49 protein-coding genes and 1 pseudogene are annotated in these 48136 nt (G+C 75.5%); 41 read left to right on the top strand and 9 right to left on the bottom strand.

Annotation, left to right across the window (positions count from 1 at the left end; translation table 11 throughout):
* Positions 1-386: 386 nt before the first annotated feature.
* The 5 genes from HL054_RS21850 (at position 387) to dprA (ending at position 4762) form a co-directional block, all read left to right on the top strand.
* A complete protein-coding gene (locus HL054_RS21850) occupies positions 387-1205 on the top strand; it encodes a ribonuclease HII (protein ID WP_369141239.1) in 819 nt (272 codons plus the stop codon).
* Positions 1202-1522, top strand: coding sequence for a DUF2469 domain-containing protein (locus tag HL054_RS21845; RefSeq protein WP_369141238.1), 321 nt, complete (start codon positions 1202-1204; stop codon positions 1520-1522). The genes HL054_RS21850 and HL054_RS21845 overlap by 4 nt, the downstream gene beginning before the upstream one ends.
* Positions 1523-1653: 131 nt before the next feature.
* Entirely contained in the window at positions 1654-2034 is a 381-nt protein-coding gene (locus HL054_RS21840) for a YraN family protein (protein WP_369141237.1), read from the top strand.
* The gene (locus HL054_RS21835) at positions 2034-3554 is read left to right on the top strand and encodes a YifB family Mg chelatase-like AAA ATPase (RefSeq protein ID WP_369141236.1); all 1521 of its coding nucleotides are present in this window, start codon (positions 2034-2036) and stop codon (positions 3552-3554) included. The genes HL054_RS21840 and HL054_RS21835 overlap by 1 nt, the downstream gene beginning before the upstream one ends.
* Before the next feature lie 5 nt (positions 3555-3559).
* On the top strand, positions 3560-4762 hold the full coding sequence (gene dprA, locus HL054_RS21830) for a DNA-processing protein DprA (RefSeq protein WP_369141243.1): 1203 nt from the start codon (positions 3560-3562) through the stop codon (positions 4760-4762).
* A 15-nt stretch (positions 4763-4777) separates the two neighbouring features.
* Here dprA and HL054_RS21825 read toward each other — a convergent pair whose 3' ends face one another.
* Positions 4778-5185 (bottom strand): RidA family protein, encoded by a 408-nt coding sequence (locus tag HL054_RS21825; protein ID WP_369141235.1) that lies wholly within the window; start codon positions 5183-5185, stop codon positions 4778-4780.
* 138 nt (positions 5186-5323) lie between these two features.
* On the opposite strand from HL054_RS21825, the gene HL054_RS21820 reads away from it, so the two are divergent.
* Both HL054_RS21820 and whiG read left to right on the top strand, forming a co-directional pair.
* A complete protein-coding gene (locus HL054_RS21820) occupies positions 5324-6283 on the top strand; it encodes a tyrosine recombinase XerC (protein WP_369141234.1) in 960 nt (319 codons plus the stop codon).
* A gap of 51 nt (positions 6284-6334) precedes the next feature.
* Positions 6335-7129 (top strand): RNA polymerase sigma factor WhiG, encoded by a 795-nt coding sequence (whiG, locus tag HL054_RS21815; RefSeq protein WP_369141233.1) that lies wholly within the window; start codon positions 6335-6337, stop codon positions 7127-7129.
* A 28-nt stretch (positions 7130-7157) separates the two neighbouring features.
* Here whiG and HL054_RS21810 read toward each other — a convergent pair whose 3' ends face one another.
* Both HL054_RS21810 and HL054_RS21805 read right to left on the bottom strand, forming a co-directional pair.
* On the bottom strand, positions 7158-7667 hold the full coding sequence (locus HL054_RS21810; RefSeq protein WP_369141232.1) for a DUF4262 domain-containing protein: 510 nt from the start codon (positions 7665-7667) through the stop codon (positions 7158-7160).
* Positions 7668-7699: 32 nt separating this feature from the next.
* Positions 7700-8206 (bottom strand): M23 family metallopeptidase, encoded by a 507-nt coding sequence (locus HL054_RS21805; protein WP_369141231.1) that lies wholly within the window; start codon positions 8204-8206, stop codon positions 7700-7702.
* A 321-nt stretch (positions 8207-8527) separates the two neighbouring features.
* Between HL054_RS21805 and rpsB the strand changes: the two genes are divergently transcribed.
* From rpsB to HL054_RS21780, 5 genes are all read left to right on the top strand, one after another.
* On the top strand, positions 8528-9514 hold the full coding sequence (gene rpsB, locus HL054_RS21800) for a 30S ribosomal protein S2 (protein ID WP_369141230.1): 987 nt from the start codon (positions 8528-8530) through the stop codon (positions 9512-9514).
* 94 nt (positions 9515-9608) lie between these two features.
* Positions 9609-10424, top strand: coding sequence for a translation elongation factor Ts (tsf, locus tag HL054_RS21795; RefSeq protein ID WP_369141229.1), 816 nt, complete (start codon positions 9609-9611; stop codon positions 10422-10424).
* Between the two features lie 164 nt (positions 10425-10588).
* Entirely contained in the window at positions 10589-11377 is a 789-nt protein-coding gene (gene pyrH / locus HL054_RS21790) for a UMP kinase (RefSeq protein WP_440347963.1), read from the top strand.
* Between the two features lie 108 nt (positions 11378-11485).
* Positions 11486-12043, top strand: coding sequence for a ribosome recycling factor (frr, locus tag HL054_RS21785; protein ID WP_369141228.1), 558 nt, complete (start codon positions 11486-11488; stop codon positions 12041-12043).
* 21 nt (positions 12044-12064) lie between these two features.
* Complete coding sequence (locus HL054_RS21780; protein ID WP_369141227.1) at positions 12065-13309, top strand: phosphatidate cytidylyltransferase; 1245 nt, start codon at positions 12065-12067, stop codon at positions 13307-13309.
* Here HL054_RS21780 and HL054_RS21775 read toward each other — a convergent pair.
* Complete coding sequence (locus HL054_RS21775; RefSeq protein WP_369141226.1) at positions 13276-14460, bottom strand: DUF952 domain-containing protein; 1185 nt, start codon at positions 14458-14460, stop codon at positions 13276-13278. The two genes, HL054_RS21780 and HL054_RS21775, sit on opposite strands and share 34 nt — an antisense overlap.
* Before the next feature lie 45 nt (positions 14461-14505).
* Here HL054_RS21775 and HL054_RS21770 point away from each other — a divergent pair, with 45 nt between their 5' ends.
* The 4 genes from HL054_RS21770 (at position 14506) to HL054_RS21755 (ending at position 18596) form a co-directional block, all read left to right on the top strand.
* A complete protein-coding gene (locus HL054_RS21770) occupies positions 14506-15183 on the top strand; it encodes a TrmH family RNA methyltransferase (protein WP_369141225.1) in 678 nt (225 codons plus the stop codon).
* Positions 15184-15284: 101 nt separating this feature from the next.
* Entirely contained in the window at positions 15285-16604 is a 1320-nt protein-coding gene (locus tag HL054_RS21765; protein WP_369141224.1) for a hypothetical protein, read from the top strand.
* 76 nt (positions 16605-16680) lie between these two features.
* The gene (rlmN, locus tag HL054_RS21760) at positions 16681-17886 is read left to right on the top strand and encodes a 23S rRNA (adenine(2503)-C(2))-methyltransferase RlmN (RefSeq protein WP_369141223.1); all 1206 of its coding nucleotides are present in this window, start codon (positions 16681-16683) and stop codon (positions 17884-17886) included.
* Positions 17883-18596: a VIT1/CCC1 transporter family protein gene (locus tag HL054_RS21755; protein ID WP_369141222.1), complete on the top strand. Its 714-nt coding sequence runs from the start codon at positions 17883-17885 to the stop codon at positions 18594-18596. The genes rlmN and HL054_RS21755 overlap by 4 nt, the downstream gene beginning before the upstream one ends.
* A gap of 88 nt (positions 18597-18684) precedes the next feature.
* Here the strand turns inward: HL054_RS21755 and HL054_RS21750 are convergent, their stop codons facing one another.
* Positions 18685-19005 (bottom strand): DUF2631 domain-containing protein, encoded by a 321-nt coding sequence (locus HL054_RS21750; protein WP_369141221.1) that lies wholly within the window; start codon positions 19003-19005, stop codon positions 18685-18687.
* 204 nt (positions 19006-19209) lie between these two features.
* Between HL054_RS21750 and dxr the strand changes: the two genes are divergently transcribed.
* The 5 genes from dxr (at position 19210) to HL054_RS21725 (ending at position 25967) form a co-directional block, all read left to right on the top strand.
* Positions 19210-20406 carry a 1-deoxy-D-xylulose-5-phosphate reductoisomerase gene (gene dxr / locus HL054_RS21745; RefSeq protein ID WP_369141220.1) on the top strand — a complete coding sequence of 399 codons (1197 nt, stop codon included), beginning with the start codon at positions 19210-19212 and terminating at the stop codon, positions 20404-20406.
* Positions 20357-21721 carry a M50 family metallopeptidase gene (locus HL054_RS21740; RefSeq protein WP_440347964.1) on the top strand — a complete coding sequence of 455 codons (1365 nt, stop codon included), beginning with the start codon at positions 20357-20359 and terminating at the stop codon, positions 21719-21721. The genes dxr and HL054_RS21740 overlap by 50 nt, the downstream gene beginning before the upstream one ends.
* Positions 21722-21849: 128 nt before the next feature.
* On the top strand, positions 21850-23010 hold the full coding sequence (ispG, locus tag HL054_RS21735) for a flavodoxin-dependent (E)-4-hydroxy-3-methylbut-2-enyl-diphosphate synthase (RefSeq protein WP_369141219.1): 1161 nt from the start codon (positions 21850-21852) through the stop codon (positions 23008-23010).
* A 27-nt stretch (positions 23011-23037) separates the two neighbouring features.
* Positions 23038-23889 (top strand): GNAT family N-acetyltransferase, encoded by an 852-nt coding sequence (locus HL054_RS21730; RefSeq protein ID WP_369141218.1) that lies wholly within the window; start codon positions 23038-23040, stop codon positions 23887-23889.
* Between the two features lie 143 nt (positions 23890-24032).
* Complete coding sequence (locus HL054_RS21725; protein ID WP_369141217.1) at positions 24033-25967, top strand: penicillin-binding transpeptidase domain-containing protein; 1935 nt, start codon at positions 24033-24035, stop codon at positions 25965-25967.
* Here the strand turns inward: HL054_RS21725 and HL054_RS21720 are convergent.
* Both HL054_RS21720 and HL054_RS21715 read right to left on the bottom strand, forming a co-directional pair.
* Positions 25964-26440: a ferritin-like domain-containing protein gene (locus tag HL054_RS21720; RefSeq protein WP_369141216.1), complete on the bottom strand. Its 477-nt coding sequence runs from the start codon at positions 26438-26440 to the stop codon at positions 25964-25966. The genes HL054_RS21725 and HL054_RS21720 overlap by 4 nt on opposite strands.
* A 27-nt stretch (positions 26441-26467) precedes the next feature.
* On the bottom strand, positions 26468-26983 hold the full coding sequence (locus tag HL054_RS21715) for a hypothetical protein (protein ID WP_369141215.1): 516 nt from the start codon (positions 26981-26983) through the stop codon (positions 26468-26470).
* 215 nt (positions 26984-27198) lie between these two features.
* Here HL054_RS21715 and rimP point away from each other — a divergent pair, with 215 nt between their 5' ends.
* From rimP to HL054_RS21655, 12 genes and pseudogenes are all read left to right on the top strand, one after another.
* Entirely contained in the window at positions 27199-27993 is a 795-nt protein-coding gene (rimP, locus tag HL054_RS21710) for a ribosome maturation factor RimP (protein ID WP_369141214.1), read from the top strand.
* Positions 27990-29111, top strand: coding sequence for a transcription termination factor NusA (gene nusA, locus HL054_RS21705; protein ID WP_369141213.1), 1122 nt, complete (start codon positions 27990-27992; stop codon positions 29109-29111). Before rimP ends, nusA begins: the two co-directional genes overlap by 4 nt.
* Positions 29112-29119: 8 nt before the next feature.
* A complete protein-coding gene (locus tag HL054_RS21700) occupies positions 29120-29512 on the top strand; it encodes a YlxR family protein (RefSeq protein ID WP_369141212.1) in 393 nt (130 codons plus the stop codon).
* Positions 29513-29573: 61 nt separating this feature from the next.
* Positions 29574-29717, top strand: a pseudogene (locus HL054_RS21695) (translation initiation factor IF-2 N-terminal domain-containing protein); the annotation flags it as partial.
* Between the two features lie 1026 nt (positions 29718-30743).
* A complete protein-coding gene (gene infB / locus HL054_RS21690; RefSeq protein ID WP_369141240.1) occupies positions 30744-32582 on the top strand; it encodes a translation initiation factor IF-2 in 1839 nt (612 codons plus the stop codon).
* 29 nt (positions 32583-32611) lie between these two features.
* Positions 32612-32914, top strand: a complete 303-nt coding sequence (locus HL054_RS21685) for a DUF503 domain-containing protein (RefSeq protein ID WP_369141211.1) — start codon at positions 32612-32614, stop codon at positions 32912-32914.
* Between the two features lie 75 nt (positions 32915-32989).
* The gene (gene rbfA, locus HL054_RS21680) at positions 32990-33577 is read left to right on the top strand and encodes a 30S ribosome-binding factor RbfA (protein ID WP_369141210.1); all 588 of its coding nucleotides are present in this window, start codon (positions 32990-32992) and stop codon (positions 33575-33577) included.
* Complete coding sequence (locus tag HL054_RS21675; protein ID WP_369141209.1) at positions 33574-33825, top strand: hypothetical protein; 252 nt, start codon at positions 33574-33576, stop codon at positions 33823-33825. The genes rbfA and HL054_RS21675 overlap by 4 nt, the downstream gene beginning before the upstream one ends.
* Before the next feature lie 4 nt (positions 33826-33829).
* Positions 33830-34819, top strand: a complete 990-nt coding sequence (locus HL054_RS21670) for a DHH family phosphoesterase (protein WP_369141208.1) — start codon at positions 33830-33832, stop codon at positions 34817-34819.
* A 1-nt stretch (position 34820) separates the two neighbouring features.
* Entirely contained in the window at positions 34821-36122 is a 1302-nt protein-coding gene (locus tag HL054_RS21665) for an MATE family efflux transporter (RefSeq protein ID WP_369141207.1), read from the top strand.
* Entirely contained in the window at positions 36119-37036 is a 918-nt protein-coding gene (gene truB, locus HL054_RS21660) for a tRNA pseudouridine(55) synthase TruB (protein ID WP_369141206.1), read from the top strand. The genes HL054_RS21665 and truB overlap by 4 nt, the downstream gene beginning before the upstream one ends.
* Before the next feature lie 22 nt (positions 37037-37058).
* Complete coding sequence (locus tag HL054_RS21655) at positions 37059-37892, top strand: ExsB family transcriptional regulator (RefSeq protein ID WP_369141205.1); 834 nt, start codon at positions 37059-37061, stop codon at positions 37890-37892.
* Here the strand turns inward: HL054_RS21655 and larB are convergent.
* A complete protein-coding gene (gene larB, locus HL054_RS21650) occupies positions 37883-38560 on the bottom strand; it encodes a nickel pincer cofactor biosynthesis protein LarB (protein ID WP_369141204.1) in 678 nt (225 codons plus the stop codon). The genes HL054_RS21655 and larB overlap by 10 nt on opposite strands.
* 59 nt (positions 38561-38619) lie before the next feature.
* On the opposite strand from larB, the gene HL054_RS21645 reads away from it, so the two are divergent.
* Positions 38620-38946, top strand: a complete 327-nt coding sequence (locus tag HL054_RS21645) for an antibiotic biosynthesis monooxygenase family protein (protein WP_369141203.1) — start codon at positions 38620-38622, stop codon at positions 38944-38946.
* Here HL054_RS21645 and HL054_RS21640 read toward each other — a convergent pair.
* Positions 38907-39908 (bottom strand): alpha/beta fold hydrolase, encoded by a 1002-nt coding sequence (locus HL054_RS21640; protein ID WP_369141202.1) that lies wholly within the window; start codon positions 39906-39908, stop codon positions 38907-38909. The two genes, HL054_RS21645 and HL054_RS21640, sit on opposite strands and share 40 nt — an antisense overlap.
* A gap of 142 nt (positions 39909-40050) precedes the next feature.
* Between HL054_RS21640 and HL054_RS21635 the strand changes: the two genes are divergently transcribed.
* The 7 genes from HL054_RS21635 (at position 40051) to dapB (ending at position 47738) form a co-directional block, all read left to right on the top strand.
* Positions 40051-41199, top strand: coding sequence for a branched-chain amino acid aminotransferase (locus HL054_RS21635; protein ID WP_369141201.1), 1149 nt, complete (start codon positions 40051-40053; stop codon positions 41197-41199).
* A gap of 31 nt (positions 41200-41230) precedes the next feature.
* Positions 41231-42202, top strand: a complete 972-nt coding sequence (locus HL054_RS21630) for a bifunctional riboflavin kinase/FAD synthetase (protein ID WP_369141200.1) — start codon at positions 41231-41233, stop codon at positions 42200-42202.
* A 127-nt stretch (positions 42203-42329) separates the two neighbouring features.
* Positions 42330-42599, top strand: coding sequence for a 30S ribosomal protein S15 (gene rpsO, locus HL054_RS21625; protein WP_110552750.1), 270 nt, complete (start codon positions 42330-42332; stop codon positions 42597-42599).
* 262 nt (positions 42600-42861) lie between these two features.
* Positions 42862-45120: a polyribonucleotide nucleotidyltransferase gene (locus tag HL054_RS21620; protein WP_369141199.1), complete on the top strand. Its 2259-nt coding sequence runs from the start codon at positions 42862-42864 to the stop codon at positions 45118-45120.
* The gene (locus tag HL054_RS21615) at positions 45117-46493 is read left to right on the top strand and encodes a M16 family metallopeptidase (protein WP_369141198.1); all 1377 of its coding nucleotides are present in this window, start codon (positions 45117-45119) and stop codon (positions 46491-46493) included. The genes HL054_RS21620 and HL054_RS21615 overlap by 4 nt, the downstream gene beginning before the upstream one ends.
* Before the next feature lie 3 nt (positions 46494-46496).
* Complete coding sequence (locus tag HL054_RS21610; protein ID WP_369141197.1) at positions 46497-46865, top strand: VanZ family protein; 369 nt, start codon at positions 46497-46499, stop codon at positions 46863-46865.
* A 60-nt stretch (positions 46866-46925) separates the two neighbouring features.
* The gene (gene dapB, locus HL054_RS21605) at positions 46926-47738 is read left to right on the top strand and encodes a 4-hydroxy-tetrahydrodipicolinate reductase (RefSeq protein WP_369141196.1); all 813 of its coding nucleotides are present in this window, start codon (positions 46926-46928) and stop codon (positions 47736-47738) included.
* The last annotated feature ends 398 nt before the right edge of the window (positions 47739-48136 follow it).

Below are 48136 nucleotides of genomic sequence, written 5' to 3'. Positions count from 1 at the left end.
TGAAGTCCCACGTGAAGGCGATCCTGCGCAAGCTGGGTGCCCGGGACCGGGCGCACGCGGTCTCCCTGGTCCTCTCGGCCCGCAACCCCGGGTGCACCTGCGGCGCCCACTCCCTGACCTCCACCGGCGCCTGAGCCGGGCGGAGCAGCACGTCGGTCCGGGCGCCTGACCCCACGGCGCCCGGACCGGCAGGACCACCGGGGCGGCTCCCGCCCCGGTCGGCCTGCCCGGCCGGCGGACGCCCGCCGGGCAGGCCGCCACGAGCCGGTCCCCGTTCCCCCGGGGACCGGCTCGTGTGCCGTCCGGACCAGGGTGCGACGCCGGCGACGCGGCCCCGCGGTGGCCCTGCGCCGGTCGTCGTCCCCCCGACGTAGGGTCGGCAGGCGATGGCTGTCCGACCTGTCCACACCGCGTCCCGGACGGGGCGCCCGCCCGCTTCCGACGAGCCCACCGACGCCCTCTGGGTGATGGAGCGGTCGCTGCGCCGACGGGGGTTCGCCGCGATCGCCGGGGCCGACGAGGCCGGCCGCGGCGCCTGCGCCGGGCCGCTGGTCGCCGCGGCCTGCGTGCTGCCGGCCGGCAAGCGGGGACGCGTGCCGGGGCTGGCGGACTCGAAGCTGCTCACCCCGGCGACCCGCGAGGAGGTCTACGCCGAGGTCGTGGACCGGGCGGTCGCCTGGTCGGTGGTGGCCATCCCGGTGGGCGACCTCGACGCGCGCGGCATGCACGTGACCAACATCGAGGCGCTGCGCCGTGCGGTGCGCGGCTTGGACCCGGTGCCGGACTACGTGCTCACCGACGGGTTCCCGGTGAGCGGGCTGTCGCAGCCGTCGCTGGCCGTCTGGAAGGGCGACCGGGTCGCCGCCTGCGTCGCGGCCGCCTCGGTGCTGGCGAAGGTGACCCGGGACCGGACGATGCTCGAGCTGCACGAGCGGTTCCCGCAGTACGGGTTCGCCGAGCACAAGGGCTACATCACCGACGTGCACAGCGCCGCCCTCGACGAGCACGGGCCCTGCCCGGAGCACCGGATGCGGTTCGTCAACGTCGCCCGGGCCCGGGACGCGCAGGCCGCGCGGGCACTGCCGGTGCCCACGACGGCCGGCATGCACGATGATGGGCCGGCACCGGTCGTCCCAGCAGTCGACGAACGGGCACGAGATGTCCCAGCAGTGATGTCCCCGGCACCGATGGAGCACGCGCGATGAGCACCGAGGACCTCGAGAAGTACGAGACCGAGATGGAGCTGCAGCTCTATCGCGAGTACAAGGACATCGTCCGCCAGTTCTCCTACGTCGTGGAGACCGAGCGGCGCTTCTACCTGGCCAACAGCGTCGACCTGCAGGTGCGCGACGCCGGCGGTGAGGTGTTCTTCGAGCTCAACCTCACCGACGCCTGGGTGTGGGACATGTACCGCCCGGCCCGGTTCGTGAAGAACGTGCGGGTGGTGACGTTCAAGGACGTCAACGTCGAGGAGCTCGACAAGCCCGACCTCGAGCTGCCCGACCAGCCCCGCATGCCCTGACCCCTCCGCCATGCCGGCAGCCTGACCGCAGCTGACGGCGGGCGGCTCGCCGCTGTCCACAGCCGGCAGCTCCGTCCACAGCTCCGCCGCCGGCCTTCCGGTGCTGGGTGCCCGGCCGTCACGGTCGACGGGTGCCCACACCTGAGAACTCCCGGCCGGACCACCGCGCCGCCCTCGGCGCCTTCGGCGAGCGGGTCGCCGTCCGGGCGCTCGCCGACGCCGGACTGCTGGTGCTCGACCGCAACTGGCGCTGCCGCGACGGCGAGCTCGACCTCGTCGCCCGGGACGGCGACGCGCTGGTGTTCTGCGAGGTCAAGACCCGCACCGGGACGGGCTTCGGGCACGCCGTGGAGGCGGTCACCCCCGCCAAGCGGCGCCGGCTGCGGCTGCTGGCCCGCTCGTGGCTCGCCGCGCACGACCACCACGCCCCCGACCTGCGCTTCGACGTCGTCGGGGTGCACGTGCCGCGGTCCGGTCCGGTCCGGGTCACGCACCTGCGGAACGCGTTCTGATGGCGCTCGCGCGGACCTGGTCGGTGGGGCTGGCCGGCGTGCAGGGGGCGATGGTGGAGGTGGAGGTCGACCTGGCCCCGGGGGTGCCGACCGTCGCGCTCGTCGGGCTGCCCGATGCGGTGGTGCGGCAGTCGGTGGACCGGGTGCGGGCGGCGGTGGTGAACGCCGGCCACGACTTCCCGTTGCGCCGGGTGACCATCGGGCTCTCCCCGGCGGCGATGCCGAAACAGGGCAGCGGTTTCGACCTGGCGCTGGCCGTGGCGGTGCTGGCGGCCGCCGAGGTGCTCCCGGTCGGCAGCGTCCGGGACCTGGTGCTGCTCGGCGAGCTCGGGCTGGACGGCTCGCTGCGCGCCGTGCGCGGGGTGCTGCCCGCTGCGCTGGCCGCAGCCCGGGCAGGCCACCGGCAGGTAGTCGTCCCGCGGGAGAACGCCGACGAGGCCGACCTGGTCGAGGGCATCGAGGTGCTGGCCGCCGCCACCCTCGGCCAGGTGATCGCCCACCTGCGGGGTGCGGCCGCGCTGCCGCCGCACGAGCGGGCACCGGTGGCTCCGCCGCCGCCGGGACCGGACCTGGCCGACGTGGTGGGCCAGGCCGCCGGCCGCCGGGCCGTCGAGGTCGCCGCGGCCGGTGGGCACCACGTCTTCCTCACCGGACCGCCGGGCGCGGGGAAGACGATGCTCGCCGAGCGGCTGCCGGGCCTGCTGCCCCCGTTGGACGAGCAGGCGGCGCTGGAGGTCACCGCGATCGCCTCCATCGCCGGCACGCTGCCGCCCGGTGCCCCGCTGGTGACCAGGCCCACCTTCGAGGCGCCGCACCACTCGGCGACGATGGCCGCGCTGGTGGGCGGCGGCTCGGGGCAGATCCGCCCCGGCGCGCTGTGCCGGGCCCACCGCGGGGTGCTGTTCCTCGACGAGGCGCCGGAGTTCCCCCGCGCCGTGCTGGACACGCTGCGCCAGCCGCTGGAACGCGGTTCGGTGACCATCCACCGGGCCAACGGGTCGGCGACCTTCCCCTGCCGGGCGCAGCTGGTGCTGGCGGCCAACCCCTGCCCGTGCGCCAGCGCCGCCGGCGACACCGCCTGCACCTGCAGCCCGCTGGAGCGACGGCGGTACCAGTCCCGGCTGTCCGGCCCGCTGCTGGACCGGATCGACCTGCGGGTCACGCTGCCGCCGGTCACCCGGGCCGCCTGGCTCGACGGCGTCGGCCGGCCCGAGTCGACCGCGGTGGTCGCCGCGCGGGTGCGGGCCGCGCGGGCGGCGGCGGCCGAGCGGCTGGCCGGCACCGGCCTGGCCCTGAACAGCCAGGTGCCCGGCCGGCTGCTGCGGGACCGCTGGCCGGTGGCCCGCAGTTCGCTGGCGCTGGCCGAGCGCGCCCTGGAACGCGGCGCGCTGTCGGTCCGCGGCTTCGACCGGGTGCTGCGGGTCGCCTGGACGCTGGCCGACCTGGCGGGCCGGGTCACCCCGGGCCCGGACCAGGTCGCCGAGGCCCTGGGCCTGCGGCTGCAGCGGGTGGCGGCGTGAGCGGTATGGCGGAGCACCCGGTGCGGCGGGCGCGGGCGTGGCTGTCCCGGGCGGTCGAGCCGGGCTCGGTCGACGCGTGGCGCTTCGTCGAGCGGGTGGGCCCGGTCGAGGCCGAGCGCGCGCTGCGGGCCGGTGGGGGTCCGCCGACGGTGCAGGCGCTGGTCGGCCGGCGGGCGGCGGAGGACCTGGCCGAGGACGACCTGGTCCGGGCCGGGCGCTGCGGTGCGCGGCTGGTCGTGCCCGAGGACGACGAGTGGCCGGCGCCGGCGCTGCACTGCCTCACGCTGCGCGCCTCCCAGCTGCCGCTCGAGCACCGCGACCAGCCGGACCGGACCAAGGCCCTGGTGCCGCCGCTGGCGCTGTGGGTGCGCGGCGACCGGCCGCTCGGTGACCTGGTCGAGCAGTCGGTGGCGCTGGTCGGCTCGCGGGCGTCGACGGCCTACGGCGAGCACGTCGCCGCGGAGCTGGGGCACGGGCTGGGGGAGCGAGGCTGGACGACGGTGTCCGGTGGCGCGTACGGCATCGACGCCGCCGCCCACCGGGGTGCCCTCGCCGCCGGGGCGCCGACGGTCGCCGTGCTGGCGTGCGGGGTCGACCGCGCCTACCCCAGTGCCCACTCCGCCCTGTTCGCCCGGCTGCTGGACGACGACGGACTGCTGGTCAGCGAGTGGGCGCCGGGGTGCGCCCCGCTGAAGCACCGGTTCCTCGTGCGGAACAGGCTCATCGCCGCGCTCACCCAGGGCACCGTGGTCGTCGAGGCCGCGGCCCGGTCGGGTGCGCAGGCCACCGCTCACCGGGCCCGCGACCTCGGCAAGCAGGTGATGGCCGTCCCCGGACCGGTCACGTCCGCGATGAGCGTCGGCTGCCACGAGCTGCTGCGCGACGAGGAGCACCGGGTGGTCCTGGTGACGTCGGCGGCCGAGGTGGTGCAGCAGGTGGGCCGGCTGGGCGCCGACCTCGCCGACCCCGCCGCCCGGCCCTCCTCGGCGTTGGACTCGCTGTCCGACGTGGCCCGCCGGGTGCTCGACGCCTGCCCGGTGCGCGTCGGGGTCCCACCCGAGCGGCTGGCTACGGTCGCCGGCTGCGAGGTGGTCGACGTGCTCCGGGTGCTGCCGGTCCTGGAGCTGCACGACCTGGTCGAGTGGACCGGCACCGGCTGGCGGGTCACGCCCCCTCCCCGGACGCCCCGAGCCGGGGGGCGGGCGTGACCGCTGCTCCCGACCTCAGTCGAGGACGGCCACGGCCTCCACCTCGACGAGCAGGTCCGGCTCGCCCAACGCGGCGACCCCGATGAGGGTGATCGGCCGGATCGGGTCGATGCCCAGCCGCTCCACCACCCGGCCGACCCCGGTCATCAGGTCGCCCATCTTCTCCGGGGCGTAGTCGACGACGTAGACGGTCAGCTTGGCCACGTCGGCGAAGCTGCCGCCGACCGCGGCGAGCGCGGTGGCGACGTTGGTGTAGGCCTGCTCCACCTGGGCGGCGAGGTCGCCGGTGCCGACGGGCTCCCCACCCGCGTCCCGCGCCACCTGCCCGGACAGGTAGACGGTCCGGCTGCCGGTGGCGACCGACAGCTGCACGTACGCGGTGGGCACCGGCAGTCCGGTGGGGTTGACCAGCTCGACGCTCATGACGGCCTCCTGTCGTGGTCCGCCGGTCGGCGGGTGCCCAGCCAAGCGCAGGGGTACGACAGTCGGGTGCGTCTCCCCGCGGCCGGACTGCGGCGCGTCCGGTTGACCCACCCGCGCCCGTCGACGGACCCTGCCGCCATGGCCACCGGGACAGCAGAGCTGCGCGCCGCCCTGCCGCCGGCGCTCGCTGAGTCCCTGGACAGCTGGGAGGAGCACCTCCGGCTGCAGCGCGACCTGTCCCCGCACACCGTCCGCGGGTACGTCGGCGACGTGGTCTCGCTGCTCGACCACCTGGTCCGCCGCAGCGGGACGACCGTCGCGGCCCTCGACCTCGCGGCCCTGCGCAGCTGGCTGGCCCAGGGCCGGGCCAAGGGCGACGGCCGCTCGACGACGGCGCGCCGCGCCGCCTCGGCCCGGTCGTTCACCGCCCACCTGCGGCGCACCGGCCAGCTGGCCGAGGACGTCGGGCTGCGGCTGTCCAGCCCGCGCGCGCACCGGACCCTGCCCGGGGTCCTCGGCGCCGACCAGGCCCGGGCCGTGCTCGAGCAGGCCGCCCAGCCCGCTGCCGGGGAGGAAGCACCCGCCGACACGGCGCTGCGGCTGCGCAACGCCCTGGTCGTCGAGCTGCTGTACGCCAGCGGCATCCGCGTCGGCGAGCTGGTCGGGCTGGACGTCGACGACGTGGACCGCGGCCGCCGGCTGCTGCGGGTGCTGGGCAAGGGCCGCAAGGAGCGCAGCGTCCCGTTCGGTGCCCCGGCCGCCGCGGCGCTGGAGGACTGGCTGGTCCGCGGGCGCCCGGTGCTCGCCACCGGCTCCAGCGGCCCGGCCCTCCTGCTCGGCACCCGGGGCGGCCGGCTCGACCCCCGCGAGGCCCGCCGGGTGGTCCACGCCGCCGTGGCAGCGGCCCCCGGAGTCCCCGACATCGGCCCGCACGGGTTCCGGCACTCGGCGGCGACGCACGTCCTGGAGGGCGGCGCCGACCTCCGCAGCGTCCAGGAGCTGCTGGGTCACGCTAGCCTCGCCACGACGCAGGTCTACACGCACGTGACGGTCGAGCGGCTGCGGGCGGTCCACGCCCAGGCCCACCCACGAGCATGAGGAGAGCGTCGTTGCAGCAGTTGCAGAAGTCGGTCCAGCGGGGGAGTGCACGTGTCTGAGGCGACGGTCCACCAGCTCAGCAGCGAGGACCCGGACGCGTTCATCGCCGACCTCTGGGCCCGCTACGTCGTCGACCGGGACAGCGGCCTGCGGGACCGGCTGATCCTGCACTACGCGCCGCTGGTCAAGTACGTGGCCGGCCGGGTCGGCAGCGGTCTGCCCGCGCACGTCGAGCAGGCCGACCTGGTCTCCTACGGCACCTTCGGGCTCATCGACGCGATCACCCGGTTCGAGCCGGAGCGCGAGATCAAGTTCGAGAGCTACGCGATGGCCCGGATCCGCGGCGCGATCATCGACGAGCTCCGCTCCACCGACTGGATCCCGCGGTCGGTGCGGATGAAGGCGCGCCAGTTCGAGCGGACGGTCGCCGCCCTGGAGGCCAAGCTGCAGCGCAGCCCGACCGACGAGGAGATCGCCGACGAGATGGACATGGACGTCGAGGAGATCCGCAAGTTCCTCGGCCAGCTGTCCCTGGTCAACGTGGTGGCCCTCGACGAGCTGCTGGTGGACGACGACGGGTCCGCCCCGCGGCTGGTCGACACCCTCAAGGACACCAGCGCGCTGGACCCGCAGGCGATGGCCGAGCACGGCGAGGCCCGCCAGCTGCTGGCCCGCGCCGTCGAGCAGCTGCCCGAGCGGGAGAAGGTCGTCGTCAGCCTCTACTACTTCGAGGGCCTCACCCTGGCCGACATCGGCCGGGTGCTCGGGGTGACCGAGAGCCGGATCTGCCAGCTGCACACCAAGGCGGTCCTGCACCTGCGCGGCAAGCTCGCCGACATCGCCTGACGGCCCGGCGCCGGACCGCGGCGCCGGCCTACTCCCCGGGGCGCGGACCCAGCAGCGGCTGGGCCGCCGCCGGGTTGCGGTGGCCCTCCTGCCAGGGCAGCCGGCCGGCGGAGTCCGGCCACACCAGCTGCAGCGCGTCCACGCTGCCGTACAGCTGCTCGAGCACCGCCAGCCGCGCGGTGTCCTCCACGCGGATGAAGACCACGGGGGAGCTGGCGTCGGTCAGCGCCGTGGTGGTGACACCGGCGGGGAACGCCGCACCGGCGCGCACCGCCTCGCCGACCAGGTTGAGGTAGGTCTCGCCGGCCTCGAACGGCAGCCCGACGACGACCACCTCCGGGTGGCCGAAGCCGTGCAGGCCCACCGTGTGCGACCAGCGCGGGTCGTCCGGGCCGCCACCGCCGCCGTGCAGCACCGCCCAGCCGAAGCGGTCGACCACCCGCTGCAGGTCGCCGAGCACCTGGGCGGGGTCCTGCTCGCCCGGTACCTCCGCCCCGGTCTGGTCGGGTCGGGACGAGGACCTGCGCCGGAATCGCACGCGCCGACCGTAACGCCGGGCCCCGGCCGCCCTCAGCCGTGCCACGGCAGCAGCCGGACCCGGGGCGGCCGCAGCAGCGACAGCGGGTCGAGGTAGGTGCCCGACCGGCGCAGGCCCCAGTGCAGGCACGCCGCCACCGGGCAGCCGACGTGCCCGGCCACCAGCACGCCGAGCGGCGATCCCCGGGCCACCGGCTGCCCGGCGGCCACCGTCGGCTGCACCGGCTCGTACGTCGTCCGCAGCCCGCCGGGGTGCTCGACGCTCACCACCGGGCGCCCGGCCACCAGGCCGGCGAACGCCACCACCCCCGCCCCGGCCGACAGCACCGGCTGCCCGGCGGTGCCGGCGAGGTCCGCGCCGCGGTGCCCGGCCGCGTAGGGGCCCGGCGGCGGGTCGAACGGCCGGGCGACCAGCAGCTGCCCGGGCAGCGGCAGCTGCCACGGACCGGGCGCTCCCCACGCCGGTGGCGCCGTGCCGAGGCAGGAGAGGACGGCGAGGACCAGAACGAGGACGAGGACCAGCGACCGGGTGCGGGACACCCGGTCGACCCTCCGCGTCCCGGCCGCCGTCCGGGTCCGCAGGAGGGCGGCTGTGGACGGTCGGCCGAGCTGGGGACGACCTGGTCAGGGCGCCCCGGGCGGGCGCGTATGCTCGTCGGTGCGGTCCGTCCCTGACGGATCGACTTCGCGTGTCCTCTTCCCGCTGCTGCAGCGGGGCAGTCGCCACCTCGGTCCCGCCCTCCGGGCGGGTTCGGTGGCGCGGCCGGACACCAGGGCGGCGCTCCACCGGAGCGCGTGCGACAACCGAGCAGCGCGGTACCGGCCCCGGCCGGCCGCGCACGAGAAGGAAGGCGGCGCCACGTGGCAGTCGTCAGCATGAAGAACCTGCTCGACAGCGGGGTCCACTTCGGGCACCAGACCCGTCGCTGGAACCCGAAGATGAAGCGCTTCATCTTCACCGAGCGCAACGGCATCTACATCATCGACATCCAGCAGACGCTGGGCTACATCGACCAGGCCTACGAGTTCGTGAAGCAGACCGTCGCCCACGGCGGTTCGATCATGTTCATCGGGACCAAGCGCCAGGCGCAGGAGGTCATCGCCGAGCAGGCGACCCGGGTCGGCATGCCCTACGTCAACCAGCGCTGGCTGGGCGGCATGCTCACCAACTTCCAGACCGTCTACAAGCGGCTGGAGCGCCTCAAGGAGCTCGAGGACCTCGAGCAGACCGGCGCGCTGGTCAGCCTGTCGAAGAAGGAGCAGCTGGTCCTCTCCCGCGAGAAGGCCAAGCTCGAGCGCTCCCTCGGCGGCATCCGCGACATGAAGAAGGTGCCCAGCGCCGTCTGGATCGTGGACACCAAGAAGGAGCACATCGCCGTCGGCGAGGCTCGCAAGCTGAACATCCCGGTCGTCGCGATCCTGGACACCAACTGCGACCCCGACGAGGTCGACTACAAGATCCCGGGCAACGACGACGCCATCCGCAGCACCGCGCTGCTGACCCGCGTCATCGCCGACGCGGTCGCCGAGGGCCTGATGGCCCGCTCGGCCGCGCAGGCCAACGCCGGTCGCACCGAGGACGGCGCCGAGACCCCGGCCGCCGAGCCGCTGGCCGACTGGGAGCGCGAGCTCCTCACCGGTGGCGCCGACGCCGCTGCGCCGGCCACTGACGCCGTCGCCCCGGTCGCCGACGCCGCTGCGCCCGACGCCGCCCCGGCCACCGCCACGGAGCTGCCGGAGACCCCGGCCGAGCCGCCGGCGGTCACCGCCACCGAGGTCGCCCCTGTCGAGGGCGTGCCGGCCACCGGTGACACCTCCACGGGCACCCAGGGCGCCCAGAACGGCTAGTCCGCACCGGCGCCGCTGCCCGTCACCCCACCGGTGACGGGCAGCGGCGCCGCCGCACGTCCGCACCCCCGCCCCACCAGACAGAGGAAGTGACATGCCCGCCTTCACCGCAGCCGACGTGAAGCGTCTCCGTGACGCCACCGGCGCCGGCATGATGGACTCGAAGAAGGCCCTGACCGAGGCCGATGGCGACTACGACAAGGCCATCGAGTTCCTCCGCGTCAAGGGCGCCAAGGACGTGGGCAAGCGCCTCGAGCGCTCCACGACCAACGGCGTCGTCGTCACCCGTGACGGCGCGCTGCTCGAGCTCGACTGCGAGACCGACTTCGTCGCCAAGAACGCCGACTTCGTCGCGCTCGCCGAGCGCCTGCTCGACGTCGTCCTGGCGCAGAAGCCGGCCGACGTCGCCGCGCTGCTGGCCACCGAGGTCGACGGCCAGACGGTCGAGAAGCTGGTCGAGGGCGAGTCGGCCCGGATCGGCGAGAAGCTGGTGCTGTCCCGCTTCGCCGTGTTCGAGGGCGAGACCGCCGTCTACCTGCACAAGCGGGCGACGGACCTGCCCCCGGCCATCGGTGTCGCCGTGCAGTACACCGGCGGCGACGCCGACGCGGCCCGCTCGCTGGCGATGCACATCGCCGCCGCCCGCCCGCGCTACCTGAACCGCGACGAGGTCCCGGCCGACGCCGTCGAGACCGAGCGCCGGGTCGCCGAGCAGACGGCCAAGGAGGAGGGCAAGCCCGAGCAGGCGATCACCCGCATCGTCGAGGGTCGGGTCAACGCCTACTACAAGGACTTCGTCCTGCTGGAGCAGCCCTCCATCACCGAGCCGAAGCGCACGGTGCAGCAGGTCATCGCCGACGCCGGCCTCACCGTGGAGCGGTTCGCCCGCTTCGAGGTCGGCCAGGCCTAGCAACACGCAGCACCAGATCGGCCCCGCTGCAGGGGCCCACGCCGAGCTCGCGAGGCGTGGGGGCAGCGGGGCCGATCTGCTGTCCGGACGGCGACGCGGCGGACCCGCGCTCGGCGATGGGGCAGGATCCACCCACGACGCCACCGACCCGAGGGACCCGCCACGTGACCGACACCACCGCTGCCCCGAACTCCGAGGGGCTGCTCTTCGCCCCGGCCGCCTCCGTCCCGACCGACGGCAGCGGCTACCGCCGGGTGCTGCTCAAGCTCTCCGGCGAGGCCTTCGGTGGCGGCAGCGTCGGGGTCGACGGCGGCATCGTGCACCGTATCGCCGAGCAGCTCGCCGAGGTCGTGCACGGCGGCACGCAGGTCGCCGTCGTCGTCGGCGGGGGCAACTTCTTCCGCGGCGCCGAGCTGGCCGAGGCCGGCATGGACCGCCGGCACGCCGACTACATGGGCATGCTCGGCACGGTCATGAACGCGCTGGCCCTGCAGGCCTTCTGCGAGCAGGTGGGCCTGGAGACCCGGGTGCAGACCGCGATCACCATGGGCCAGGTGGCCGAGCCCTACATCCCGCGCAAGGCCGTCCGGCACCTGGAGAAGGGCCGGCTGGTCATCTTCGGCGCCGGCGCCGGGATGCCCTACTTCTCCACCGACACCGTCGCCGCCCAGCGCGCGCTGGAGATCGGCTGCCAGGTGCTGCTGATGGCCAAGAACGGGGTGGACGGGGTCTACGACGACGACCCGCGCACCAACCCGGCGGCCACCATGTACACCGACCTGGACTACGGCACGGTGCTGGCCAAGCAGCTGAAGGTCGCCGACGCCACCGCGATCAGCCTCTGCATGGACAACCGGATGCCCATCGTCGTGTTCAACCTGCTGAAGGACGGCAACATCGCCCACGCGGTCGCAGGTGAGAGGATCGGCACGCTGATCAGCCAGCCGGTCTGACCCGACCGGCTCGGGGTACGGACGACGGTCGCCGGACGTCTCCGCGCACGTACCCGGCGCACACCCACCGGCCAGCACGGCGGCACTGCCGCAGGAGGAGAGAACCCCGTGATCGACGACACCCTGCTCGACGCCGAGGAGCGGATGGACAAGGCCTTGTCGGTCGCCCGCGAGGACCTCGGTTCCGTGCGCACCGGCCGCGCCGCCCCCTCCATGTTCAACAAGATCGTGGTCGACTACTACGGCGCGTTCACGCCGATCCCGCAGATGGCCTCCATCACCGTCCCCGAGGCGCGGATGGCGGTCATCAAGCCCTACGACGCCGGCCAGCTGACCGCGATCGAGCGGGCGATCCGCGACTCCGACCTGGGCGTCAACCCCACCAACGACGGCTCGCTGATCCGGGTGGTCTTCCCCCAGCTCACCGAGGACCGGCGGCGCGAACTGGTGAAGGTGGCCCGCTCCAAGGGCGAGGACGCCAAGGTCGCGATCCGCAACATCCGGCGCCGGTCCAAGGAGGAGCTCGACCGCATCTCCAAGGACGGCGAGGCGGGCGAGGACGAGGTGCGCCGCGCGGAGAAGGAGCTCGACGACCTGACCGCCACCCACGTCACCGCCATCGACGAGGCGATGAAGAACAAGGAGACCGAGCTCCTCGACGTCTGAGCCGACCAGCGGACGCGTCCCGTGACCCCCGACCTGCCCCGCAACGAGCCCCTCGGCCCGGGGCGTGAGCCTGCCCGCGGCCGGTCCGGCCTCTTCGACGCCCCGACCGACGACGCCGGTCGGGTCCGGCGGATCGGGGACCTGCCGGTGCCGCCGCGGCCGACGCTGCCGCGGGTCCGCCCGGCGCAGCAGCCGCCGCCGGTGGACGGGCCCGGGACGGTCGGCCTGCGCTGGGAGGACGACGTGCCGGACGGCGGCCCCGCCGACGCCGGCGGTGCCGCGGACGGGCCGGACGACGAGGGCGACCTGCCGGGCGCGTACGACGGACCGGCCGGGTACGACGGGCCGGGCGCGGACGACGGGGCCGAGCCGCCGCTGACCGCGGTGCCGGACGCGCTGGGCGCCGAGGCCACCGGCGAGCCGCCGGTCGACACCCCGTCGGGCGCGCCGCGGGCGACCGGTCGCGCCGGCCGGGACATGGCCGCGGCGATCGGCGTCGGGCTGGGCCTGGGGGCGGTCGTGGTGGCCACCCTGCTGCTCTGGCGGCCGGCGTTCCTGGTGGTGGTCTCCATCGCCGTGCTGATCAGCATCGTCGAGCTCACCGGCGCGCTGGAGCGGGGCGGGCACCGCCCGCCGCGCGCCCCGGTGCTGGTCGGTGCGGTGGCGATGATGGCGCTGGCCTGGACCCGCGGCTCGTCGGGGCTGGTGGTCGCCTTCCTGCTGACCGTCTTCGCCGTCCTGCTGTGGCGGCTCGGCGACGGCCCGGTGGGCTACCTGCGGGACGCCTCGGCGGCGGTCTTCGTGGCCCTCTACGTGCCGCTGCTCGCCGGGTTCGCCGTCCTGCTGCTGGTGCCCGACGACGGCGTCGCCCGGGTGCTGGCGTTCATCGCCACGGTGGTCTGCAGCGACGTCGGCGGCTTCGCGGCGGGCGTGCTGTTCGGCAAGCACCCGCTGGCGAGGTCGATCAGCCCGAAGAAGTCCTGGGAGGGGTTCGCCGGCTCGGTGCTGGCCTGCGTGCTGATCGGCACCCTGCTGGTGACGCTGACGTTCCACGGGCCGTGGTGGGGCGGGGTGCTCTACGGCGTGGCGATCGCCTGCACCGCGACCCTGGGCGACCTGGGCGAGTCGCTGATCAAGCGCGACCTCGGCATCAAGGACATGGGCAACCTGCTGCCCGGGCACGGCGGCCTGATGGACCGGATGGACTCGCTGCTGCCCTCGGCGGTCGTGGCCTACCTCGTCCTCTCGGCGGTCGTCCCGGCCTGAGCCGGGCGCACCGCGTCCCAGGTGCGGCCGACGACGGCGAAGCCGCGGCGGGTGTACCAGTGCCGCGGCCAGTCGAGCTCGGCCGCGTCGAGGACGACGAGGTCGCAGCCTGCTGCGGCGGCGTGCCGCAGCGCGGCGGCCAGCAGCGCGTCGGCGTACCCGCGCCGCCGGGCCCGCGGGTCGGTGAGCACCGACTCCACCGCGGCGGTGGCGCCGTCCACCCGCAGCTGCAGCGCGGCCACCACCTCCGGCCCCTCGCCCAGGTCGGCGCGGACGGCGAGGTCGACCACCCGGACCACCCGGTCGTTGCGGTGCTCCCGGCCGACCAGCTGGGCCACCACCTCGGCGAGCGCCGGCCCGGTGGCGGCGAGCTCGCGGCGCCACGAGCTGTCCCACAGCGGGTGCACCGCGGCCTGCGGCACCACCTCGACCTGCGTGCCGACCTCCGTGCCGGCGTGCGCGCCGCTGCGGAGGGCCGGGAGCGGGCTCCGGGCGAGCACCAGGGTGCCGGAGACGTCCCAGCCGCGGCGGGCGAGCTCGTCGGCGACCGGCCCCGCGTCGGGGTGCAGCAGCGTCGCCGCCCGGCTGGGCCAGCCGCCCTCCTCGGCCAGCCGGGCGGTGAGCGCCTCGACCGCGTCGGCGTCCGGCACGCCGGTCACCAGCAGCCGGTTGTCGTCCCGGGAGTGCCGCAGGTCGGGGTCGAGCACCGCGATGCCGCCGGGCACGTCGCGGGACGCCGTCGCCCGGCGCACGGGCAGCGAGACGGCGAGCGCCCGCGCCCGCGCAGCTGCGTCGTCCGGAGCAGGCAGGTCCAGCGGCGTGCCGGGGCGCCAGGGCACGACGGCGACGACCGCGGCGGTCGGCAGCGGGCCGTACAGGTGCGGGAAGCGCATGCTCTCCGGGTCACCGGGCACGCCCGGCTCCAGCCGCACCGGGTCGGCGAGCCGGGCCGGGTCGACCACCAGCAGCACGACGTCCCGCCGGCCGGGGAAGAGGCGCTCGGCGGGCAGGTGCACCTGCGCCGGGGTGGACAGGTGCACGAAGCCGACCTCGGCCAGCGACGGCGGGGTCACCGCGCCGGTCGACAGCGCCGCGCGCCACTCGGCGGGCGTGGTCAGGTGCAGCAGCAGACGGCCCGGGTCCTCGGTCACCGTCGGGCCCTACCCGCCGGACCGGACGTGACAGCATCCCCGGCGATGACGAGCGGACCACCTCCGGACGACGGCGCCGGCCCCACCGAGTGGGGTGGGTCGGTCGGCGTCGGCCCGTGGACCGGACCGTGGCCCCAGGACCCGCGCTACGACCCCCAGCTGCTCGCCGACGGGGACCGCCGCAACGTCGTCGACCGCTACCGGTACTGGACGCTGGAGGCGATCGTCGCCGACCTGGACACCCGGCGGCACCCCTTCCACGTGGCGATCGAGAACTTCGAGCACGACCTGAACATCGGCACCGTGGTGCGGACGGCCAACGCCTTCCTCGCCGCCGAGGTGCACGTGGTGGGCCGCCGCCGCTGGAACCGCCGCGGCGCGATGGTGACCGACCGCTACCAGCACCTGCGGCACCACCCGGACGTCGCCGGGGTGCTCGCCTTCGCCGCGGAGCGGGGGCTCACGGTGGTCGCGGTCGACAACGGCCCGGACGCCGTCCCGCTGGAGACCGTCGAGCTGCCGCGGGACTGCCTGCTGCTCTTCGGCCAGGAGGGCCCGGGCATCTCCCCGGCCGCGCGCGAGGGCGCGGCGCTCACCGTCTCGATCGCGCAGTTCGGCTCGACCCGCTCGCTCAACGCCGGGGTCGCCGCGGGGATCGCCATGCACGCATGGGTCCGACGGCACGCCGGACTGCCGATGACAACGGGGGACGCCCCGGTCTGAGGGGACCGTCCTGCCTCGGGGGAACCGGGTGACCGCCACCGGTCGGCCCCGGCCCGGGCACGAGCAGGGGCGGGACGGTGGCCGCCCGGGGAGGAGGGGCAGTGCCGACCGGACCTGAGCAGGGCCCCGGGACCCCCGCGGCGGAGCCGGCCGAGCACGCGCCGGTCGACGCCGTGCTGCCGGGCGAGCCGCCGGCGGCGGCGGCCACCGAGGCCGGCACGCCGACCCGGGACGAGCCCTGGGACGAGACCTGGCTGCCCGCCTGGGTCGCCGACGAGGACGAGCCCGCGGACGACGCGGCGGCACCCGAGCCCGAGCCCGACCGGTCCCCGGTCCTGGCCGACCCGCCGGCGGAGGCCGCTGCGGGCCGCCGGCCGCTGCCACCCCGCATCCAGGTCGCCCTGGCCGAGTTCCACGACCAGCAGCGCGCCGCCGAGCGGGCGGCCGAGGAGCAGGCCGCCGCCCAGTTCGCCGCCTGGGAGGAGGCCATCCGGGCCGGCGAGGAGCTCGCGGCCCGCGCCACGGCACGCTCGGCCGAGCGGCCCGCCCCGTCGCCGGTCCCGGTCGCCCAGCCGGTCGAGCCGGTCGCCGAGCCGGTCGAGCCGGTGGCCACGGCCGATCCCGAGCCGGCGGCCGCGGTGACCGAGGACGACGTCCCCGGCCCGGTCGCCGTCCGCACGCCGCCGGTCGCCGGGCACCGCCGCCTCCGGGTGCTGCTGCCGCTGGCCGTGCTGCTGCTGGCCGCGGTCATCGCCGGCTTCACGCTCCCCGGCGCGTCGGGCACCGACCGGCCGGAGGTCGCCGCGGCCGAGCAGGACGCCGGCCCGACGTCGTCCCGGCCGGCACCGCGCACCCCCGTGCCGCCGGCGGTCACCGCCACCCCGGTGGCACCCACCCCCACGACGCCCACGCCCACCACGGGAGCCCCGACGACGCCCGCGCCGCCGCCGTCCGCCGACGTGCCCGAGAGCACCGCGCACACCCCGCCGGTCCGCAGCCGTCCGCTGCCGACGTCCGCCGCCCCGCGGGCGGTCGTGCCCGTGGCGCCGCCGCCGGTGGTGCCGGTGGTCGCCGTCGAGGTGCCGATCGCGATCGACCCCAGCAGCGGCGACGAGAAGGACCCGCCCCTCGGCGACGTCGACGGGGGCGACGGCGGAGACAGCGGGGACGGCGACGTGCCGGTCGTGCCCGAGTGCCCCACCCCGCCGGACCCGGTGGCCACCGACGAGGTCGGCGCCGCCTGCCCGCCGCCCGGCACGCCGACGCCGACGCCGACCACCCCCGTGCCGAGCCCCGAGCCCACCGGGACCGCCACGCCGACCACCACCGGGACGGCGACCAGCTCGCCGACCGCCACCGCCGCGTCGAGCACCCCGCCCGGCACGACGCTGTCCGCCGGGCTGACGGCCGGCCGGGGCTGACGCGGGGCCCGGGGGGAGCGAGATCACGGTCCTGACCCGTCCCGGACGGCCGGGGAGTGGGACGATGGACGACGCCATGACTGTCCTGCCCCTCGTCTTCGACGCCCCGCGTCCGACCATGCCGCCCCGCCACCTCGCCGACCTCACCCGTGACGAGGCCCGTGCGGCGGTCACCGAGCTCGGTCAGCCGGCGTTCCGCGCCGACCAGCTGGCCCGGCACTTCTACGCCGGGGTCACCGACCCCGCGCAGATGACCGACCTGCCGGCCGCCGTCCGGGAGGAGCTGACCGGTGCGCTGCTGCCGGGGCTGGTCACCCCGGTGCGGCACCAGTCCGCCGACGGCGGGCGCACCCGCAAGACGCTGTGGCGGCTGCACGACGGCGCGCTGGTCGAGAGCGTGCTCATGCGCTACCCCGAGCGCGCCACGGTCTGCATCTCCAGCCAGGCCGGCTGCGGCATGGCCTGCCCCTTCTGCGCGACCGGCCAGAGCGGCCTGACCCGCAACCTGTCCGCCGCCGAGATCATCGGCCAGGCCGTCGCCGCCGCCGCGGCGATGGCCGGTGGTGAGATCCCCGGCGGTCCGGGCCGGCTGTCCAACGTCGTGTTCATGGGCATGGGCGAGCCGCTGGCCAACTACAAGCGGGTCCGCAAGACCCTCGACGCGCTGCTGTCCCCGGCGCCGCACGGGCTGGGACTGGGCCAGCGGTCGGTGACGGTCTCCACCGTCGGCGTCGTACCGGCCATCCGCCGGCTCACCGAGGAGGGCCTCAACGTCACCCTCGCGGTGAGCCTGCACGCCCCCGACGACGAGCTGCGCGACACCCTGGTGCCGGTCAACACCCGGTGGAAGGTCGGCGAGGTGCTCGGGGCGGCCGACGACTACGCCCGGCGCACCGGCCGGCGGTACTCGGTGGAGTACGCGCTGATCCGCGACGTCAACGACCAGCCGTTCCGGGCGGACCTGCTCGGCAAGCTGCTGGCCAAGCGGCTGGCGCACGTCAACCTCATCCCGCTGAACCCGACGCCGGGCAGCAAGTGGGACGCCAGCCCGCTGCCCGCGCAGCAGGAGTTCGTCGCCCGGCTGCGGGCGGCCGGGGTGCCGACGACGGTCCGGGACACCCGCGGCTCCGACATCGACGGCGCCTGCGGCCAGCTGGCCGCGGCCGACGGCATCGAGGACGCCGTCGAGGGGATCCCCAGCATCGCCGTCCCGGTGCCCGGCGCCGACGCGCCGTCCTTCGAGGAGGGCGTGGCCCTCGGGGCCGAGTCGGACCAGGGATGACGGTGCTGCCCGGCGCCGAGGCGCACGAGCACACCCACGCCGACGTCTCCGGCGGGTGGCTGCGGGCCGCCGTCTTCGGGGCGATGGACGGGTTGGTCACCAACACCGCGCTGGTGGCCGGGGTCGGCGCCGGCGGGGCGTCGGCGCACACCGTGCTGCTGTCGGGCACCGCGAGCCTCGTCGCTGGGGCCATCTCGATGGCGCTGGGCGAGTACACGTCGGTGACCACCCAGAACGAGCAGCTCGAGCTCGAGGTCGCCAAGGAGCGCGGCGAGCTGGCCCGCAACCCCGAGGGGGAGCGGCACGAGCTGGTCGCGCTGCTGCGCGCCGGCGGGGTGGACGACGACCTCGCCGAGCAGGTGTCGGTGCAGCTGTCCCGCGACCCGGAGACCGCGCTGCGGCTGCACGTGCTCGCGGAGATGGGCATGAGCCCGGAGGACACCCCGTCGCCGAAGGTGGCCGCGGTCTCCTCGTTCGTCACGTTCTCGGTCGGTGCCGCCGTGCCGCTGCTGCCCTACCTGCTGGGGCTGGACCTGCTGTGGGTCGCGCTGGTGGCCGGCGCGGTGGGGCTGGCGGTCGCCGGCGCGCTCTCCTCGCGGTTCACCCCCCGGCCGTGGTGGTGGTCGGCGCTGCGCCAGCTGCTGTTCGGCGCGGTGGCCGCCGCCGCGACGTACCTCATCGGCACCGCGATCGGCGTCGTCACCAGCTGACGCCCGGCCAGCCGGGACGACCGAGGCCGCCTCCCCGACGGGGAGACGGCCTCGAGAGTGCGTGGGCCGCTGGTCGGCGGCCGGGGCGTCAGCGGGAGCGCCAGGCGTTCTTGCGCCGGCGGGAGTCCCAGATGAGCGAGATCAGGACGATGAGCGCCGTCCCGACCAGCCAGAGGTCCTCGATCCGGCCCTCGTGGTTGCCGAACAGCATGACGAGCAGGGCGACGATCATGACGTAGCCGGTGATCCGGCCCGCCTTGCCGGCCTCGCCGTGCCAGCCCCAGTCCTCGGGGCGCTCGTGAGTGATCGGCGTCTCGCCCGCGCGGACGATGCCGGCCTCGCGGTCGGGCTGCTCGACTACACGGGCGCTGGTCTGGCGGCCCTGGCCGCGGCCGGTGGCGTCGCTCACTTGGCATCCTCGCTGGCGCTCGTCGCCGCGTCCGCGGCGCTGCTGGTGTCCCTGCGTCGGCTGGTGGACTCGCCGACCCGCCCATGATGACAGGCCGGAGCGGACCGCACCCGGTGGCCCCCGGGCGGGTCGCACGCACGCCGTCGGCGTCCGGGCTGCGGTCCGGGGCGCCGGCCGGGGCGCGAGGTCAGGCAGGATGGGCCGGTGAGCGAGCCACGCGAGGTCACCGTGCTGGGGTCGACCGGGTCGATCGGGCGGCAGGCGATCGCCGTGGCCCGGCAGAACCCCGGCCGGCTGCAGGTCACCGGGCTGGCCGCCGGCGGCGGCGACGTCGCCCTGCTGGCCGAGCAGGCGCTGTCGCTCGGGGTGCGCACCGTCGCGGTCGCCCGGGCCACCGCCGCGCAGGACCTGCAGCTGGCCTTCTACGCCGCCGCCCAGCAGCGCGGCTGGGCGCAGGGCAACTACGCGCTCCCGGAGATCCTGGCCGGCCCGCGCGCCGCCGAGGAGCTCGCCGCGCGCCCGGCCGACGTCGTGCTGAACGGCATCACCGGCTCGATCGGCCTCGGGCCCACGCTGTCGGCGCTGCGCGCCGGGCGCACCGTCGCGCTGGCCAACAAGGAGTCGTTGGTCGCCGGCGGCGACCTGGTGCGCGCGGCCGCCGCACCCGGCCAGCTGGTGCCGGTCGACTCCGAGCACTCCGCGCTGGCCCAGTGCCTGCGCGGCGGGGCCCGCACCGAGGTCGCCCGGCTGGTGCTCACCGCCAGCGGCGGTCCCTTCCGCGGCCGCAGCGCGGCCGAGCTGGAGGGCGTGACCCGGGAGCAGGCGCTGGCGCACCCGACCTGGGACATGGGCCCGGTCGTCACCATCAACTCCGCCACGCTGGTCAACAAGGGCCTGGAGCTGATCGAGGCGCACCTGCTCTTCGACGTCCCCTACGCCGACATCGACGTGGTGGTGCACCCGCAGTCGATCGTGCACTCGATGGTCACCTTCGCCGACGGCGCGACCATCGCCCAGGCCAGCCCGCCGGACATGCGGCTGCCGATCGCGCTCGCCCTGGCCTGGCCCGACCGGCTGCCCGACGTGCAGCCCGCGCTGGACTGGTCCCGGGCCAGCACCTGGGAGTTCATGCCGCTGGACGACGAGGTGTTCCCGGCCGTGCGGCTGGCCCGGCACGCGGGTGAGGCGGGCGGCGTCGTCCCGGCGATGTACAACGCGGCCAACGAGGAGGCGGTCGCCGCATTCGCGGCCGGACACCTGTCGTTCCCAGCGATCGTGCAGGTCATCACGCGTACCCTCGACGCCGCGCCGGACCTCGGCGCACCCACCTGCGTCGAGGACGTGCTGGCCGCTGAGAAGTGGGCCCGGGAGCACGCCCGCGTCGCCATCGCCGGAGGCTGAGCTGAGCGCGTTCCTCCTGACGGTCCTCGGGATCGTCTGCTTCGCCGTCGGGCTGCTGTTCAGCATCGGCTTCCACGAGTTCGGGCACTTCTACTGGGCCCGCAAGTTCGGCATGCGGGTCCCGCAGTTCTTCGTCGGCTTCGGCCCCACCGTGTACTCCCGCCGCTTCGGCGAGACCGAGTTCGGCATCAAGGGCGTCCCGCTGGGCGGGTTCATCCGCATCGTCGGGATGATCCCGCCGGCGGAGGAGAACGAGAGCAAGCGCGCGACCCGGATGCGCAGCTTCATCGCCGAGGTCCGCGGCCAGGCGCTCAACGACGTGCTGCCCTCCGACGGCGACCGGGTGTTCTACCGCAAGCCCTGGTGGCAGCGGGTGATCGTGATGTCGGCCGGGCCGCTGCACAACCTGGTGCTGGCCGTCGTCTTCTTCACCGTCGTCCTAGTCGGGCTGGGCACCAACGTGATCACCACCCAGATCGACTCGGTGCCCGCTTGCGTGCTGCCCGCCGGCACGGCCGCTGCCGACGCCGAGGAGGCCTGCGCCGGGGCACCGGAGAGCCCGGCCGAGGAGGCCGGGCTCCGCCCCGGGGACACGATCGTGGCCGTCGAGGGCCAGGAGCTCGACCCGACCGCCTACGACAGCTGGACGGTCGTCCAGGACGCCATCCGCAGCCATCCCGACGAGCAGGTCGCCCTCACCGTCGAGCGGGACGGCGAACGGCGGGACCTCACCGTCACGCCGATCGCCAACACCGTCTACACCGACGCCACGGCCGAGGAGACGACGACCGCCGGCTACGTGGGCATCGCACCGGCCACCGGCTTCGCGCGGCAGTCGATCGGCGCCGTCCCCGGCTACTTCGGGATGGTCGTCTCCCAGTCGGTGCAGAAGCTGGTGGAGATCCCGCAGCGGGTGCCGCAGCTGTTCCGGGCCGCGTTCCTCGGCGAGGAGCGTGACCGCAACGGCCCGATCGGCGTGGTCGGCGTCGGCCGCATCTCCGGGGAGTACTTCGCGCTCACCCAGTTCAGCGCGCTGGAGAAGCTGAGCTTCTTCCTCAGCCTGCTGGCCAGCGTGAACATGGTGCTGTTCCTGTTCAACCTGGTGCCGATCTACCCGCTGGACGGCGGGCACGTGGCGGGGGCGCTGTACGAGAAGGCCCGGGCCGTGGTGGCCCGGCTGCGGGGCCGCCCCGACCCGGGACCGTTCGACATCGCCCGGCTGATGCCGGTGGCCTACGTGGTGGCCGGCCTGTTCATCGTGCTCAGCGGCCTGCTGTTCATCGCCGACATCGTCAACCCGATCACGCTGGGCTGAACGGCCGCGGCACCGAGGTGGGCTCTGCCCGCTCTGCGGGGCCCGCCCGAGCAGTGGTGTCAGGGACGACACAGTGGCCCCAGCAGCGTCAGCGGCACCGGCGCGGCGGGGAGTAGATACTGGTGACCATGGCCGTCCCCGTCAGTCTCGGCATGCCCGCAGCGCCGCCGCCCGTGCTCGCCCCCCGCCGCAGGACCCGGCAGCTCGACGTGGGCGGTGTCGGGGTGGGCAGCGACTCGCCGGTCAGCGTGCAGTCGATGTGCACGACCAAGACCGCCGACATCAACGCGACGCTGCAGCAGATCGCCGAGCTGACCGCCTCGGGCTGCCAGATCGTGCGGGTGGCGGTGCCCGACACCGACGACGCCGAGGCGCTGCCGATCATCGCGCGGAAGTCGCAGATCCCGGTGATCGCCGACATCCACTTCCAGCCGCGCTACGTCTTCGCCGCCATCGACGCCGGCTGCGCCGCCGTCCGGGTGAACCCGGGCAACATCAAGAAGTTCGACGACAAGGTCGGCGAGATCGCACGGGCGGCCAAGGACGCCGGCACGCCCATCCGGATCGGCGTCAACGCCGGCTCGCTGGACCGCCGGCTGCTGGCCAAGTACGGCAAGGCGACGCCGGAGGCGCTGGTCGAGTCCGCGCTGTGGGAGTGCTCGCTGTTCGAGGAGCACGACTTCCGCGACATCAAGATCTCGGTGAAGCACAACGACCCGGTGGTCATGGTGCGGGCCTACGAGCTGCTCGCCGAGCAGTGCGACTACCCGCTGCACCTCGGCGTCACCGAGGCCGGCCCCTCCTTCCAGGGCACGATCAAGTCCGCCGTCGCCTTCGGTGCGCTGCTGTCCCGCGGCATCGGCGACACGATCCGGGTGTCGCTGTCGGCCCCGCCGGTCGAGGAGGTCAAGGTCGGCAACCAGATCCTGGAGTCGCTGAACCTCCGCCAGCGCGGCCTGGAGATCGTCAGCTGCCCCTCGTGCGGCCGCGCCCAGGTCGACGTCTACAAGCTCGCCAACGAGGTGACCGCCGGCCTGGAGGGCATGGAGGTCCCGCTGCGGGTCGCCGTCATGGGCTGCGTCGTCAACGGGCCCGGCGAGGCCCGGGAGGCCGACCTCGGGGTCGCGTCCGGCAACGGCAAGGGCCAGATCTTCGTCAAGGGCGAGGTCGTCAAGACCGTCCCCGAGTCGATGATCGTGGAGACGCTGATCGAGGAGGCCATGCGCATCGCGGCCGACCAGGTCGCCGCCGGCACGCCCTCGGGCGCCCCGGTCGTCACCGTCTCCTGACCCGGGGCACGGGGCAGGGAGGTCGGCGTGCTGCGTCAGGTCCACGCCCGCGTCCTCGACGCCGACGACGAGGGCGCCGTCCGTGAGCTGCTGGCCACCGACCCGGTCGGCAGCTGCATGCTCGCCGGCCGGGTGGAGACCCACGGCACCGCGACCGCCTCGCTGGGTGCGCCGCTGTGGGGGCTGCACAACGGCCGGCGGCTGGACGCCGTCTGCCTCGCCGGCGCGAACCTGATCCCCTTCGCCCGGCCGGGCAGCGAGCGGGACGCCGCCACCGCCTTCGCCGAGCGCGCCCGCCGCGCCGGGCGGCGCTGCTCGACCATCGTCGGCCCCGCGGCCGCGGTGCTCCCGCTGTGGGACCTGCTGACCCCGCACTGGGGAGCTGCCCGCGAGGTGCGCGCCCGGCAGCCGCTGCTGGCCATCGACGGGCCCCCGGACGTGCCGGTCGAGCCGCGGGTGCGCCCGGTGCGGGTCTCCGAGCTCGACGTGCTGCTGCCGGCGGCGGTCACCATGTTCACCGAGGAGGTGGGCGTCAGCCCGATGCGCGCCGACGGCGGCTCCGCCTACCGCGCCCGGGTGGCCGAGCTGGTGCGGGCCGGGCAGTCGCTGGCCTGGATCGAGGACGGCCAGGTGCTGTTCAAGGCCGACGTCGGCGCCGTCTCCCGCGCGGCCTGCCAGCTGCAGGGGGTGTGGGTGGCCCCCCAGTTCCGCGGCCAGGGCATCGGCCAGCGCGGCACCGCCGCCGCCGTGGAGTACGCCCGCACGTCCATCGCCCCGGTCGTCAGCCTCTACGTCAACGACTACAACCGGGCGGCGCGTGCCGCCTACGACCGGGTGGGCTTCCGGCAGGTCGGCACGTACGCCTCCGTCCTGTTCTGAACGAGGGCCTCGGTGCCCCCCACGCCTCGCACGCTCGGCGCGGGCCCCTGCACCGAGCCCGGCTGCTCGCGCCGGGTCACTGCGAGGGGCCGCTCCCGCACGTCTGCGCGATCCGGCCGGTCCCGTCTGCCAGGGTGGGGGACGTGCGCAGCTCGACGAGGACCAGGGGCAGGCGCGGGGCGACCCGCCGGGCGGCGACGGCGGGCGGTGCGGTCCTGCTGGTGCTGGCACCGGTGCTCGCCGGTTGCTCGTCGGACCCGACCGACGACGTCCGGGCCGCGGCCCAGGCCTTCCTCGACGACTGGACGGCCGGCCGGGCCGACGACGCCGCCGGCCGCACCACGGACGCCGCCGCGACCAGCGCGCTGCTCGCGCAGACCGCCGAGGACCTGCCCGAGGCGACGCTGACCGCCGACCTCGGCGACGTGCAGGTCGGCGACGACGGGGCGGCGACCGTCGACTGGCAGGCCACCTGGGACCTCGCCGCGGCCCCGGACTGGAGCTACCCGGCGACCCTGTCGCTGACCGAGGGCGACGACGCCTGGGAGGTCACCGCGGCGCCCACGATCGTGCACCCGGAGCTGGGGGAGGGGCAGCACCTGGTGCTGGCCCGCTCGCTGGCCGCGCGGGCGCCGATCACCGACGCCACCGGGGCGCCGCTGTTCACCGAGACCGAGGTGGTCAACGTGGGGGTCGACACCGGTCAGGTCACCGACCTGCCGGCGCTGGCCGCCGGCCTGGCCGCGGCCACCGGCATCTCCGCCGACGAGATCACCGCCGACGTCCAGGCCGCCCCGGCCGGTCAGTTCGTCCCCGTCATCACGCTCCGCCGGCCGGACTTCGAGGCGATCCGGGCGCAGGTGTTCGACCTGCCGGGCGCGGTGTTCCCCACCGGCACCCGGCTGCTGGCCCCCACCCCGCGGTTCGGGCTGGCGCTGCTCGGCCGGGTCGGCGACGCCACCCAGGAGGTCATCGACGAGACCGTCGGCGAGGACGAGCAGCCGGTCTTCGCCGCCGGGGACACGCTGGGCCTGTCCGGTCTGCAGCGCGCCCTCCAGGAGCAGCTGGCGGGCACCCCCGGTCTCACCGTGAGCGTGGCCAGCACCGACGAGGCCCTCGACGACGCCGGCCAGGTCGTGGACACCGTCGAGCCGGTGCCCGGTACGCCGGTGCAGACGCCGCTGGTGCCCGCCCTGCAGAACGCCGCGGACGCCGCGGTCGCCGGCCAGCCGCTGGCCACCCACGTCGTCGTCGTCCGGCCCGGCACCGGCGAGCTGCTCGCGGTCAGCTCCAGCGAGTCGGCCAACCCGGGCAACGCGCTGTCCGGCCAGTTCCCGCCGGGGTCGAGCATGAAGGCGATCACCGCGACGGCGCTGCTCGGCGCCGGCGCGCTCACCCCGGCCACCGCGGTGCCGTGCCCCGGCACGACCACCGTCGAGGGCCGCGAGTTCGAGAACCAGGACCAGTTCGACCTGGGCACGGTGCCGTTCTCCGAGGCCTTCGCCCAGTCCTGCAACACCACCTTCATCCAGCAGGGCATGGCGCTGCCCGACGGTGCGCTCGCCGCCGCCGCGACCTCCTACGGCGTCGGCACCGACTGGCAGCTGCCGGTGGCGGTCTACGGCGGCGAGGTGCCCGCGGACGCGACCGGCACGACCAAGGCCGCCGACCAGATCGGCCAGGGGCAGGTGCTGATGAGCCCGGCGCAGATGGCGCTGGTGGCCGCCGGCATCGCCAGCGGCACCCCGGCCGCACCGGTCGAGGTGGTCGGCGGCCCGCCGGCCGGCGCCGCGCCCGCCGGCCCGCCCGCGGCCGTGCTCGACCAGCTCCGGCCGATGATGCGGCAGGTGGTGGTCGGTGGCACCGCGACGGCGCTGGCCGACCGCGGCGAGGTGTACGGCAAGACCGGCACCGCGGAGTTCGGGGACGCGACGCCGCCGGAGTCGCACGGCTGGTTCGTCGGCTACCAGCTCGGCGGGCCGCAGGGCGACATCGCCTTCGCGGTGCTGGTCGAGGCCGGGCAGTCCAGCAGCGCCGCGGTGGCGGTCACCGACGCCTTCCTCGGCGCGCTCGGCTAGCCCTCGGGCAGGCCCGGGAAGGCCGTCGTCACGGGAGCGCGGGCGGCCTGCCCGCGCCAGCCGACCGCGCGCACCTCGGCGTCGGCCAGCCGGGCGACCGCCAGCTCGCGGGTGCTGCGCTCGGTGGCCTGGTCCAGCACCCACGTCCACGCGCGCGCGGCGCCGTCCTCGAGGGTGACGGCGAGCGCGGCGGCGTCGATCGGGGAGAGCACCGGGAAGGGCAGCGCGTAGGCGGCCTCCGCCGCCACCGGGTCGACCCGCCGGGTGGTCAGCAGCCGGGTCAGCTCGTCGCGGACGTCGCGGTGGGCCTGCTCGGCCGCCGACACCGGACCGCGGACGTCGGCCGGCAGCGCCGAGCCGACCACCCCGTAGCCCCAGACGGCGCCGTGCGCCGCGGCCAGGGCCGCCTGCAGGGCGGCGTCCTCGGCCGCGGGAGCCGAGCCGCCCGCCGTGCCCGGTGCGTCGTCAGCCACGTCCGTACCCCTCCCACGCCCGGCCGGTCATGCCAGCTGCCCGTCCTGGCCGCGCAGACCCGCGGCGATGCTGCCCAGCAGCGCGGCCCGGCCGCCGGTGAAGTCCGGGCACGCCGCGGCGTGCGCGTCGGCGGCCGCGGCCACCTGCGCGCGCAGCCACGCACGGGCCCCGGCCGCGTCCACCGGCGCGGACGGCGCGGACGGGGCGGCGCCGGTGGTGCCGGCGTCGCCCGGTGCCGCGGCGCGCAGCCGCGCCAGCTGGGCGCCGGCCTGGTCGGCGAGCGCCGTCACGGCGCCGGCGAGGTCGGGTGCCGCGGCGACCGCCTGCGCGTACGCGGCGACCAGAGCCTCCTGCACCCGCACCTGGGCGGCGAGCTGGTCGACCTGCGCGGGGGTCACCGCGTCGGCGGCGTCACCGTCGCTCCCGGTGCACCCGACGGCGGCCACCGCGGTGCCGGCCAGGGTCGCCACCAGCAGGCTGCGGCGGGTGAACGGGCGCCCGGTCAGCGCCCCGGTGGGGGCGGGCGGAGGGGGAGGGGACATCGCCGTCCATCCTCGCAGCCCGCCGACACCGCGCTCGCCGGGCGCACCGGTGCAGCGGCGGTCCCGCGGGGCGGGTGGGACGGCCGGGGCGGGCGGTAGCCTGAGGGTCGACGCGCAGCACGCCGGCGGCCTCGAGCCGGCGGCGGCCGGCCGCCGGACCGTCGTCCGGCACGGTCCGGACCGGTGCTCGCGACCCACACAACAGGAGGCAGCCGGTGTCCAGCAGAGGCGCACAGGCCGCCGACCCGGTGACCGCCCGGCTGACCGGCTGGGTCGAGCCGGTGGTGGCCGAGGCCGGCTACGACCTCGAGGAGCTCGTCGTCCGCCCGGCCGGCCAGCGTTCGGTGGTCCGGGTCGTCGTCGACCGGGACACCGGGGTCAGCCTGGACGACGTCGCCGAGCTCAGCCGCACCCTGTCCGAGGTCCTCGACGCGCAGGACGAGGCGCTCGGCCGGTCGCCCTACGTGCTGGAGGTGACCAGCCCCGGCGTCGACCGGCCGCTGACCGCGCCCCGGCACTGGCGGCGCAACGTCGGCCGGCTGGTCAGCGTCGCCGTCGGCCCGCAGGGCGCCGGGGAACAGCTGACCGCCCGCGTGCTGCGGGTCGAGGACGGCGGGGTGGTGCTGGCCGTGGAGAAGGGCGGCACCAAGAAGGGCCAGGTGCGCCGCGCCGTCGGGGAGCGCACCGTGCGCTGGGCGGAGCTCGGCGAGGCGCGGGTGCAGGTCGAGTTCACCCGGCCGGCCGGGCACCGCGACGCGGCGCTGGTCCACGAACCGGACGAGAGCGCCGACGACACAGACGACGACACCGACGACGACACCGACGAGCTCGACGGCGAGCTGGACCACGAGCTGGACCACCTGCTGGACGACGAGGACGAGCAGGACGAGCAGGACGACGAGCACCACCCGGTCGGGTCCGACGCGGCGGACGCGAGCGGGAGGACCGGGCGACCGGCCCCGCGTCGCGCGCCGCAGGACCCCCGGCCGAGACGAGGAGGCAGCAAGTGAACATCGACGTGACCGCGCTCAAGGCGGTCGAGCGGGAGAAGGGCATCCCCGCGGACACCGTGCTGCAGGCGATCGAGACCGCACTGGTCACCGCCTACCGGCACGCCGAGGGCGCCGCCAAGCACGTCCGCGTGCAGGTGGACCGCAAGAGCGGCGAGGTCGCCGTCCTCGCCCAGGAGCTGGGCCCCGACGGCGAGGTCGTGCACGAGTGGGACGACACCCCCACCGACTTCGGCCGGATCGCGGCCAGCACCGCCAAGCAGGTGATCGTGCAGCGGCTGCGGGACGCGGAGAACGAGCAGACCTTCGGGGAGTACGCCGGCAAGGAGGGCGACATCGTCAGCGGCATCGTGCAGGCGCACGACCGCCGCAACAACCAGGGCATGGTGCTGGTCGACATCGGCAAGGTCGAGGCCACGCTGCCCCCGACCGAGCAGGTGCCCGGCGAGGACTACCGGCACGGCAGCCGGCTGAAGGCCTACGTCGTCTCGGTCGCCCGCACCTTCCGCGGCCCGCAGGTCACCCTCTCCCGCACCCACCCCAGCCTGGTCCGCAAGCTGTTCGCCCTGGAGGCCCCCGAGGTCGCCGACGGCAGCGTGGAGATCGTCGCGGTGGCCCGGGAGGCCGGCCACCGCTCGAAGATCGCCGTCCGCACCTCGGTGCCCGGCCTCAACGCCAAGGGCTCCTGCATCGGCCCGATGGGCCAGCGGGTGCGCAACGTGATGAGCGAGCTGCACGGCGAGAAGATCGACATCGTCGACTTCTCCGACGACGACGCCACCTTCGTCGCCTCGGCGCTCTCCCCGGCGCGGGTGTCCAGCGCCCGGGTCGTCGACGCCGCCGCCCGCGCGGTGCAGGTCGTGGTGCCGGACTACCAGCTGTCGCTCGCCATCGGCAAGGAGGGCCAGAACGCCCGGCTCGCCGCCCGGCTCACCGGCTGCCGGATCGACATCCGCAGCGACGCCCAGCCCGCCGACGGCGCCCCGGCCTCGCCGGGGGTCGGCCGGGCCCCGCTGCGCCCGGCTCCGAGCGCGGAGCGGTCCGGGGGCCGCGGGCCGCAGGGGGGCTCCCGGCCTCCTGTGCGGCGCGCGGAACATCCCGGACCGGCGGCGCGCTAGACTCGTCGATGGCCGATGCGTCGGTGCCGGTCCGCACCTGTGTGGGGTGCCGGCGACGAGCCCCGGTCACCGAGCTGTTGCGTGTCGTCGTCCGCGGCGGGGACGTCGTCCCCGACCCGCGGCGGCGGCTCCCCGGCCGGGGTGCGTCCCTGCACCCCACCGAGGAGTGCCTGCAGGCAGCAGTCCGGCGTCGGGCCTTCCCACGCGCGCTGCGCAGCAGTACGCCGCTGGAGACCGGTCCGCTGGTGGACCACCTCGCACACCTGGTCGGAGGACCGGATGCGGCCGTGGACCCCGGCGGGCGCACCACAGCAGGAGAACCGACGGACCGGCACCCGGCCGGTCCGCACGTCGAGAGCAGGACGTCCTCGGATGAGCCACCTGTGAAGTCGTCACGATGACCATGTACCACTGACCTAGGGGTCGAGCGGGCCAGCCGCCGGCCTCACCAAGAGGAGACCCGTGCCAGGCAAGGCCCGCGTACACGAGCTCGCGAAAGAGCTCGGTATCGACAGCAAGACAGTGCTCGCCAAGCTCAAGGAGCAGGGCGAGTTCGTGAAGTCCGCCTCGTCCACCGTCGAGGCCCCCGTGGCCCGGCGGCTGCGCGAGGCCTACGGCGACGGTGGCGGCAGCGGCTCCACCGGCGCCCGCCCCGGTCCCGGCCCGCGGCCGGCTCCCGGCCCGCGCCCGGTCGCCCCGCAGGCGTCCGCCCCGGCCGCGGCTCCCGCGCCGGTCGCCCAGCCCGCGGCCCCCGTGGCCCCGGCGGCGTCAGCACCGGTCACCCCGGCTCCGGCCCCGGCGGCTCCGCAGGCCCCCGCGGCCTCGGCTCCCGCCCCGGCCGCCCCGGCACCGTCCGCCCCGGCACCGTCCGGTCCGCGCCCCGGCCCCCGGCCGGCACCGCAGCAGCCCGCGGCGAGCGCCCCGGTCCAGCAGCCCCCGGCGGCCCCGGCCGCGCGTCCGGCTGCCCCCGGCCCGCGTCCCTCCGGTGCCCCCGGCGGCGCCCCGGGTCAGGGCGGTGCGCCCGCGGGTGCCCGTCCCGGTGCCCCGGGTCCGCGTCCGGGTCCCCGTCCGGCCCCGCGGCCGGGCAACAACCCCTTCAGCAGCGCCCCGCGTCCGGCTGCGGCCGGTCCGCGTCCGGGTGGCGCCCCCGGCCAGCAGGCCGGCCCCGGTGGGCCGCGTCCCGGCCCCGGTGGCCCGCGTCCGGCGCCCGGCTCCGGCGGTCCCCGCCCGGCGTCCGGCCCGGGTGGTCCCCGTCCCGCCGCAGGTCCGGGTGGGCCGCGTCCCAACCCCGGCATGATGCCGCAGCGTCCGAGCCCCGGCATGATGCCGCCGCGGCCGGCCGGTCGGCCCGGTGGCGGCCCTGGTGGCCCCGGCGGTGCCGGTGGTCGTGGCCGTCCGGGTGGTCCCGGTGGCGGCGGTGGCTTCCGTCCCGGCGGCGGCGGCCCCGGTGGCCCCGGTGGCGGCGGCGGTGCTCCGGCCGGTGGCTTCCGCCCCGGCGGCGGTGGCGGCGGTCGTGGCCGTGGCCGTGGTGGCTCCGGTGCGGGCACCGCGGGTGCCTTCGGGCGTCCGGGTGGTCGTGGTCCGGTCCGCGGGCGCAAGAGCAAGAAGCAGCGGCGTCAGGAGTTCGACTCCATGGCGGCGCCGTCGATGGGCGGCGTCAGCCTGCCCCGCGGCAACGGGCAGACCGTCCGGCTGCCCCGTGGCGCCTCGCTGACCGACCTGGCGGAGCGCATCAACGCCGAGCCGGCCGCGCTGGTCACCGCCCTGTTCCACCTGGGCGAGATGATCACCGCGACGCAGTCGGTCAACGACGAGACGCTGCAGCTGCTCGGCGCCGAGATCGGCTGGGTCATCCAGGTCGTCAGCCCGGAGGACGAGGACCGAGAGCTCCTCGACACCTTCGACCTCACCTTCGGTGACGAGGAGAGCGACGACGAGGACGACTGGGACATCCGTCCGCCGGTCGTGACCGTCATGGGTCACGTCGACCACGGGAAGACCAAGCTCCTCGACGCGCTCCGGCACGCCAACGTGGCGGGCAAGGAGGCCGGTGGGATCACCCAGCACATCGGCGCCTACCAGATCATCACCGAGCTGGAGGGCAACGAGCGCCCGGTCACCTTCATCGACACCCCGGGTCACGAGTCGTTCACCGCGATGCGTGCCCGTGGCGCGAAGGTCACCGACATCGTCGTCCTGGTGGTCGCCGCCGACGACGGCGTCATGCCGCAGACGGTCGAGGCGCTCAACCACGCCCAGGCGGCCAACGTGCCGATCGTGGTCGCGGTGAACAAGATCGACAAGGAGGGGGCCAACCCCGCCAAGATCCGCCAGCAGCTCACCGAGTACGGGCTGGTGGCCGAGGAGTACGGCGGCGACACGATGTTCGTCGACGTCTCCGCGACCACCCGTCAGGGCCTCGACGACCTGCTGTCGGCGATCCTGCTCACCGCCGACGCCTCGCTGGACCTGCGCGCCAACATCGGCCAGGACCCGCAGGGTGTCGTGATCGAGGGCAAGCTGGACAAGGGCCGGGGCCCCGTCGCCACGGTCATGGTCCAGCGCGGCACGCTGCGCCAGGGCGACTCGATCGTGGCCGGCGACGCCTACGGCCGCGTCCGGTCGCTGCTCGACGAGCACGGCAACAAGCTCAAGGAGGCCCTGCCGGCCCGACCCGTCCAGGTCGTCGGCCTGACCTCCGTGCCGCGCGCCGGTGACACCTTCCTCGTCGTCGAGGAGGACCGGATCGCCCGGCAGATCGCCGACCGCCGCCAGGCCCGGATCCGCAACGCGCAGAACGCCTCCATGCGCAAGCGGATCAGCCTGGAGGACCTGGACGCGGCGCTCAAGGAGACCCGTCAGCTCAACCTGATCATCAAGGGCGACAACTCGGGCACCGTCGAGGCGCTCGAAGAGGCCCTGATGAAGATCGAGGTGAGCGACGACATCTCGCTGCGGGTCATCCACCGCGGCGTCGGCGGGATCACCAAGAGCGACATCGACCTGGCGCTGGCCGACGACGTCATCGTCCTGGGCTTCAACGTCCGGGCCGAGGGCCAGGCCACCGAGCTGGCTGCCCGCGAGGGGGTGGACGTCCGGTACTACACGGTCATCTACCAGGCCATCGAGGAGATCGAGTCCGCGCTCAAGGGCATGCTCAAGCCCGAGTTCGAAGAGGTGCAGCTGGGCACCGCGGAGGTCCGCGAGGTCTTCCGCGTCCCGAAGATCGGCAACGTCGCCGGTTCGCTGGTGCGCAGCGGGACGATCGTCCGCAACTCGAAGGCCCGCCTCATCCGGGACGGCAACGTGGTCGCGGACAACCTGACAGTCGAGTCGCTGCGTCGCTTCAAGGACGACGCGACCGAGGTCCGGGAGGGCTACGAGTGCGGTATCGGGCTGGGGTCGTTCAACGACATCAAGCCCGAGGACGTGATCCAGACCTTCGAGCTGCGTGAGAAGCCGCGCGCGTAATCGAGGACCAGCGATGAGCAGGGGAGGTGGTGAGCGTGTTCACGGGCACGCTCACCGCCGACCTGCTGCTGGGTGACGTGCACTCGCTCAAGGAGAAGCGCGCCGTGGTGAAGCCGATCGTGGCCGAGCTGCGGCGCCGCTTCGCCGTGGCCGCCGCCGAGGTGGGCGACCCCGACCTGCACCGCCGTGCGCAGGTCGGGGTCGCCACCGTGGCGGGCGAGGCCGCGCAGGTGGGTGACGTGCTCGACGCCTGCGAGCGGTTGCTGGCCGAACGGCCGGAGGTGACGCTGCTGTCGACGCACCGGCAGCTGCTGCACGACGACGACCTGTAAGACCCCCTCGCACCCGCCGCCACAGCGGCGGGACGCGCGAGGGGCCGTCCCGTCCACCGACTCGGAGGTCCTCAGATGGCCGACCCGGCCCGGGCGCGCCGACTGGCGGTGCGCATCCGCCAGATCGTCAGCGCCACGATCGAGATGCAGATCAAGGACCCCCGCCTGGGGATGGTGACCATCACCGACGCGCGGGTCACCAGCGACCTGCGCGAGGCGACGGTGTTCTACACCGTCTACGGCGACGCCACGGAGGTCGAGGAGTCCGCCCGAGCGCTCGCCAGCGCCACCGGCGTGCTCCGCTCGACGGTGGGCAAGCAGACCGGCATCAAGTTCGTGCCGACGCTCACCTTCATCGCCGACATCGTCCCGGACACGGCCCGGGAGCTGGAGGAGGCGCTGGAGCGGGTGCGGCACGCCGACGCCGAGCTCGCCCGCGCCCGGGAGGGGGCCGAGTACGCCGGTGACGCCGACCCGTACCGCAAGCCCGCGGTGGACGAGGACGACGAGGACGCCGAGCGCGACGACGACCTGGCCGTGGACGCCGGCGACGAGCTGACCGCCGACCCTGTCGGCGACGCCGTCACCGGTCCGGCCGCCGGGCGCCGGGACGGCTTCGAGGACGGTCGGCCCAGCGCCGCTGCCCAGCGGAGCGCGTCGTGACCGAGGCCGTCGACCCGGACCCCTTCGACCCGGCCGGTGAGCCCGCGGGCACCACGCTCGGCGGGCGCGAGGAGCCGGCCACCGGCGACCCGACCGCCGGCGGCAAACAGGGGAAGATCGGCACCACCGACAGCATCGCCGCCGACGAGCCCGCCGACGGCTCGCACTACGCCGTGGGCGGTGGACGGGTGGAGGAGGAGTCCAACGCCGTGCCGGTCGCCGACCCCGGTCCGGACGGGTCCGCGTGACCCGGTGACCGTCCCCGTCGCCACCTCGACCGCCGCGGCGGTCGAGGTGCTGGCCCGGGCCGCGGCGGACGGTTCCACGGTCGTGCTCTCCGGGCACGTGCAGCCCGACGCCGACGCGCTCGGCAGCACGCTCGCCCTGGCCGAGGGGCTCCGCCGCCGTGGCGCCCGGGTGGCCGCCACGTTCCCGGAGCCGTTCACGCTGCCGGCGTCGCTGGGCTGGCTGCCCGGCGCCGACCAGCTGGTGCCGCCGGCCGACCTGCCTGCCGAGGTCGACGTCTTCGTCAGCCTCGATGCCGCGTCCACCGGACGGCTGGGGAGCCTGGCCGCGCTGCTGGACACCGCCGGCAGCTCGGTCGTCGTCGACCACCACGCCAGCAACCCCGGCTTCGGCGACGTCCGGCTGGTCGACCCGCAGGCCGCGGCCACCGTGGTGCTCGTCGCCGGGCTGCTGGACGGGCTCGGCGTCGACCTGGACGAGCAGCTGGCCACCTGCCTGTACGCCGGGCTGACCGCCGACACCGGGTCGTTCCGGTTCGGCAACACCGCCCCCGGCACGCACGAGCTCGCCGCACGGCTGCTGCGCACCGGCATCGACCACGCGGCGATCAGCCGGCGGCTGTTCGACACCGCCCCGTTCGGCTGGCTCGGGCTGCTGTCTGCGGTCACCGGCCGGGCCGCGCTGGAGCCCGACGTCGGCGCCGGGCTGGTCTGGACCTGGTCGACCGCGGCCGAGGCCCGGGCGCACGGGCTGGCGCCGGACCAGCTCGAGGCGCTCGTCGACGTCGTCCGGGCCACCGCGGAGGCCGACGTGGCCTGCGTGGTCAAGGGGCAGGACGACGGCTCCTGGGTGGTCTCGCTCCGCTCCCGCGGCGCCACCGACCTGACCCGGGTGGCCACGGCGCTGGGCGGGGGCGGCCACCGCGCCGCGGCCGGCTACAGCTCGGCGACCGACCTCGAGGGCACGGTCGCCCGGCTGCGGGCCGCGCTCGGCTGAGGTGACCCGGTCCGTCCCGGCGCTCGCGGCGCCGGCGCTCGTGGTGCTGGCCGCGGAACCGCTGTACCTGCTGGTCGACACCGCGGTGGTCGGCCACCTCGACGCGGTCAGCCTCGCCGGGCTCGCCGTCGGCGGCGGCCTGCTGGCCTACCTCGCCGCGCTGCTGAACTTCCTCGCCTACGGCACCACCGCCCGGGCCGCCCGCCGCACCGGCGCCGGCGACCGGGCCGGTGCCGTGAGCGAGGGCGTGCAGGCCACCTGGCTGGCGCTCGCGCTCGGTGCGGCCCTGGTCGGGGTCTTCCAGCTGGCCGCCGGGCCGCTGACCCGGCTGCTCGCCGGCGGTGCCGGCCCGGTCGCCGAGGCCGCCGAGCAGTGGCTGCGGGTGGCCAGCCTCGGGCTCCCGCTGCTGCTGGTCGCGCTGGCCGGCAACGGCTGGCTGCGCGGGGTGCAGGAGCTCCGCCGGCCGATGGGCTACGTGCTCGCCGGCAGCGGCGTCGGCGTCGTGCTGTGCCCCCTGCTGGTGCACCCGGCCGGGCTGGGCCTGGTGGGCTCGGCGTGGTCCAACGTCGCCGGGCAGGCCGTCGCGGCGGCCTTCTTCGCCCGCGCGCTCGCCCGGGAGCTGGCCGGCTCGGGCGTCTCCTGGCGGCCCCGGCTGCCCGCGCTGCGGGCCCAGCTGGTGCTGGGCCGGGACCTGCTGCTCCGGGCGGCGGTGCTGCAGCTGGCCTTCGCCGCCGCGGCGGGCGTCGTGGCCCGGTCCGGGACGGCGGAACTCGGTGCCCACCAGGTCGCGCTGCAGCTGTGGCTGTTCCTGGCGCTGGTGCTCGACGCCTACGCCATCGCCGCGCAGACGCTGGTCGGGTCGGCGCTGGGGGCCGGCCGCCCCGACGACGCCCGGCGCACCGCGGTCCGGGTGGTGCGCTGGGGGCTGGGCACCGGCGTGCTGGTCGCCGTGGTGCTGCTGGCGCTGCGGCCGGTGGTGCCGCCGCTGTTCACCGACGACCCGGCCGTGCTCGCGCAGGCCGACGTCGTCTGGTGGTTCCTGGCCCTGATGCAGCCGCTGGCCGGGGTGGTGTTCGCCCTCGACGGCGTGCTGATGGGCGCCGGCGACGTCGCGTACCTGCGCACGGTCACCCTGGCCGCGGCGCTGCTGGGCTTCGTGCCGCTGTCGCTGCTGTCCGGCTGGCTGGACTGGGGGCTGCCGGGCGTCTGGACCGGGCTGACCCTGTTCATCGTGCTCCGGCTGGTCGCGGTCGGCCGGCGGGTGCGGGGGAGCGCGTGGCTGGGTGAGACGGTGGGGCGGTGAGCAAGAAGCCCGACGCCGACGTCCCGCCGTCCCTGCTGCTGGTCGACAAGCCCGGCGGGATGACCTCGCACGACGTCGTGGCGATCGCCCGGCGGGTGCTGTCGGTGCGCAAGGTCGGGCACGCGGGCACGCTGGACCCGATGGCCACCGGCCTGCTGGTGCTCGGCGTGGGCGCCGCGACCCGGCTGCTCGGGTACCTCTCCGGCTCGGACAAGACCTACGAGGCCACCGTGCGGCTCGGCCGGTCGACGGTCACCGACGACCGCGAGGGCGAGGTCACCGCCACGACGTCGGCGGCCGGGGTCACCGACGACGCCGTCCGGGCCGCGCTGGCCGCCCAGGTCGGCGCCCTGCAGCAGGTGCCCTCCTCGGTGAGCGCGGTCAAGGTCGACGGCAAGCGGTCCTACGACCGGGTGCGCGCGGGGGAGGAGTTCGAGCTGGCGCCGCGGTCGGTCACCGTGCACCGGATCGACGTGCACCGCATCGACCGGCCGACCGCCGACCTGGTCGACGTCGACCTCACCGTCTCCTGCAGCACCGGCACCTACGTCCGCGCCATCGCCCGGGACGCCGGCGCGGCGCTCGGCGTGGGTGGCCACCTGACCGCGCTCCGGCGCACCTCCTCGGGCCCCTTCGACACCGGGCGGGCCCGGCCGGTCGAGGACGCCGCCGGGGCCCTGGCCACGGCCGGCGCCGGCGACGGGGTGGTCGGGCTCACCGACGCCGCGCGCACGGTCTTCCCGGCCCGCGAGCTGTCCGCCGACGAGGCCGTCGCCCTCGGCCACGGCCAGCGGGTGCCCGCCACCGGCGCCCCCGGCCTGCACGCCGCCGTGGCCCCGGACGGGCGGCTGGTCGCGCTGGTCGAGGACGCCGGGCAGGTCGCCAAGGTCGTGGTGGGCTTCCCGCCGCGGTGAGCCGGGTGGCACCCTCGGCCCGGTGAGCACCCTCGAGGACCGGCTGGCCCTGCTGGACGCGGAGCTGGCCGCGGTGCCCGGGGTCCTGGTCGCCTTCTCCGGCGGGGTCGACTCCGGGGTGGTGCTGGCCGCCGCGGTCCGCGCGCTGGGCGCCGGCCGGGTGGTGGCGGCCACCGCCGTCTCCCCGAGCCTGCCGGCCGCCGAGCAGCGGGCCGCGCACGAGTTCGCGGTCGGCCTCGGAGTCCGGCACGAGCAGCCGCGCACCGACGAGCTGTCCCGCGCCGGGTACGTCGCCAACGCCGGCGACCGGTGCGCGTTCTGCAAGGCCGAGCTGGTCGACGTGCTCACCCCGCTGGCCGCCGAGCTGGGCATCGCCGACGTCGTCACCGGCACCAACGCCGACGACCTGCGGGCCGGCTTCCGGCCAGGGATCCGGGCCGCCGCCGAGCGCGGTGCCTGGGCCCCGCTCGCCCGGGCCGGCATGACCAAGGACGACGTCCGGGCCGCCGCGCGCCGCTGGGAGCTGCCGCTGGCCGACAAGCCGGCCGCCGCGTGCCTGGCCAGCCGGATCGCCTACGGCGTGCCGGTGTCGGCCGCCGGCCTGGCCCGCGTGGAGGCTGCCGAGACGGCCTTGCGGGCGGCGCTGGCCGGTGCGGGTCTGCCGGTCCGCGACCTCCGGGTGCGCGACCTGGGCGACGACGTGGCGCGGGTGGAGGTCGACGCGGCCCTGGTGCCGTCGGTCGGCCCGGAGCTGCTGTCCGCCGTCCGCGGCTTCGGCCGGGTCGAGCTGGACCCCCGGGGCTTCCGGTCCGGGGCGATGAACGAGCTGCTGCCCGACCCGGTGCGCTACCGCTGAACCGAGCGGGCGATCCGGGCCGCGGCGACGCCGGCCCCGAAGCCGTTGTCGATGTTGACCACCAGCACCCCCGGCGCGCAGGCGGTGAGCATCGTCAGCAGCGCGGCCAGCCCCTCGAAGGCGGCGCCGTAGCCGACCGAGGTCGGGACGGCGACCACCAGCCGGTCGGTGAGCCCGGCGACGACGCTGGGCAGCGCGCCGTCCATGCCGGCCACCACCACCACCGCGTCGGCGGCGGCGAGGTCCGGCGCGACGGCCAGCACCCGGTGCACCCCGGCCACCCCGACGTCGTCGACCCGGCGGCAGCCCACCCCGCTGGCGGCCAGCGTCGCGGCCACCTCGGCGGCCACCGCGCCGTCCGAGGTGCCGGCGGTGAGCACCAGCACCCGGCCGACCGGCGGTGGGGGAGCGCCCACCCAGGCCACCCGGGCGACGGGGTCGACGTGCGCGTCGGGCCAGCGCTGCTGCACGGCGGCGGCGGTCTCCGGCGGCACCCGGGTCGCCCAGGCCAGCGGCGCACCGGCGTCCAGCAGCCCGGCCAGGCACGCCACCGTCTCGGCGGGGGTCTTGCCCGCGGCGAAGACGACCTCGGGGGTGCCGGTGCGGGCCGCCCGGTCGACGTCCAGCCGGGCGAAGCCCAGGTCAGCGGTGCGCTGCGGGTCGGTCACCGCCCCAGTCTCGCCCACCGGCCGTGTCGGGCGGCCGCGAGCTGGGCAGGGAGGGGGGCATGAGCGTCGTCAAGATCAACGTCGTGACCATCCCGGAGGACAAGCGGGCCCGTTTCGAGGAGCGCTTCCGGGGCCGGGCCGGCGCGGTGGAGACCACCCCGGGCTTCGAGTGGTTCGAGCTCCTCCGGCCGGTCGAGGGCACCGATGCCTACCTCGTCTACACGCGCTGGGAGAGCGAGGAGGCCTACCAGGCCTGGCAGAGCTCGCAGGACTTCGACCGCGCGCACGAGGGCGGCGGGGACACCCTGGCGCCGGCCGCCGAGCGGTCGCAGAACCACCTGTGGAGCTACGCGGTCGTGGAGTCCGCCGCCCCCAAGGGCAGCTGACCCGCCGGCACCGACCCGGCCCGGAGCGCCGCCGCCCACGCGGCGGCGCGGTCGGCCGGCGCCGTCGTCGTCGCCACGAAGTCGGCGACGACGCCGGCGAACCGGCCGGGCTCCTCGACCTGCGGGAAGTGCCCGGCGCCCTCGAACACCACGAGCCGGCTGCCCGGCAGCAGCTGGTGCAGGGCGTCGGCGTGCGCGACCGGGATCACCGGGTCGCGGCCGCCCCACACCAGCAGCAGCGGCAGCGAGGCCGCCAGGTAGAGCCGGTCGGTGGCGCTGACCCGCTGGCCCCGCACGTCGATGACCGAGCGCGCCGTCTGCACGAAGGCGGCGCGGGCCTCGGCGTCGGCGAGCGTGGCCAGCCCCGCCACGACCTGCGCGAGCGCCGGCGGGGTGAGCCGCTGCAGCGGGCGCAGCAGCCGGGCCGCGGCCCGCGCGGCGTAGGGGTTGAACACCGCCGGCAGCACCCACTCCGCGCCGGGCAATGCCACCGCCCGCAGCGCCGGGCTCACCGTGCGGCCCAGCCCGCCGGAGCCGACCAGCACCAGCCGGTCGACGGTGGTCGGGAACTGGTAGGCCAGCTGCATCGCCACGCCGCCGCCCAGGCTGTGCCCGACGACGGTCGCCGAGTCGACGCCGAGCACCACCAGCAGGTCGCGGACCAGGGTCGCCAGCGAGCCCAGGCTGTAGTCGCCGGTGGGCTTGGCCGAGGCGCCGTGTCCGAGCAGGTCCGGGGCCACCACCCGGTGGGTGCGGGCCAGCTCGTCCAGGGCCGGCCCGAAGCTCGCGCCGGAACCGAGGAGGCCGTGCAGGAGCAGCAGGACCGGCCCCGACGTCCCGCCGACCCGCACCGACACCCGGTGCCCGTGCAGCAGCACCACCTCGGTGCGCACGTCGTGCCCGGTCCAGCGCACCGGGGCCCACCCGGTGCCCGGGCCGGTCTGGCTCGCGTCGGGCTCCACCCCCGCAGGCTAGGTCCCCCCGCGGCGGCGTGCGGCCGCCGAGCCGCTCGGTGCCTGCTCCGCGGAGGGCCGGTCTAGGGTGGCGGAGCGGACCGGGCAACCGCCGGGTCCGCTCCAGCACGAGCACCAGCAGGTGGGAGCCATGACCGACACGCTCGCCGACAGCCGTACCTCCTCCCGGGACTTCACCGAGGGCGTGCCGCTGGTCGTGGAGGACGTGCCGCGCCGCTCCGCCGCCGAACGCGCCGAGCTGCTGCAGGACCCGGGCTTCGGCCGCTACTTCACCGACTCGATGTTCGTCGCCCGCTACCGCACCGGCGAGGGCTGGGTCGACGCCCGGCTCACCCGCTACGCCCCGCTGCAGCTGGACCCGAGCGCCGCCGCGCTGCACTACGCGCAGTCCATCTTCGAGGGCCTCAAGGCCTACGCCCAGCCCGACGGCAGCGTGGCCACCTTCCGGCCGGAGAGCAACGCCGCCCGCTTCGCCCGCAGCGCGGCCCGGCTGGCGATGCCGCCGGTGCCGGAGCAGGCGTTCCTCACCGCCGTCGACGCCCTCGTCGACACCGACCGGGACTGGGTGCCCACCGGCCCGGACCAGACCCTCTACATCCGGCCCTACCAGCTGGCCGTCGAGCCGTTCCTGGGCGTCCGGCCGGCGCACGAGTACCTGTTCATCGTCATCGCCAGCCCGGCCGGCGCCTACTTCCCGCGGGGCGTGCAGCCCGTCTCGGTCTACCTCTCCGAGGACTACATCCGGGCCGCGCCCGGCGGCACCGGCGACGTCAAGTGCGCCGGGAACTACGCCGCCAGCCTGCTCGCCCAGGAGCAGGCCATCGCCGCCGGCTGCGACCAGGTCGTCTGGCTGGACGCGACGGAGAAGCGGTACGTCGAGGAGATGGGCGGGATGAACCTGTTCTTCGTCCTGGGCTCGGGCGCCGATGCCGAGCTGGTCACCCCCGAGCTCACCGGCACGCTGCTGCCCGGCATCACCCGCGAGTCGCTGATCACCGTCGCCCGCGAGCGCGGCCACCGGGTGACCGAGCGGAGGTTCACCGTCGACGAGTGGCGGGCCGGGGTCGCCGACGGCTCGGTCACCGAGACCTTCGCCTGCGGGACGGCCGCCGTGATCACCCCGGTCGGCACGGTGAAGGCCCGCACCGGTGACTTCGCCGTCGGCGACGGCACCCCGGGTCCGCTGACCATGCAGCTGCGCGAGCACCTGCTCGACGTCCAGCACGGCCGCGTCGCCGACAGCCACGGCTGGCTGCACCGCGTCGCGCCTGCCGCCTGACCGGGCGAGCAGGGCACAGGGGAGGGGCGGCGTGCTGCGCTGGCGTGGGCTGGGGGCGACCCCGCCGGAGCTCGGCCGCACCGTGGTCACCATCGGCATGTACGACGGGGTCCACCGCGGGCACCAGCACCTGATCGGCACGGCGGTGGCGCGGGCCCGCGCGCTGGGCCGGCCGGCGCTGCTGGTCACCTTCGACCCGCACCCCTCGGAGGTGGTCCGGCCCGGCTCGCACCCGGCGATCCTGACCGCGGCCGACCGCAAGGCCCAGCTGGTCGCCGACCTGGGCGTCGACGCGATGTGCGTGCTGCCCTTCACCCCCGAGTTCAGCCGGCTCTCGCCCGGGGAGTTCGCCCACACGGTGCTGGTCGAGCACCTGCACGCCGCCCAGGTCGTGGTCGGCCGCAACTTCACCTACGGCCACAAGGCCGCCGGCACGGTGGACACCCTGGTGGTCGAGGGCCGCCGCTTCGGCTTCGGCGTCGAGGGCGTCGACCTGACCAGCGTCGGCTCCGCGCCCGACCTGTCCGGCGACGGCGAGGTCACCATCTCCTCCACCTACATCCGGGCCTGCGTCGCCGCCGGTGACATGGCCTCGGCGGCGCTCGCGCTGGGCCGGCCGCACCGGGTCGACGGCATCGTGGTGCGCGGCGACCGGCGGGGCCGCGAGCTGGGCTACCCGACGGCCAACGTGGAGAGCCCCGCGCACACCGCGGTCCCGGCCGACGGGGTGTACGCCGGCCGGCTGGTGCTCCGCGACCACCTCGGCGCCCCCCGCAGCACCCACCCGGCGGCGGTCTCGGTGGGCAGCAACCCCACCTTCTCCGGCGCCCGGCGCACGGTGGAGGCGTTCCTGCTGGACTTCGACGGCGACCTCTACGGCGAGCACGTCGGCGTGGAGTTCGTCGAGCGGCTGCGGCCGATGCTGACCTTCACCGGCGTCCCGGACCTGCTGGTCGCCATGGCCGACGACGTCACCCGCACCCGCGCCGTCCTGGGGGTGTGAGACCTCGTCGGCCGGGGGCCGGGGCGCGGTGGGGTAACCTGGACCCGTACGTCGGGCGACCGACGTGTGTGCATGCTGCCCCCGTGACACAGACCGGGGGCCACACGTGACCTGCCCAGGAGGCACCATGGCGCTCGAGAGCGCGACGAAGAAGCAGATCATGACCGAGTACGCGACGGTCGAGAACGACACCGGTTCCCCCGAGGTGCAGGTCGCGATGCTGACCCGACGGATCAGCGACCTGACCGAGCACCTCAAGATGCACAAGCACGACCACCACAGCCGGCGGGGCCTGCTCCTGCTGGTCGGCCGCCGCCGGCGGCTGCTGAACTACCTGGCCAAGACCGACATCACGCGGTACCGCTCGCTCATCGAGCGGCTCGGCCTGCGCCGCTAGCACCACCGAGGGGACCGCTCCGGCACGCCGGGACGGTCCCCTCTCTCGTGCGGCACCCGCCGCACGGGCCCACCGGCGCACTGCCCCGACGGACACCCGCGAAGGGCCGGTCCTCGGTAGTGGCCCCCGGGAGGCAGCGAACCTGTCCGCAGGGACCCGCGACACCCCCGAGGGCTTCGATCGAAGACCGGTCGCCCCGGACACCGCCGGCCAGCGCGCCGCGAAGAGGACGTCGCCGTATGCGACGTAGGAAGAGGACACGATGTCCGCACCCACGACAGAGACCGACTTCGACGCCGAGGACGGCGTCTTCACCGCCTCCGCGGTGATCGACAACGGGGCCCTCGGCTCCCGCACCGTCACCTTCGAGACCGGCCGCCTCGCCAAGCAGGCCGCCGGCTCGGTCGTCGCCACCATGGGCGACACCACGCTGCTGTCGGCCACCACGGCCGGCCGCCAGCCCAAGGACCAGTTCGACTTCTTCCCGCTGACGGTGGACGTCGAAGAGCGCATGTACGCGATCGGCAAGATCCCCGGCTCGTTCTTCCGCCGCGAGGGCCGCCCCTCCGAGGACGCGATCCTCACCTGCCGGCTGATCGACCGGCCGCTGCGGCCGACCTTCGCCAAGGGCCTGCGCAACGAGGTCCAGGTCGTCATCACCGTGCTGTCCCTGGACCCCGACCACGTCTACGACGTGCTCGCGATCAACGCCGCCTCGGCGTCCACCCAGCTGTCCGGCCTGCCGTTCTCCGGCCCGGTCGGCGGCACCCGGGTGGCGCTGATCAACGGCCAGTGGGTCGGCTTCCCGACCCACGCCGAGCTCGAGGACGCCGTCTTCGACATGGTCGTGGCCGGCCGGGTCCTGCCCGACGGCGACGTCGCGATCATGATGGTCGAGGCCGAGGCCACCGAGAAGACCATCGAGCTGATCGCCGGTGGCGCCACCGCCCCGACCGAGGAGGTCGTGGCCCAGGGCCTCGAGGCCGCCAAGCCGTTCATCAAGGCGCTGTGCCAGGCGCAGGCCGAGCTGGCCGGCAAGGCCGCCAAGCCCGAGGCGCACTTCCCCCGCTTCCTGGACTACCAGGACGACGTCTACGCCGCCGTCGAGGCGCACGCCGCGGAGAAGCTCGCCGCCGCGCAGGCCATCGCCGGCAAGCAGGAGCGCGAGGAGGCCACCGACGCGCTCAAGGACGAGGTCAAGGCCGCGCTGGCCGGCCAGTTCGAGGGGCGTGAGAAGGAGGTCTCCGGCGCCTTCCGCGCGGTGACCAAGAAGGTCGTCCGGCAGCGCATCCTGCGCGACAAGGTGCGCATCGACGGCCGTGGCCTCACTGACATCCGGCCGCTGTCGGCCGAGGTCGAGGTGCTCCCGCGGGTGCACGGCTCGGCGCTGTTCGAGCGCGGCGAGACTCAGATCATGGGCGTCACGACGCTGAACATGCTCCGCATGGAGCAGCAGCTGGACACGCTGAACCCGGTCACCCGCAAGCGCTACATGCACAACTACAACTTCCCGCCGTACTCCACCGGTGAGACCGGCCGGGTGGGCTCGCCCAAGCGCCGCGAGATCGGCCACGGCGCGCTGGCCGAGCGGGCGCTGCTGCCCGTGCTGCCGGACCGCGAGGAGTTCCCCTACGCGATCCGCCAGGTCTCCGAGGCCCTCGGCTCCAACGGCTCCACCTCGATGGGCTCGGTCTGCGCCTCCACGCTGGCCCTGCTCAACGCCGGTGTGCCGCTGAAGGCCCCGGTCGCCGGCATCGCCATGGGCCTGGTCTCCGACGAGGTCGACGGCAAGACCGAGTACGTCGCGCTGACCGACATCCTCGGTGCCGAGGACGCGTTCGGTGACATGGACTTCAAGGTCGCCGGCACCAAGGACTTCGTCACGGCCCTCCAGCTGGACACGAAGCTCGACGGCATCCCCTCCGACGTGCTCGCCGGTGCGCTGACCCAGGCCCGCGCGGCCCGGCTGCACATCCTCGACGTCATGCTCGAGGCGATCGACGGCCCCGACGAGATGAGCCCCTTCGCCCCCCGGGTGACCACGGTGCGCATCCCGGTCGACAAGATCGGCGCGGTCATCGGCCCGAAGGGCCAGATGATCAACGCGATCCAGGACGAGACCGGCGCCGACATCACCATCGAGGACGACGGCACGATCTACGTCGGCGCCTCCGACGGCCCCTCGGCGCAGGCTGCCGTGGACCGGATCAACGCGATCGCGAACCCGACGCTGCCCAAGGTCGGCGAGCGGTTCCTCGGCACCGTGGTGAAGACGACCGCCTTCGGCGCGTTCGTCTCGCTGCTGCCGGGTCGCGACGGCCTGGTGCACATCAGCAAGCTCGGTGGCGGCAAGCGGATCAACAAGGTCGAGGACGTCGCCAACGTCGGCGACAAGCTGCAGGTCGAGATCACCGACATCGACGCCCGCGGCAAGATCAGCCTGGTGCCGGTCGCCGACGGCGACGCCGCTGCCGCGCCGGCCGACGCCCCGGCCGAGGCCGCCGCTCCCGCGGAGGCGTGATCACGAGCACCGACCACCTGACCGGGGCCGGGACGGGCGCTGCGGCGTCCGTCCCGGCCCCGGTCGGTACCACGGAGGTGCTCGACGTCGACGAGTTCGGCGGCCGGGTCGAGCGCACCGAGCTGCCCGGCGGCCTGCGGGTGCTCACCGAGACGATGCCCGGGGTGCTCTCGGCGACCGTGGGCATCTGGGTGGGCGTCGGCTCCCGGGACGAGAGCCCCGAGCTCGGCGGCTCCTCGCACTTCCTCGAGCACCTGCTGTTCAAGGGCACCCGCAGCCGGACGGCGCTGGAGATCGCGACCGCCATGGACGCGGTCGGCGGTGAGATGAACGCCTTCACCGCCAAGGAGCACACCTGCTACTACGCGAACGTGCTCGCCAGCGACCTGCCGCTGGCGGTGACGCTCCTGGGTGACCTGGTCACCGACGCCCTCAACACCGCCCTGGACCTGGAGTCCGAGCGCACGGTGGTGCTCGAGGAGATCGCCATGCGCGACGACGAGCCCTCCGACGCGGTGCACGACCTGTACGCCGAGACGCTGTTCGGGGACACCCCGCTCGGCCGGTCGGTGCTCGGCACGGTGGCCTCGATCGAGTCGCTGTCCCGGGACGACGTCGACGGCTGGTACCGCGACCGCTACGCCGTCCCGTCGATCGTCGTCTCGGCCGCCGGCCGGGTCGACCACGCCGAGGTGCTGGCGCTGGTGGCGGCGGCCTTCGATGACCGGCTGACCGGCAGCACCCGGCCCGACCCGCTGCGGCTCGGGGAGGACGTCGCCCTGACCGGACCCGCCCGGCCCGCCGGGCTCATCCACCGGCGCACCGAGCAGACCCACCTGCTGCTCGGCAGCCTGGGCATGGGCCGGCTGGACGAGCGCCGGTACGCCGCGGCCGTGCTGGACGCGGCTGTCGGCGGGGGGATGAGCTCCCGGCTGTTCCAGGAGGTACGGGAGCGGCGCGGCCTGGTCTACAGCGTCGGGTCGTCGCTCACCCACTACGCCGGCACGGGCAGCTTCTCGGTGTACGCGGGGTGCTCGCCCAAGCGGGTGCCCGAGGTGCTGCGGCTGGTCCGCGCCGAGCTGGCGGCGGTGGCCGCGGACGGGCTGACCACCGAGGAGGTCGCCCGCGGCCGCGGCCAGCTCAAGGGCGGCATGGTGCTGGGGCTGGAGGACACCGGGTCGCGGATGAGCCGGCTGGGCAAGAGCGAGCTCTCCTACGGGGAGTACCTGCCCGTCCGCGAGGTGCTCGACCGGCTGGACGCCGTCGACGAGGCGCAGGTGCGGGCGGTCGCCACCGACCTGCTCGCCCGTCCGACGTGCCTGGCGGTGGTCGGCCCGTACAAGGAGCGCGACGTCGACGCGCTGCTCGGCTGAGCCGTGAGCTCCGCACTCCGCGAGCACGGCGCCCTCGCCCGGGGCGCCTTCGCGGTCGCCGTGCTGGTGTCGCTGGCCGTGCTGTTCGCCCCGCCCTCGGACGTGCCGTCCGGGCCGGCGGGGGTGGACAAGCTGGTGCACGCCACGCTGTTCGCGGTGCTCGCCGTCACCGGGCGGTGGGCCGGCGTCCGCAACGGCGTGCTCGCGGGTCTGCTGGTGCTCTACGCCGCGGGCAGCGAGCTGCTGCAGGGCACGGACCTGGTCGACCGGGACGCCTCGGTGGGCGACCTGGTGGCCGACGCCGCGGGGGTGGTGGCCGGCCTGCTGCTGTGGCGGTTGCTGGCTGACCGGGCCGGGCGCCGGCGCAGCTGAGCCGACCGCTCCCCGGGAGGCCGCCTTGCGCCGCGCGCCGGCGTTCGTGAGCATCGCGGGGTGACGACTCCGCCGGACACCGCAGCTCCCGCTCCCGCCTCCCCGACCCCGGGCGAGGCGCCGCTCATCTCGGTGGGGGTGCTCGGCGCCCGGGGCCGGATGGGCACCGAGGTGTGCCGCGCCGTGGACGAGGCCGAGGACCTGGAGCTCGTCGCCATGGTCGACGAGCGGGACTGGCTGTTCAACGTCGCCGACGCCGGCGCGCAGGTGGTCGTGGACTTCACCCGGCCGGACTCCGTGATGGAGAACATCCGCTTCTGCATCGACCAGAACATCCACTGCGTGGTCGGGACGACGGGCTTCGACGAGCAGCGGCTGGCGACCATCGCCGAGTGGCTGCGGCCCAAGCCGGACGTCGGCGTGCTGATCGCGCCCAACTTCGGGATCGGCGCGATCCTGCTGATGCGCTTCGCCGCCGAGGCCGCGCGCTTCTTCCCGTCCGTGGAGATCGTCGAGCTGCACCACCCGGCCAAGGTCGACGCCCCGTCGGGTACCGCCGCCCGCACCGCCCGGCTGGTGGCCGCCGCCCGGCGGGCAGCCGGCGTGCCGGCGGCGCCGGACGCCACCCAGGAGGCCGACTCGCTGCCCGGGGCCCGCGGGGCCGACGTCGAGGGCATCCCCGTGCACGCGGTCCGGCTCACCGGGCTGGTCGCGCACCAGGAGGTGCTGATGGGCGCCGCGGGGGAGACGTTGACCCTGCGGCACGACTCCTACGACCGGGCGTCCTTCATGCCCGGCGTCCTGCTGGCCGTCCGGGAGATCGGCTCCCGCCCCGGGCTGACCGTGGGGCTCGAGTCACTGCTGGGGCTGTGAGCGGTACGCCAGGGGCCACCGGGGCTGCCGGGGCGTCCCGACACCGCGCTGACACGTGACCTGGCTCGCACTCCGGCACGGTCCGGACAGCGCTGACCTGGGACTTCGTCCCGGCGCCGGGTCCGCTGACCCAGGTCCGGCCGGATCGGGGCCCGCACCGGTTTGACGACGCCCGGATCGCCACGTAACTTCCTCTTTGCGCCGAGCGAGACCGGGTTGCAAGACCCGGGAGCCGCCAGTCAGACCCCCGGGTGTGACAGCGAGCCGTGCACGGCGTAGCGTAGGACAAGCCGTCAGGGACGAAGGCCCGCAAGGGTCCGGATCGCTGCGCGTCCGCTCCTTGAGAACTCAACAGCGTGCCGAAAGTCAGTGCCAAGTAACAATTCCCCTTGGCCTGG

It is taken from the genome of Modestobacter versicolor (assembly GCF_041028285.1).
Lineage (GTDB): Bacteria > Actinomycetota > Actinomycetes > Mycobacteriales > Geodermatophilaceae > Modestobacter > Modestobacter versicolor_A.
Note: the sequence above shows the minus strand (reverse complement) of the source record. Positions and strands in the feature narration are given on the sequence as shown.

Bases quoted from the DNA above. Each gene is read 5' to 3' on its own strand.
- HL054_RS21850 (WP_369141239.1), top strand. From the start codon at position 387: ATGGCTGTCCGACCTGTCCACACCGCGTCCCGGACGGGGCGCCCGCCC.
- HL054_RS21845 (WP_369141238.1), top strand. From the start codon at position 1,202: ATGAGCACCGAGGACCTCGAGAAGTACGAGACCGAGATGGAGCTGCAG.
- HL054_RS21835 (WP_369141236.1), top strand. From the start codon at position 2,034: ATGGCGCTCGCGCGGACCTGGTCGGTGGGGCTGGCCGGCGTGCAGGGG.
- dprA (WP_369141243.1), top strand. From the start codon at position 3,560: ATGGCGGAGCACCCGGTGCGGCGGGCGCGGGCGTGGCTGTCCCGGGCG.
- HL054_RS21825 (WP_369141235.1), bottom strand. From the start codon at position 5,185: ATGAGCGTCGAGCTGGTCAACCCCACCGGACTGCCGGTGCCCACCGCG.
- HL054_RS21820 (WP_369141234.1), top strand. From the start codon at position 5,324: ATGGCCACCGGGACAGCAGAGCTGCGCGCCGCCCTGCCGCCGGCGCTC.
- tsf (WP_369141229.1), top strand. From the start codon at position 9,609: ATGCCCGCCTTCACCGCAGCCGACGTGAAGCGTCTCCGTGACGCCACC.
- HL054_RS21770 (WP_369141225.1), top strand. From the start codon at position 14,506: ATGACGAGCGGACCACCTCCGGACGACGGCGCCGGCCCCACCGAGTGG.
- rlmN (WP_369141223.1), top strand. From the start codon at position 16,681: ATGACTGTCCTGCCCCTCGTCTTCGACGCCCCGCGTCCGACCATGCCG.
- HL054_RS21755 (WP_369141222.1), top strand. From the start codon at position 17,883: ATGACGGTGCTGCCCGGCGCCGAGGCGCACGAGCACACCCACGCCGAC.
- ispG (WP_369141219.1), top strand. From the start codon at position 21,850: ATGGCCGTCCCCGTCAGTCTCGGCATGCCCGCAGCGCCGCCGCCCGTG.
- HL054_RS21715 (WP_369141215.1), bottom strand. From the start codon at position 26,983: ATGTCCCCTCCCCCTCCGCCCGCCCCCACCGGGGCGCTGACCGGGCGC.
- HL054_RS21700 (WP_369141212.1), top strand. From the start codon at position 29,120: ATGGCCGATGCGTCGGTGCCGGTCCGCACCTGTGTGGGGTGCCGGCGA.
- infB (WP_369141240.1), top strand. From the start codon at position 30,744: ATGGCGGCGCCGTCGATGGGCGGCGTCAGCCTGCCCCGCGGCAACGGG.
- rbfA (WP_369141210.1), top strand. From the start codon at position 32,990: ATGGCCGACCCGGCCCGGGCGCGCCGACTGGCGGTGCGCATCCGCCAG.
- HL054_RS21645 (WP_369141203.1), top strand. From the start codon at position 38,620: ATGAGCGTCGTCAAGATCAACGTCGTGACCATCCCGGAGGACAAGCGG.
- HL054_RS21635 (WP_369141201.1), top strand. From the start codon at position 40,051: ATGACCGACACGCTCGCCGACAGCCGTACCTCCTCCCGGGACTTCACC.
- rpsO (WP_110552750.1), top strand. From the start codon at position 42,330: ATGGCGCTCGAGAGCGCGACGAAGAAGCAGATCATGACCGAGTACGCG.
- HL054_RS21620 (WP_369141199.1), top strand. From the start codon at position 42,862: ATGTCCGCACCCACGACAGAGACCGACTTCGACGCCGAGGACGGCGTC.